40 protein-coding genes and 2 tRNA genes are annotated in these 48,964 nt (G+C 71.3%); 31 read left to right on the forward strand and 11 right to left on the reverse strand.

Annotated elements, in window-relative coordinates:
* The 8 genes from MHW47_RS05605 to MHW47_RS05640 form a co-directional block, all read left to right on the forward strand.
* A partial coding sequence (locus tag MHW47_RS05605) for a LysR substrate-binding domain-containing protein (RefSeq protein ID WP_239221501.1) occupies positions 1–484 on the forward strand: 484 nt, incomplete at its 5' end.
* Between the two features lie 59 nt (positions 485–543).
* The gene (gene alc / locus MHW47_RS05610; protein WP_239221502.1) at positions 544–1,683 is read left to right on the forward strand and encodes an allantoicase; all 1,140 of its coding nucleotides are present in this window, start codon (positions 544–546) and stop codon (positions 1,681–1,683) included.
* 256 nt (positions 1,684–1,939) lie between these two features.
* Positions 1,940–2,785 (forward strand): STAS domain-containing protein, encoded by an 846-nt coding sequence (locus MHW47_RS05615; protein WP_239221503.1) that lies wholly within the window; start codon positions 1,940–1,942, stop codon positions 2,783–2,785.
* The gene (locus tag MHW47_RS05620) at positions 2,782–3,159 is read left to right on the forward strand and encodes an STAS domain-containing protein (protein ID WP_239221504.1); all 378 of its coding nucleotides are present in this window, start codon (positions 2,782–2,784) and stop codon (positions 3,157–3,159) included. Before MHW47_RS05615 ends, MHW47_RS05620 begins: the two co-directional genes overlap by 4 nt.
* Entirely contained in the window at positions 3,156–3,581 is a 426-nt protein-coding gene (locus tag MHW47_RS05625; RefSeq protein ID WP_239221505.1) for an anti-sigma regulatory factor, read from the forward strand. Before MHW47_RS05620 ends, MHW47_RS05625 begins: the two co-directional genes overlap by 4 nt.
* Positions 3,569–4,777: an ATP-binding SpoIIE family protein phosphatase gene (locus tag MHW47_RS05630; RefSeq protein WP_239221506.1), complete on the forward strand. Its 1,209-nt coding sequence runs from the start codon at positions 3,569–3,571 to the stop codon at positions 4,775–4,777. The genes MHW47_RS05625 and MHW47_RS05630 overlap by 13 nt, the downstream gene beginning before the upstream one ends.
* The gene (locus tag MHW47_RS05635; protein WP_239221507.1) at positions 4,774–6,573 is read left to right on the forward strand and encodes a hybrid sensor histidine kinase/response regulator; all 1,800 of its coding nucleotides are present in this window, start codon (positions 4,774–4,776) and stop codon (positions 6,571–6,573) included. Before MHW47_RS05630 ends, MHW47_RS05635 begins: the two co-directional genes overlap by 4 nt.
* Positions 6,570–8,219: a fused response regulator/phosphatase gene (locus MHW47_RS05640; protein ID WP_239221508.1), complete on the forward strand. Its 1,650-nt coding sequence runs from the start codon at positions 6,570–6,572 to the stop codon at positions 8,217–8,219. The genes MHW47_RS05635 and MHW47_RS05640 overlap by 4 nt, the downstream gene beginning before the upstream one ends.
* Before the next feature lie 69 nt (positions 8,220–8,288).
* Here MHW47_RS05640 and pepN (MHW47_RS05645) read toward each other — a convergent pair whose 3' ends face one another.
* The 4 genes from pepN (MHW47_RS05645) to pepN (MHW47_RS05660) form a co-directional block, all read right to left on the reverse strand.
* On the reverse strand, positions 8,289–10,865 hold the full coding sequence (pepN, locus tag MHW47_RS05645; protein WP_239221509.1) for an aminopeptidase N: 2,577 nt from the start codon (positions 10,863–10,865) through the stop codon (positions 8,289–8,291).
* Positions 10,866–10,981: 116 nt separating this feature from the next.
* Entirely contained in the window at positions 10,982–12,010 is a 1,029-nt protein-coding gene (locus MHW47_RS05650) for an aspartate-semialdehyde dehydrogenase (protein WP_239221510.1), read from the reverse strand.
* Between the two features lie 180 nt (positions 12,011–12,190).
* The gene (locus MHW47_RS05655; protein WP_239221511.1) at positions 12,191–15,499 is read right to left on the reverse strand and encodes a S8 family serine peptidase; all 3,309 of its coding nucleotides are present in this window, start codon (positions 15,497–15,499) and stop codon (positions 12,191–12,193) included.
* A 199-nt stretch (positions 15,500–15,698) separates the two neighbouring features.
* A complete protein-coding gene (gene pepN / locus MHW47_RS05660) occupies positions 15,699–18,290 on the reverse strand; it encodes an aminopeptidase N (RefSeq protein ID WP_239221512.1) in 2,592 nt (863 codons plus the stop codon).
* 132 nt (positions 18,291–18,422) lie between these two features.
* Here pepN (MHW47_RS05660) and MHW47_RS05665 point away from each other — a divergent pair, with 132 nt between their 5' ends.
* Both MHW47_RS05665 and MHW47_RS05670 read left to right on the forward strand, forming a co-directional pair.
* A complete protein-coding gene (locus tag MHW47_RS05665; protein ID WP_239221513.1) occupies positions 18,423–19,073 on the forward strand; it encodes a DsbA family protein in 651 nt (216 codons plus the stop codon).
* Positions 19,074–19,205: 132 nt separating this feature from the next.
* Complete coding sequence (locus MHW47_RS05670; RefSeq protein ID WP_239221514.1) at positions 19,206–20,123, forward strand: DUF4232 domain-containing protein; 918 nt, start codon at positions 19,206–19,208, stop codon at positions 20,121–20,123.
* On the opposite strand, the gene MHW47_RS05675 is transcribed toward MHW47_RS05670, so the two are convergent.
* The 3 genes from MHW47_RS05675 to MHW47_RS05685 form a co-directional block, all read right to left on the reverse strand.
* Positions 20,114–21,079 (reverse strand): aldo/keto reductase, encoded by a 966-nt coding sequence (locus tag MHW47_RS05675; RefSeq protein ID WP_239221538.1) that lies wholly within the window; start codon positions 21,077–21,079, stop codon positions 20,114–20,116. The genes MHW47_RS05670 and MHW47_RS05675 overlap by 10 nt on opposite strands.
* A gap of 79 nt (positions 21,080–21,158) precedes the next feature.
* Complete coding sequence (locus MHW47_RS05680) at positions 21,159–22,010, reverse strand: MOSC domain-containing protein (protein WP_239221515.1); 852 nt, start codon at positions 22,008–22,010, stop codon at positions 21,159–21,161.
* Positions 22,011–22,159: 149 nt separating this feature from the next.
* A complete protein-coding gene (locus MHW47_RS05685; RefSeq protein ID WP_239221516.1) occupies positions 22,160–22,801 on the reverse strand; it encodes a superoxide dismutase in 642 nt (213 codons plus the stop codon).
* Positions 22,802–23,171: 370 nt separating this feature from the next.
* Between MHW47_RS05685 and MHW47_RS05690 the strand changes: the two genes are divergently transcribed.
* From MHW47_RS05690 to MHW47_RS05705, 4 genes are all read left to right on the forward strand, one after another.
* The gene (locus MHW47_RS05690; RefSeq protein WP_239221517.1) at positions 23,172–23,765 is read left to right on the forward strand and encodes a biotin transporter BioY; all 594 of its coding nucleotides are present in this window, start codon (positions 23,172–23,174) and stop codon (positions 23,763–23,765) included.
* Positions 23,766–23,920: 155 nt separating this feature from the next.
* The gene (locus MHW47_RS05695) at positions 23,921–24,409 is read left to right on the forward strand and encodes a ribose-5-phosphate isomerase (RefSeq protein WP_239221518.1); all 489 of its coding nucleotides are present in this window, start codon (positions 23,921–23,923) and stop codon (positions 24,407–24,409) included.
* 77 nt (positions 24,410–24,486) lie between these two features.
* Positions 24,487–25,296 carry an Fpg/Nei family DNA glycosylase gene (locus MHW47_RS05700; protein ID WP_239221519.1) on the forward strand — a complete coding sequence of 270 codons (810 nt, stop codon included), beginning with the start codon at positions 24,487–24,489 and terminating at the stop codon, positions 25,294–25,296.
* 105 nt (positions 25,297–25,401) lie between these two features.
* Positions 25,402–26,547, forward strand: coding sequence for a PP2C family protein-serine/threonine phosphatase (locus MHW47_RS05705; protein WP_239221520.1), 1,146 nt, complete (start codon positions 25,402–25,404; stop codon positions 26,545–26,547).
* Here MHW47_RS05705 and MHW47_RS05710 read toward each other — a convergent pair.
* Entirely contained in the window at positions 26,533–27,723 is a 1,191-nt protein-coding gene (locus MHW47_RS05710; protein WP_239221521.1) for a cation:proton antiporter, read from the reverse strand. The two genes, MHW47_RS05705 and MHW47_RS05710, sit on opposite strands and share 15 nt — an antisense overlap.
* Before the next feature lie 163 nt (positions 27,724–27,886).
* On the opposite strand from MHW47_RS05710, the gene MHW47_RS05715 reads away from it, so the two are divergent.
* Positions 27,887–28,366: an HD domain-containing protein gene (locus MHW47_RS05715; protein ID WP_239221522.1), complete on the forward strand. Its 480-nt coding sequence runs from the start codon at positions 27,887–27,889 to the stop codon at positions 28,364–28,366.
* Between the two features lie 74 nt (positions 28,367–28,440).
* Here the strand turns inward: MHW47_RS05715 and MHW47_RS05720 are convergent, their stop codons facing one another.
* The gene (locus MHW47_RS05720) at positions 28,441–29,544 is read right to left on the reverse strand and encodes an acyltransferase family protein (protein WP_239221523.1); all 1,104 of its coding nucleotides are present in this window, start codon (positions 29,542–29,544) and stop codon (positions 28,441–28,443) included.
* A gap of 502 nt (positions 29,545–30,046) precedes the next feature.
* Between MHW47_RS05720 and MHW47_RS05725 the strand changes: the two genes are divergently transcribed.
* A complete protein-coding gene (locus tag MHW47_RS05725) occupies positions 30,047–30,241 on the forward strand; it encodes a hypothetical protein (protein ID WP_239221524.1) in 195 nt (64 codons plus the stop codon).
* An 89-nt stretch (positions 30,242–30,330) separates the two neighbouring features.
* On the opposite strand, the gene MHW47_RS05730 is transcribed toward MHW47_RS05725, so the two are convergent.
* Positions 30,331–30,404: transfer RNA gene (locus MHW47_RS05730), tRNA-Gly, on the reverse strand.
* A 191-nt stretch (positions 30,405–30,595) separates the two neighbouring features.
* Here MHW47_RS05730 and MHW47_RS05735 point away from each other — a divergent pair.
* The 5 genes from MHW47_RS05735 (at position 30,596) to clpX (ending at position 35,335) form a co-directional block, all read left to right on the forward strand.
* Positions 30,596–30,672 (forward strand) — tRNA-Pro (locus MHW47_RS05735).
* 151 nt (positions 30,673–30,823) lie between these two features.
* The gene (gene tig, locus MHW47_RS05740) at positions 30,824–32,221 is read left to right on the forward strand and encodes a trigger factor (protein WP_239221525.1); all 1,398 of its coding nucleotides are present in this window, start codon (positions 30,824–30,826) and stop codon (positions 32,219–32,221) included.
* A gap of 266 nt (positions 32,222–32,487) precedes the next feature.
* Complete coding sequence (locus MHW47_RS05745; protein ID WP_185993056.1) at positions 32,488–33,093, forward strand: ATP-dependent Clp protease proteolytic subunit; 606 nt, start codon at positions 32,488–32,490, stop codon at positions 33,091–33,093.
* A gap of 79 nt (positions 33,094–33,172) precedes the next feature.
* A complete protein-coding gene (locus MHW47_RS05750; protein WP_275448893.1) occupies positions 33,173–33,856 on the forward strand; it encodes an ATP-dependent Clp protease proteolytic subunit in 684 nt (227 codons plus the stop codon).
* A 180-nt stretch (positions 33,857–34,036) separates the two neighbouring features.
* Complete coding sequence (gene clpX, locus MHW47_RS05755) at positions 34,037–35,335, forward strand: ATP-dependent Clp protease ATP-binding subunit ClpX (RefSeq protein WP_239221526.1); 1,299 nt, start codon at positions 34,037–34,039, stop codon at positions 35,333–35,335.
* Positions 35,336–35,407: 72 nt separating this feature from the next.
* On the opposite strand, the gene MHW47_RS05760 is transcribed toward clpX, so the two are convergent.
* Positions 35,408–36,403: a hypothetical protein gene (locus MHW47_RS05760; protein WP_239221527.1), complete on the reverse strand. Its 996-nt coding sequence runs from the start codon at positions 36,401–36,403 to the stop codon at positions 35,408–35,410.
* 139 nt (positions 36,404–36,542) lie between these two features.
* On the opposite strand from MHW47_RS05760, the gene MHW47_RS05765 reads away from it, so the two are divergent.
* The 10 genes from MHW47_RS05765 to MHW47_RS05810 form a co-directional block, all read left to right on the forward strand.
* The gene (locus MHW47_RS05765; RefSeq protein ID WP_239221528.1) at positions 36,543–39,164 is read left to right on the forward strand and encodes a valine--tRNA ligase; all 2,622 of its coding nucleotides are present in this window, start codon (positions 36,543–36,545) and stop codon (positions 39,162–39,164) included.
* Positions 39,165–39,275: 111 nt separating this feature from the next.
* The gene (locus tag MHW47_RS05770; protein WP_239221529.1) at positions 39,276–40,796 is read left to right on the forward strand and encodes a folylpolyglutamate synthase/dihydrofolate synthase family protein; all 1,521 of its coding nucleotides are present in this window, start codon (positions 39,276–39,278) and stop codon (positions 40,794–40,796) included.
* Between the two features lie 3 nt (positions 40,797–40,799).
* Positions 40,800–41,159 (forward strand): DUF4233 domain-containing protein, encoded by a 360-nt coding sequence (locus tag MHW47_RS05775; protein WP_239221530.1) that lies wholly within the window; start codon positions 40,800–40,802, stop codon positions 41,157–41,159.
* Positions 41,160–41,255: 96 nt separating this feature from the next.
* On the forward strand, positions 41,256–41,669 hold the full coding sequence (ndk, locus tag MHW47_RS05780) for a nucleoside-diphosphate kinase (RefSeq protein WP_239221531.1): 414 nt from the start codon (positions 41,256–41,258) through the stop codon (positions 41,667–41,669).
* A 294-nt stretch (positions 41,670–41,963) separates the two neighbouring features.
* Positions 41,964–42,983, forward strand: a complete 1,020-nt coding sequence (locus tag MHW47_RS05785; protein WP_239221532.1) for a rod shape-determining protein — start codon at positions 41,964–41,966, stop codon at positions 42,981–42,983.
* A 98-nt stretch (positions 42,984–43,081) separates the two neighbouring features.
* Positions 43,082–44,110 carry a rod shape-determining protein MreC gene (gene mreC, locus MHW47_RS05790; protein ID WP_239221533.1) on the forward strand — a complete coding sequence of 343 codons (1,029 nt, stop codon included), beginning with the start codon at positions 43,082–43,084 and terminating at the stop codon, positions 44,108–44,110.
* Positions 44,111–44,121: 11 nt separating this feature from the next.
* A complete protein-coding gene (gene mreD / locus MHW47_RS05795) occupies positions 44,122–44,787 on the forward strand; it encodes a rod shape-determining protein MreD (protein WP_239221534.1) in 666 nt (221 codons plus the stop codon).
* A 58-nt stretch (positions 44,788–44,845) separates the two neighbouring features.
* Positions 44,846–47,011, forward strand: coding sequence for a penicillin-binding protein 2 (mrdA, locus tag MHW47_RS05800; protein ID WP_239221535.1), 2,166 nt, complete (start codon positions 44,846–44,848; stop codon positions 47,009–47,011).
* A complete protein-coding gene (rodA, locus tag MHW47_RS05805; protein ID WP_239221536.1) occupies positions 47,011–48,201 on the forward strand; it encodes a rod shape-determining protein RodA in 1,191 nt (396 codons plus the stop codon). Before mrdA ends, rodA begins: the two co-directional genes overlap by 1 nt.
* A 34-nt stretch (positions 48,202–48,235) precedes the next feature.
* On the forward strand, positions 48,236–48,964 hold a 729-nt coding region (locus MHW47_RS05810), incomplete at its 3' end, for a CYTH domain-containing protein (protein WP_239221537.1).

Raw genomic sequence — 48,964 nt, forward strand, 5'->3', positions numbered from 1 at the left:
CTCTGACGCCCCCACGGCCGGCGCCCCCCGGTTCGCCGTGCTGCCGCTGCTCGCCGACCCGCTCGACGTGGCCCTGCCGGCCGGCCACCCGCTCGCGGCCGCGCCCGGACTGCGGCTGGCCGACCTGGCCGCCGAGCCCTGGATCTACGGCGGCTCGGGCCCCTGGTCGGAGATCACCCTGTCCGCGTGCCGGGCGGCGGGCTTCGTGCCCGTCCAGGCCCACAGCGCGTCCGGCTGGACCGCGATCCTCGCCCTGGTCGCCGCCGGGATGGGCATCGCCCTGGTCCCGCGCATGGCGTCGGCGGACCGGCACGGCCGGGAGGGCGTGGTGATGCGGGTCCTGGACGCGGACCGGCCCCGGCGCCACGTCGTCGCCGCCGTCCGGCGCGGCGGCGAGGAAGCCCCGGCGGTGGCCCGGGTCCTGGCCGCCCTGCGCGAGACGGCGGAGGCATACCGGGACGAAGCAACCGTGCAGCGGAACTGAACGATGCGTACGGAAACTTTCGATGGACCTATCGAGTCCCGCCGTACGACAGTGAGCGCATGACCACCGAACAGGACGAGAACCGGCACGACGATCCCCACGCCAACGACGCGGCCCCGTACGGCGGCGGCGACCCCTACGCCGACTACCGCACCGCCGACCTCCCCTTCACCGACCTCGTGGACCTCGCCGACCGGCGGCTCGGCGCGGGCGTCATCGCCGCCAACGACGAGTTCTTCGCCGAGCGCGAGAACCTGCTGCTGCGGGAACGCGCGGTCTTCGACCCCGAGCGCTTCGGGCACAAGGGCAAGATCATGGACGGCTGGGAGACCCGCCGCCGGCGCGGGACCGACGCCGCGCATCCGTTCCCGGCCCCCGGCGACCACGACTGGGCGCTGATCCGCCTCGGCGCACCCGGCATCGTCCGGGGCATCGTCGTCGACACCGCCCACTTCCGGGGCAACTACCCGCAGCGCGTCTCCGTCCAGGCCACCTGCGTGGAGGGCGCGCCCGGCCCGGAGGAGCTGCTCGCCGACGGCGTGCGCTGGGAGGAGATCGTCCCGCCCACCCCCGTACGCGGCCACGCCGCCAACGGCTTCGAGGTCACCGGCGGACGCCGCTGGACCCACATCCGGCTCTGCCAGCACCCCGACGGCGGCATCGCCCGCCTCCGGGTGCACGGCGAGGTGGTCCCCGACCCGTCCTGGCTGGCCGCGCTCGGCACCTTCGACCTGATCTCGGTCCTCAACGGCGGCAGCTACGAGGACGCCTCGGACCGCTTCTACTCCTCGCCCACCCAGATCATCCTGCCCGGCACCTCCCGCAAGATGGACGACGGCTGGGAGAACCGGCGCCGCCGGGTCCGCGACACCCACGACTGGGTCCGCTTCCGGCTGCCCGCCCAGGGCGCCGTCCGCGCGGTAGAGATCGACACCGCCTACCTCAAGGGCAACGCGGCCGGCTGGATCGCCCTCCAGGGCCGGGACGGCGAGAGCGGCGACTGGTTCGAGATCATCCCGCGCACCCGCCTCCAGCCCGACACCCCGCACCGCTTCCCGCTGCCGGCCGAGGCCGTGGTCACCCATGTGCGGCTCGACGCCTTCCCGGACGGCGGCGTCGCCCGGATGCGCCTGCACGGCTCCCTCACCGAATCCGGCGCGGCCGACCTCAGGGCCCGCTACGCCTCCTCGGCCCCGTAAGCCCCGCTCCGCCCGGCGGCCGGTTGCGCTCCGCATCCGCCCGCCGGGACGGTTTCATGTGTGAAGAGCCCGTGAACGGGCACTCGGGTGTTCGTGTCTTCCTCGTTCCGCTCCTGCGGCCGTTCCACCCGCTGCCACGAAACGCCAGGTGGCGTGGTGTGCCGTGCCACGCCGGAGCGAGCCCCGGAGGTGCCGGGGCATGGCATACGCTGCGAGTGACGAGAGCAATGGGCTTGAGGTACAGGGAGTCAACCCGGTGACGAAACAAGAGATACCGGCCAGACTGGCCGAGTTGTTGTCCCAGCAGCGGGAAGCGCTCGGCGGGGCCTGGGTGGAGGCGGTCGCGCGCAGCCTGCGCGGACGCATCTCGCTCGCGGAACTGGACCGGGAACTGCGCGAGTTGTACGGGGCACTGGTCCAGGGCCTGCGTGTGGACGGGCTGAACTGGCAGGGCGACGCCTACGGCGAACTGCGCGCCCTGCTCACCGAACTCTCCCGGGCGCGGGCCCGCCAGGGGTTCACCCCGACCGAGACCGCCACCAGCGTCCTGACGGCCAAGGACATCCTGGCCCCCACCGAGGACACCACCCCCGAGGACCTCAGGGTCTACCTGCAGTTCAGCAAGCTGATCGACGCCCTCGGCCTCTTCACCCTCGAGGTCTACGCGAAGACCCGCGAAGAGGTCATCAGCGCGCAGGCCGAGCAGCTGATGGAGCTCTCCACCCCGGTCGTGAAGCTGTGGGACGGCGTGGTCGCCGTGCCCCTGGTCGGCACCCTGGACTCCGCCCGGACCCAGGTGGTGATGGAGAAGCTCCTCCAGGCACTCGTCGACACCGGTTCCGACCAGGCCATCATCGACATCACCGGGGTTCCGGCCGTCGACACCGAGGTGGCCCAGCACCTGCTCAAGACCGTGGTGGCGGCCCGGCTGATGGGCGCCGACTGCATCATCTCCGGCATCCGGCCGCAGATCGCCCAGACGATCGTCGCCCTCGGCATCCAGTTCAGCGACATCGTCACGAAGTCGTCGCTCGCCGACGCCCTCAAGCACGCGCTGCGCCGCACCGGCACGGCCTACACACAGCCGGGCGGCCCGGCGTGAGCGAACGCGTACCCGTACTGAAGATCGGAGACGTCCTCCTCGTCTCCATCCAGGTCGAGCTGGAGGACCAGGTCGTCCTCGAGCTCCAGGACGACCTCGCCGCGCGGATCGTCGAGTCCGGCGCCACCGGCGTGATCATCGACATCACCGCCGTGGAGATCGTCGACTCCTTCGTGGGCCGCATGCTGGCGACCACGGCGTCCATCTCGGGACTGCTCGACGCACAGACCGTGGTCGTCGGCATGCGGCCGGCCGTCGCGATCACGCTCGTGGAGCTGGGGCTCTCGCTCGGCGGTGTGCGGACGGCCCTCACTCTGGAGAAAGGGCTGGAGATCCTGGCTCGGCGCGGCGACGCCAGTCCGGCCGAGCGATGAATGCCTTCGAGCAGGACTCCGAGGGCGAGGACGAGACGGTCTCCATCGTCACCAACGACGACGTGGTCCGTGCGCGGCAGCTGGTGCGCACGCTCGCCCAGCGCTGCAAGCTCTCCCTGGTCGACCAGACCAAGCTCGTCACCGCGGCGAGCGAACTGGCCCGCAACACCCTGGTGTACGGCGGCGGCGGAGTCATGCGCGCACGCCTGGTGCAGCGCGCCGGCAAGTCCGGCGTGACCGCGGTCTTCGAGGACTCCGGACCCGGCATCCCCGACGTCGAGCAGGCCCTGACCGACGGATGGACGTCCGGCGGGGGCCTCGGCCTCGGGCTGAGCGGGGCACGCCGGCTGGTGGACGACTTCCGCCTGGAGACCGAGGCAGGCAGCGGCACCCGGGTCGCGGTGACCAAATGGGCGCGCTGAACCTGCCCGTCCTGGACGCGGAGGACGTCGTCTGGCTCCGGGACCAGGAGGCGCTGCCGGCCGCGGCCCGGGTCGCCGCCGCGGCGCTCGCCCGGCGCATCGGCTTTGACGAGCAGCGGCAGGCCGAGGTCGCCCTCGCGGTGAGTGAGGCGGCCACCAACCTGCGCAGGCACGCCGTGGAGGGCTCCCTCCTGCTGCGCGCCGTACGGACGCCCAGCGACGCGGGGCTCGAATGCGTCACCGTGGACGAGGGGCCGGGCATGGCGGACGTCGTGCACTCCCTCTCGGACGGCACCTCCAGCGCCGGCACCCTCGGCATCGGTCTCGGCACCATCTCCCGTCTCGCCGACTCCTTCGACCTGCACTCCCTGCCGGGCCGGGGCACCGTGCTGGCCGCCCGGTTCTGGCAGAAGGAAGCGGCCGTCCGCATGGCCGCCCTGGGCCGCCCCGCCGTGGAGGGCCTGACCCGCTCGATCACCGGCGAGGAGGTGTGCGGCGACGCGTGGGCCGCGCGCCCTACGTCCGGCGGGCCTCTGCCCGACCGGGGGCCGGCTCCGCAAGGGGCCCCGCGCCCCTCCCGGGACGAGCGCTTCGACTGGGCCCGGCTGACCGGCTACCGGCAGCCCGGCACCGGCCCGGGGAGCGACGGCGGGACCGCGGCCCCGCAGACCCGGGACGCCGGGAACGGCCAGGCGCTCCTGATGCTGCTCTGCGACGGGCTGGGCCACGGCCCCCTCGCCGCGCGCGCCGCGCAGACGGCCGTCCACGCGTTCCGCGACACGGGCGCGGAGCAGCCGGAAACGATCATGAGGGACATCCACCACGCCCTGCGCGGCGGCCGGGGCGGCGCCGTCGCCGTCGTCCGCGTCGAACCGGAGGCCGGCACCCTCGCCTTCTGCGGCGTCGGCAACGTGAGCACCTTCGTGGTCGACCCCGCGACCGGCACCCGCCGCTCGCTGCCGTCGGCGCCCGGCATCGTGGGCCACCAGCTGCCGACCCTGCGCACCGTACGCCAGCCACTGCCCCCGCACAGCGCGGTGATCATGCACTCCGACGGCCTCACCGAACGCTGGCGCGCGGAGACGATGCCCGGCTTCCTGGAACGGAGCCCGCTCGTCGCCGCCGCCCAGCTGCTGCGCGAGGCGGGCGTGCGCCGGGACGACGCCGGGGTCGTGGTGGCGAAAGGACCCTGGTGAACAGCTTCACGGCGCTCGGTGTCGTCCCGCTCGTGTCCTTCCCCCTCGCGACGGAGCAGGACGTCTTCCTGCTGCGCCGCAGCGGCAAGTCGGCCGCCGAGGCGCTGGGGGTGGAGAAACAGGACCAGATCCGGCTCGCGACCGCGCTGAGCGAGCTGGGCCGGGACCTGCTGGGCTCCGACGGTCTCACCGTCGCCTTCGGGGTGGCCCGCCGCCCCGTGCCGGTCCTGCTCGTCGGCATGGAGTGGGCGCAGGACCGGGCCCTCGGCGGCGAGGCCCTCCAGGCCGCGTCCCGGCTCGTGACCGTGCGGTACACCCCGCCCCGGCACACGGTCACCGTCGAGCAGCCGCTCACCCCGGACGGCCGGACGGCCGAGGCGATCGAGCACGCGCGCGAGGCCGTCCTGGCCCACGCGGAGACCGGCGTGCCGGACGACACCCGGGCCCAGACCAGCGACCTGATCGCCGCACTCGTCGAGTCCCGGGCGCAGCGCGAGGAACTGCGCCGCCTGAACGAGGAGCTGGAGGAGACCAACCGGGGCGTCGTGGCGCTCTACTCCGAGCTGTCCGAGGAACTGGAGGAGACCAACCGGGGCGTCGTGGCCCTGTACGCGGAGCTGGAGGAGAAGTCCCGCCTGCTGCGCGAGGCCAGCGAGGCCAAGACGCGGTTCTGGGCCAACGTCAGCCACGAGCTGCGCACCCCGGTCAACTCGGTCGTCGGACTGGCCCGCCTCCTCCTCGAATTCGACGAGGACCGGCTGGACGAGGAACAGCGCCGGCAGATCGGCCTGATCTCCGCGTCGGGCGCCACCCTGCTCGCCCTCGTCGACGAACTCCTCGATGTCGCCAAGGCCGAATCCGGCCGCCTGGAACCCCACTGGGCGCCGGTGGACCTGCGGGCCGCCCTCGGCCAGCTGCGCGGCACCCTGCGCGGCTACGGTTCCCCGGGCGCCGCCGAACTGATCGTGGCCGGGTCCGCGCCGAACCTCGTCACCGACGAGGTCATGCTCACCCGGATCCTGCGCAACCTCCTCTCCAACGCCCTCAAGTTCACGCCCGCGGGAACCGTGCGCCTCGACGTGGCGCCGGAGCGGGCCGACGGGCACGACCGGGTCGTCTTCACCGTCTCGGACACCGGCATCGGCATCCCGGCGGAGGAGCAGCAGCAGATCTTCGAGGAGTTCTACCAGGTACGCGGCCCCCACCAGCGCGGCCGCAGCGGCACCGGCCTGGGCCTGCCCTACGCGCGCCGGCTCACGGAGCTGCTCGGCGGCAGCCTCGCGCTGACCAGCACGCCGGGGACCGGCACCGTGGTCACCGTGACGCTGCCCGCCGACGGGCGGCCCGCCGCCCGGTCCGGCGCCGGGGAGCCCGCCGGGGCCCCCGAGCCCCTCGTGGCCGTCCTGGTCACCGTGGACGACGACAGCGCCTTCCGCGCGTCGATCCGGCCGCTGCTCGACCAGCTCGCCGGCCGCGTGGTGGAGGTGTCCGAGGGTGGCCGGGCGAGCGCCGCGGTGCGCCGCGAACAGCCGGACGCCGTCCTCCTGGACCTCCACCTGCCCGACCTCGACGGCTACGCCGTCCTGGCGGAACTTGCCGCGGACCCGGCCCTGGCCGCCGTCCCCGTCCTGGTGCTGACCTCGACGCCGTCCGGCGAACTGGACCGGGACCGGCTGACGCACGCGCGCGCGGTGCTCGACAAGTCCGCGCTCAACCGGCCCGGCCTGGCCGCCGCGCTCACCGCGGCCCGCACGCCCACTTCTCCACACACGGGTCGGAAGGACGACACCGGATGACGATCCAACGGCAGCGGGACAGCGCCGCGGCTACGGTGCTGGTCCTGGACGACAACGAGACGAACCGCTACATCATCGGCAGCTGGCTGCGCCGGGCCGGCCACACCGTCGTGGAGGCCGCCGACGGCACCGAGGGCCTCGCGCTGCTCGCCGCGGCCCCCGAGGGCGCCCTGCCCGAACTCGCCGTGGTGGACGTCAAGCTGCCCGACATGAGCGGTTTCGAGGTCTGCGAGCAGATCAAGGCCGACCCCCGCACCGCCTCGCTGCCCGTGATCCACGTCTCGGCCACCGCGATCGAGCTGAGCGACCGGACCCAGGGCCTGCACCGGGGCGCCGACGCCTATCTCACCGAACCGATCGCCCCCGACGAGCTGCTGGCCACGGTCACCGCGGCGCTGCGCTACGCCCGCGCCCGGCGCCGCGCCGAGCGGCTGGCCGCCCGCGTGGCCGCCCTGAACAGCAGCACCATGGCCGTCTACGCGGCGAAGGACGGGGAGACGTTCACCGCCGCGGCGGCGGCCGGTGCCGCGGCCCTGACGGAGTCGCCCGCCGTCGTGGTCGGCCTCAGCCCCGACAACCACACGCTGCACCTGGCCACCGCCCCGAGCGGCACGCCCGCCCGCTCCGGCGGCCCCGCGACGTCCCACACGGTCCCGCCGGAGGACGGACTGCTGGAGCTGCTGGCCGACAAGGCCCTCGGCGACCGGACCGGGACGGAGACCGCGGTCCTGCCGGGCGCCGACTGGCGGGAACTCACCCGCCGGCACGACGGGCTCGCGGACGTGTTCTCCGGGGACGTCGCCCTCACCCTCGCCCGGACCAAGCGGGGCCGGCCCCCGGTGGCGTTCGCCGTCCGCGCCGACACCCTCACCGGCGCCGACGACCGTGAACTGCTCTCGCAGCTCGCCCAGGCGTGCGCGCTGGCCCTCGAAGCCCTGCGCACCCGCATCGAGGAGCACGCCCTCGTCCTCACCCTCCAGCGCTCCTTCCTGCCCGACCGGCTGCCCGAGGTGCCCGGCGTCGGCATGGCCGTGCGCTACGAACCGGCGGCCGACGACGCCGAGATCGGCGGCGACTTCTACGAGGCCATCCAGACCCCGGACGGCCTGCTGCTCGCCATCGGGGACGTGGCGGGACACTCGCTCCAGGCCGCCATGATCATGGGCGAGGTGCGGCACGCCCTGCGCGCGTATGCCATCGAGGGCCACGACCCGCAGTCCCTGCTGAAGAACCTCGACGGACTGCTGGTCCGGGTACGCCCCTCGACCACGGTCACCGTCTGCCTCGTCCTGGTCGAGCCGGGCGCGCGCCGCATCCAGGTGGCCAACGCCGGACACATCCCGCCGCTGCTCCGGTACCCGGACGGCACCACGCGCTACCTCACCGAGCACGGCCCCCTCCTGGGGCTCAACCTCCCGCACCCGCCGCCCGTCGCCCACGACGTACCGGAGGGCGCCACCCTGCTGCTCCTCACCGACGGCCTGATCGAGGTTCCCGGCGAGAACCTCGACGAGAGCATGCGGAAGCTGGACGACACCCTCGCCCGGACCCCGGCCGGCATCGAGGAACTCTGCGACCGGCTGCTGGCGACCTTCGGCACGGGGAAGACCGACGACATCGCGCTGCTCGCCGCCCGCCTCGGCTGAACCGGCCGCGACGCACCGAGGGGGCGCCCCGTCACCGGGGCGCCCCCTCGGGCGTACGTCCTGGGCCGGTTACGCGGTCGCGGCCGCCGCGTCCGCCTCCCGCGCCCGCAGCGCGCGCTCCACGCCCGAGCGGGACTCGGAGATCAGCCGGCGCAGCCCCGCGCCCGGCTCGGCCGCCGCCAGCCAGGCGTCCGTCGCGTCCAGGGTCTCCTGCGAGACCTGGAGCGCCGGGTACAGGCCGACGGCGACCTGCTGGGCCATCTCGTGGCTCCGCGAGTCCCAGACGCCCTTCACCGAGGCGAAGAACTTCTCCGCGTACGGGGCGAGCAGCTCATGCTGGTCCGTCTGCACGAAGCCCGCGATGACCGCCTCCTGGAGGGAGTTCGGCAGCTTGTCGGACTCCACGACCGACGCCCACGCCTCGGCCTTCGCCTCCTCGGTGGGCCGCGCCGCGCGGGCGGCTGCCGCGTGGCGCTCGCCCGCCGCCGTCCGGTCCCGCGCGTACTCGGCGTCGATCTCCTCCTCGTCGACCAGCCCGGTGGCCGCGAGCCGCTGCACGAACGCCCAGCGCAGCTCGGTGTCCACGGTCAGGCCCTCGATCGCCTCGGCGCCGTCGAGCAGCGCGCGCAGCAGGTCCAGCTGCTGCGGGGTGCGGGCGGTGGCCGCGAAGGCGCGCGCCCAGGCCAGCTGGTGGTCGCTGCCCGGCTCCGCCGCGCGCAGGTGCGCGAGCGTCGCCTCGGTCCACTGCGTCAGCCCCGCCTCGCGCCACTCCGGTGCCGCGTACAGGTCGATCGCCGTCTTGACCTGGCGGTGCAGCGACTGCACCACACCGATGTCCGACTCCTTGCCGATCCCGGCCAGCACCAGCGCCAGGTAGTCGCGGGCGGCCAGCTCGCCGTCCCGCGTCATGTCCCAGGCCGACGCCCAGCACAGGGCGCGCGGCAGCGACTCGGTGAAGTCGCCCAGGTGCTCCGTGACGACCCGCAGCGACTCCTCGTCCAGGCGGACCTTCGCGTACGACAGGTCGTCGTCGTTGAGCAGGACGACCGCCGGGCGCGCGGTGCCGGCCGGGAACGGCACGGCGGTGCGCTCGCCGTCCACGTCCAGCTCGATCCGGTTCGTCCGCACGAGCCGGCCGTCGCCGTCGAGGTCGTAGCAGCCGATCGCGATCCGGTGCGGGCGCAGCGTCGGCTCGCCCTTGGCGCCGGCGGGCAGCGCGGGCGCCTCCTGGAGCACGTGGAACGAGGTGACGTGACCGTTCCCGTCGGTCTCGATCTCCGGGCGCAGGATGTTGATGCCGGCCGTCTCCAGCCACGCCTTCGACCAGGTCTTCAGGTCGCGGCCGGAGGTCTCCTCCAGCGCGCCCAGCAGGTCGGCCAGCCGGGTGTTGCCGAAGGCGTGCGCCTTGAAGTACGCCTGCACGCCCTTGAAGAACTCGTCCATGCCGACGTACGCCACGAGCTGCTTCAGGACGGAGGCGCCCTTGGCGTACGTGATGCCGTCGAAGTTGACCAGGACGTCGTCCAGGTCGCGGATGTCCGCCATGATCGGGTGCGTCGAGGGAAGCTGGTCCTGCCGGTAGGCCCAGGTCTTCATGGAGTTGGCGAACGTGGTCCACGAGTGCGGCCAGCCCGAGCCCTCGGCGTACGCCAGGCAGGCGATCGAGGTGTAGGTGGCGAACGACTCGTTCAGCCAGAGGTCGTTCCACCACTCCATCGTGACGAGGTCGCCGAACCACATGTGGGCCAGCTCGTGCAGGACGGTCTCGGCGCGCGTCTCGTACGCCGCGTCGGTCACCTTGGACCGGAACACGTACTGGTCGCGGATGGTGACCGCGCCCGCGTTCTCCATCGCGCCCGCGTTGAACTCGGGGACGAAGAGCTGGTCGTACTTGGCGAACGGGTAGGCGTAGTCGAACTTCTCCTGGAACCAGTCGAAGCCCATCCGGGTCACGTCGAAGATCGCGTCCGCGTCCAGGAACTCGGCCAGCGACGGCCGGCAGTAGATGCCCAGCGGAACGGTCCGGCCGTCCTTCTCGTAGCTGCTGTGCACCGAGTGGTACGGGCCGGCGATCAGCGCGGTGATGTACGTGGAGATGCGCGGGGTGGGCTCGAAGGACCAGACGTCGTCCTTCGGCTCCGGCGTCGGCGAGTTGGAGATCACGGTCCAGCCGGCCGGGGCCTTCACGGTGAACCGGAAGGTGGCCTTCAGGTCCGGCTGCTCGAAGCTCGCGAAGACGCGGCGCGCGTCCGGCACCTCGAACTGGGTGTAGAGGTACGCCTGCTCGTCGACCGGGTCGACGAAGCGGTGCAGGCCCTCGCCCGTGTTGGTGTACGCGCAGTCGGCGACGACCTTCAGCTCGTTGGCACCGGCCTGCAGGTGGGGCAGGGTGATCCGGGAGTCGCGGAACACCGCCGCGACGTCCAGCGCCCTGCCGTTCAGCTCGACCTCGTGCACCGCGGGGGCGACCAGGTCGATGAAGGTCTCCGCACCGGCTTCGGCGGAGTCGAAACGCACGACGGTGACGGACCGGTAGGTCCCGCCCTCCTGCGCTCCGGAGAGGTCGAGATCGATCTCGTACGCGTCCACGGTCAGCAGGCGCGCCCGCTCCTGTGCCTCTTCGCGGGTCAGATTCGTGCCAGGCACGCGGTCATCTCCTTGCTCTGTGATGTTTCCGGCCATCCTTCCACGAGCCGCCGCGCATACACCAAGCGCCGGGCGGGCCGGAAATCCGGCCCGCCCGGCGCTCGGGGACGATCGGTTCAGCCGCGCAGCTCCGCCGCGACCAGCTCCGCGATCTGGACCGCGTTCAGCGCCGCGCCCTTGCGCAGGTTGTCGTTGGAGACGAACAGCGCCAGGCCGTTCTCCACGGTCTCGTCGGTGCGGATGCGCCCCACGAAGGAGGCGTCCTTGCCCGCGGCCTGGAGCGGCGTGGGGATCTCGGACAGCTCGACGCCCGGCGCGTCCCGCAGCAGCTCGTAGGCGCGCTCCACGCCGATCGGGCGGGCGAAGCGGGCGTTCACCTGGAGCGAGTGGCCGGAAAAGACCGGCACCCGGACGCAGGTCCCGGACACCTTCAGCTCCGGGATCTCCAGGATCTTGCGGGACTCGTTGCGGAGCTTCTGCTCCTCGTCCGTCTCGAAGGAGCCGTCGTCCACGATGGAGCCGGCCAGCGGCAGCACGTTGAAGGCGATGGGGCGCTTGTAGACGCCGGGCTCGGGGAAGTCCACGGCCTCGCCGTCGTGCGTGAGCTTGTCCGCGTCGGCGACGACCTTGGACGCCTGGCCGTGCAGCTCGGCGACGCCGGCCAGGCCGGAACCGGACACCGCCTGGTAGGTGGCGACGGTCAGCGCTTCGAGCCCCGCCTCCTGGTGCAGCGGGCGCAGCACGGGCATGGCGGCCATCGTGGTGCAGTTCGGGTTGGCGATGATGCCCTTGGGGCGGTCCGCGATGGCGTGCGGGTTGACCTCGGAGACGACCAGCGGGACCTCGGGGTCCTTGCGCCAGGCGGAGGAGTTGTCGATCACCACGGCGCCCTGGGAGGCGACCTTCTCGGCGAGCGCCTTGGAGGTGGCGCCGCCGGCGGAGAACAGCACGATGTCCAGGCCGGTGTAGTCGGCCGTCGAGGCGTCCTCGACGGTGATCTCGCGGCCCTGCCACTCGATGGTGGAGCCGGCCGAACGCGCCGAGGCGAACAGCCGCAGCTCATCGGCCGGGAACTCGCGTTCGGCCAGGATGCTGCGCATGACTGTGCCGACCTGACCGGTGGCGCCGACGATTCCGACCTTCACGGGAACTCCCTCAGACGTACGAACGGGCACGATTGCCGCTCCATGATGCGTATGTCCACGGCCGCCTTGTCCAATCCATTGTCCGACCTGCGGACCGCGTGTGCGCAGCGCAGCGGGGGCGGGCGCTCCGTGAGCACCCGCCCCCGCTGTCGTGCACGTCACACGGTGGACCCGGTGTGACTACGGGGTGACCTTCTGGATCACCACGCTGCCGGTGCCCGCCGCGGTGCCGCGCGCGTTCACCAGGCTGACCTCACCGAAGAACTGCCGGCCCTCGGGGGCCGCGCCGGCCACCCGCACCTCGGCGCCGACCTCGGCGGACTCGCCGGCGGCCAGGTTCACGGCCTTGGACTCGTCCACGGAGATGGTGCCGAGCGACGCCGAGTAGTAGACGTCGCGGTAGTCGTACTCGGTGGTGCCGGCCGGCACGTCGTAGCCGTCGATCAGCACCGTGTACGTGCCGGCGGCCGGCTTCAGCAGGCTGACCGACTCCTCGGAACCGGCCGTGGTGGAGGCGCCCACCTCGACGGAACCCTTGTACACGTACAGGTCGAGGTCGGCGTTGGCGTCGGAGGTGCCGCCGATGGCGACGTCCAGCTTCTCGACGCCCGCACCGATGGTGACCTCCTTGACGTACGTGCCACCGGTGGAGATCGACGGGCGCTCCACGTCGGCCGAGCCCAGCGAGCCGCCCTTGAGCCGCGCCTCCAGGGGCCCCGCGTTGTTGGTGACCGTCCAGTCGACCGCGGCCGGGGTGCCGATCTTCGCCTCGGCGAGGGTCTGCACCGCCGGGTCGAAGGTCGCGCCGAGCAGCGCCACGTTCAGCCGGTACGGGTTGTCCAGCAGCGGCGAGGTGCGCCGGGCCTCGACCTCGATCTCCCAGACGCCGGGCTGCGGGTCGGCGTAGGAACGCGCGTCCGGGCGGCAGGTGTTGGCCGGGTTCTCGTAGTTCGGGTAGCAGAACGGCGTGCTGCTGTCCTCCATCTGCACCCCGTACGGGTGGATGGAGATGAAGCGGGTCTGGCTGCCCGAGCGCAGGGCGCCCAGCGAGACCTCGAGGGTCCTGGCCCCCTCCGGCACGGTCACGAAGTACGACGTGGTGCTGTTGCGCTGCACCGTGCCGGACGCCGTGTACGCGTAGGACGGCTTCGCCAGCTCCTTGGAGACGACGACCGTGGTGAGGATCTGCTGGTCGGTGCCGGCGGTCTTCCTGTCGTCGAGCTGGAGGATCGCGCTGTGCACGCCCGCGGTGCGCGGCTTCGCCTGGACCTTGACGGTGACCGGCTTGCCGAGCGGCAGCGAGACCTTCTTGGGGCCGACGATCTTGAAGGTGCCGTCGCCGTACTTCCAGGAGAGCGTGTGCGCGACGTTGCGGTCGGGGCCCGTGGTGCGGGTGACCGTCACGTCGTACGTCTTCTTCTGGCCCGCCTTCAGGCCGCCCTCGCGGTCGTAGAGGCCGGTGCCGAAGCCCGGCGTCTTCAGCGCGAAGTCGATCGCGGTGTCCACCGGCGCCTTGACGGTGTACTCGTGCGCCGGGGTGCCCTTGCGGGAGATCAGCTTCCAGGCGTCCACGATGTCGATCAGACCGGCGCCCTGGGCGTGCGCGGGCACTCCCTTGATCTTGGTGGCGGTGCTGGTCAGCGCGGTGCGCAGGTCGGCCGGGGGCAGCTCCAGGTGCTTCTGCTTCGCGGCGGACAGCAGCAGCGCGGCGGCGCCGGCGGCCTGCGGGGAGGCCATCGACGTGCCCTGGAGCATCGAGTAGCCGGCGGGCAGCGAGTAGCCCGCCTCCTTGACCGGGCCGCCGGGCAGCCAGGTCTGCGTCGTGTTGATCGCCGCGCCGGGGGCGGTCAGGGTCGGCGCGAACCCGCCGTCCTCACGCGGACCGCGCGAGGAGAACGGCATCATGTCGTACTTCTTGGTGACGCCGGAGCCGTAGTTGGCGGCCCAGGTCTCCTTGGAGATGGACGCGCCGACGGAGATGACGTGGTCGGCGAGGCCGGGGTCGCCGATGGTGTTGACGCCGGGGCCGTCGTTGCCGGCCGAGATGACCAGCTGGACGCCGTAGATGTCCACGAGCCGCTTGTACAGCTCGGCGCGGGCGTTGTTGCCGTCGTTCAGCGGCGGCAGACCGCCGATCGACATGTTGACGATGTCCACGCCGCGGTTCACGACGAGGTCGATCATGCCCTCGGTGAGCGCGATGTTGGTGCAGCCGCCGGACCAGGTGCAGGCACGCGAGGAGACGATCTTCGCGCCGGGCGCGGCCCCGTCCATCGCGCCGCCGAACAGGCCGTTGGCGGCGGTGATGCCCGCGACGTGCGTGCCGTGCTCGGACTCGATGACGCCGATGGAGACGTAGTCGGCGGTGTCGCCCGCCGCGTTGTAGACGACGTCCTCGCGGTTCTCGACGACGAACGGGACGCGCTCGGCGACGTCGGTGCGCGGGTCGTCCTCGCCGAAGTAGGAGACCTGGTGCTTCTCCTTGTAGGGCTTGAGCGCGGTGTCGTCGCGGAAGTCCGCGTTGTCGTTCAGGTCGACGCGCGAGGTGCCGGTGACCGGGTCGTAGAGGACGGCCCAGGTGTCGGTGGTGTCGCCGTCGCGGTTCAGGTCGCCCGCCATGTCGCCGCCCTTGGTGGCGGCCTCGGCGAACACGCTGATCCGGTACGAACCCTTGGGTGCGTTGTAGGTGCGCCCCTTGTAGGTGAACACCGGGCCGGAGACGGCGTCCGTCATCCGCAGCCAGGTGCCGTCGCCGTCGCTGACCGGGTCGGTGGCGGTGACCCAGTCGACGATCTTGCGCTCACCGGTGGTGGTCTTCTGCAGCGCCGGGTGGGCGACGTCCACGCCCGAGTCCAGCACGCCGATGGTGATTCCGCGGCCGTCCGCCTCGGGGTGCTGCCGCACGAAGTCGACCGCGCCCGTCTCGAAGGACGGGTTGTACGGGTTCTTCGCCGGGGTCTTCCGGCCCGGCGCCGGGTAGCTGCCGGTGGCCTTGGTCCGCGCCTTGGAGCCGGTGGCCCGGTCGGCCGCGGGCGTCGGGTCGTCGAGCACGATCTCCTGCTTGAGATCGATGCCGTGGACGGAGCTGAGCTTCGACGCCGCCTTGATGGTGGCTTCGGCGGCGGAGGTCGGTACGGTCGCCCGGACGTAGCCGAGCTTGTCGTAGGCACGCCCCAGCACGGAGCCCTTGACGGCGTCCAGCTGCTCGGTGACCTGCTCGGTCGCGCCGGGGGCGGTCGCGACCATCATGGTGATGTTCTTCTCGCCCTTGGCCTTGGCCTTGGTCAGGACCTCGGCGTCGGCGGTGCCGAGCTTGTCCGCGGGAGCGGTGTCGGCCGCCTTGACGGGTGAGCCGGCCGGGTCGTCGGCGGCGAGGGCGGGGGCCATGCCGGAGGCGGCCAGCGCGGCCGCCAGACCGGCGACGGCCGCCGCTCGGGCCGCTCGTCTCGCGCCGGATATGGAACCGGGGGATTCGGAGGTCATCAGCATCCCTGTTATGTGAAAGAGAGAGTCCGGAAATCGGTACCGGTGACCGCTCACCCTTTCGCAAATGACAGGGGTTTGTGGAGAGTTGTGAGGGACTTGTTGAGTACATGGCGTAATCCCGCCACTGGTGCCGAAGCGTCAGCAGGGACGAACGGGCCGATACGCGACGCGTACCGGCCCGCCCGTCCCGCCCCTGACCTGCCTACGCCACCGAGTCGACCGCCTGCGCCCGCAGGGCGCGCGCCAGGTCGTCACGGGACTCCAGCACCAGCCGCCGCAGCGCCGGCGCCGCGTCGGGGTGGGATTCCAGCCAGGCGTCGGTCGCCTCCAGCGTCGCCGGGTCGTCCTGGAGCGACGGGAACAGGCCCCGCACCACGGCCATCCCGATCTGGATCGACCGGTCCGCCCACACCCGCTCGATCGCCTCGAAGTACCGCTCGGCGTAGGGCGCCAGCAGCTCCCGCTGCGAGGACTGCTCGAAGCCCGCGATCGTCGCCTCCACCAGCGCGTTGGACAGCGCGTCCGACTCCACCACGTCCGCCCACGCCCGCGCCTTCACCTCGGCGGACGGCCGGGACGCCAGGCACCGCACCCGGTGCCGCTCGCCGGAGGCCGTGTCGTCCCGCGCCAGCTCCGCCTCCACCGCCGCCTCGTCCGCCGCCAGGTGCGCGACCAGCGGCGACAGGAACGCCCAGCGCAGCTCCTGGTCCACGTCGAGACCGTCGATCCGGGCGGACCCGTCGAGCAGCCCGGACAGCAGCTGGAAGTCGGAGTCCGAGGCGGCGACCGACGCGAAGAACCGGGCCCACGCCAGCTGGTGCTCACTGCCCGGCGCGGCCAGCCGCAGCTCGCCCAGGGCGCCCTCGGCCAGCGCCCGGCCGCCCTCCTCGCGCCACCCGGGCGCCGCGTAGTGCACCAGCGCGCCGCGCGTCCACGCGTGCAGCATCTGGAGCACGCCGATGTCCGTCTCGCGCCCCGCGAACGCCAGCACCAGGGCCACGAAGTCACGGGCCGGCATCAGCCCGTCCCGGGTGAGGTTCCACAGCGCCGACCAGCACAGCGCCCGGGCCAGCGGGTCCGTGATGTCGCCCAGGTGCGCCCGCAGCGTGGCCAGCGACACCTCGTCGAACCGCACCTTGCAGTACGTCAGGTCGTCGTCGTTGACCAGGATCAGCTCGGGCCGCTCGGCCCCGGCCAGCTCCCCGATCACCGTACGCGGACCCGCGACGTCCACCTCGGCGCGCGCGTAGCGCACCAGCGCGCCCTCGGTGTCCCGCCGGTACAGCCCCACCGCGACCCGGTGCGGCCGCAGCTCCGGGTGGGACTCGGCGGCCTCCTGGAGGACGGCCAGCTCGGTGATCCGGCCCGCCGCGTCGTACGTCGCCACCGGGGTCAGCGAGTTGACGCCCGCGGTCTGCAGCCAGGAGCGCGACCAGGCGGTCATGTCCCGACCGGACGTCTCGGACAGCACCGACAGCAGGTCCCCGAGCGTGGTGTTGCCGTAGGCGTGCTTCTTGAAGTAGCGCCGGGCGCCCTCCAGGAACGCCTCCCGGCCCACGTACGCCACCAGCTGCTTGAGCACCGAGGCGCCCTTGGCGTACGTGATGCCGTCGAAGTTCAGCTTGGCGTCCTCCAGGTCACGGATGTCGGCCGTGATCGGGTGGGTGGACGGCAGCTGGTCGGCGCGGTACGCCCAGGACTTGCGGTTGTTCGCGAAGGTGATCCAGCCGTCCTCGAAGCGGGTCGCGCCGGTCATCGCGAAGACGCCCATGAAGTCCGCGAAGGACTCCTTCAGCCACAGGTCGTCCCACCACCGCATGGTGACGAGGTCGCCGAACCACATGTGCGCCATCTCGTGCAGGATGACGTTGGCCCGGCCCTCGTAGGCCGCCTGCGTCACCTTGCCGCGGAAGATGTACTCCTCGCGGAACGTGACGCAGCCCGGGTTCTCCATCGCGCCGAGGTTGTACTCCGGCACGAACGCCTGGTCGTACTTCCCGAACGGGTACGGGTAGTCGAAGTTGTCGTGGAAGAAGTCCAGGCCCTGCTTGGTGATCAGGAACACGTCGTCCGCGTCGAAGTGCTTGGCGAGCCCCTTGCGGCACATCGCGCCGAGCGGGATCTCCAGCGTCGTGCCGTCCTCGAAGGTGCGGCTGTAGGAGTCCGTCACGTAGTGGTACGGACCGGCGACGACCGCCGTGATGTACGTGGAGATCGGCTTCGTCTCGGCGAACCGCCACACCCCGCCCTCGCGGGACTCCTCCGCGCCGTTGCTCCACACCGTCCACTCGGCGGGCGCCGTCACCCGGAAGCGGAACGGGGCCTTGAGGTCGGGCTGCTCGAAGTTGGCGAAGACGCGGCGCGCGTCCGCCGGCTCGTACTGGGTGTAGAGGTAGACCTCGCCGTCCTCCGGGTCGACGAAGCGGTGCATGCCCTCGCCGGTACGGCTGTACGCGCACTGCGCGTCGACCACCAGGACGTGCTCGCCCTCCGGCAGGTCCGCCAGCGCCACCCGGGCTCCGTCGAACACGGCCGCCGGGTCCAGCTCGGCGCCGTCCAGCGTCACCGCGTTGACGGACGGGGCGATCAGGTCCGCGAAGGTGGAGGCGCCGCCGCGCCTCGTGCGGAAGCGGATCGTCGTCACCGAGCGGAAGGTCAGCGGAGCCTCCGCCCCCTCGCCCCGGCCGGGGGCGCCGACCGCCGAACGTACGTCGAGTTCGACGTCGTAGCCGTCGACGGTCAGCAGCTCCGCTCGCTCGCGGGCCTCGTCGCGGGACAGGTTCTCGCCGGGCACGGCACACTCCTTTGTGTCACGTTCGAATAGTTTGATCCTCGCATGCCGCCTCCCGGACCCGCGGGCGGGAATGGCCGGAGCGTCGTCCGGTGTTCTGCGCACGGAGCATTCGGCACAGGTTCGAGGAGAGAGATGTCTGACAACAGCACGGCCGCCGGCAGGACCCCCGTCGACTTCTGGTTCGACCCGGTCTGCCCCTGGGCCTGGATGACCTCCCGCTGGATGCTGGAGGTGGAGAAGGTCCGCGACGTCGAGGTCCGCTGGCACGTCATGAGCCTGTCCGTGCTCAACGAGGACCGGATCGACGAGCTGCCGGAGGAGTACCGCGAGATGCTGGAGAAGCAGGCGTGGGGCCCCGTACGGGTCGTCATCGCCGCCCAGCAGAAGCACGGCGACGAGGTCGTCGGCCCGCTCTACACCGCGCTCGGCACCCGCTTCCACAACCGCGGCGAGGGCGTCACCCGCGAGGCCGTCGAGGCCGCGCTGAAGGACGTCGGCCTGCCCGTCGAACTGGCCGACTACGCGGACTCCGACGCCTACGACACCGAACTGCGCGCCTCCCACCAGGAGGGCATCGAGAAGGTGGGCCAGGAGGTCGGCACCCCGGTCATCGCCGTGCCCGGCCCCGACGGCGAGCAGATCGCCTTCTTCGGCCCGGTCGTCACCCCCGCGCCCAAGGGCGAGGAGGCGGCGAAGCTCTGGGACGGCACCCTGATGGTCGCCTCCATCCCCGGCTTCTACGAGATCAAGCGGACCCGCACCCAGGGCCCGATCTTCGACTGAGCACCCCGGCGCGGGGGTCCGGCCGCCTCCGGGGCCCGGCCCCCGCGCCCTCTGCCCTCTGTGACGCCACCGTGACGCGATTTGTGACCTGGCGCACAGCACCGCCCCGGCCCGCTTTGATCTTCTGGACGGATGCGCCCCGCCCCCGTCCTCGCCCTGTGCGCCGCCCTCGCCGGCACCGCGCTGCTCACCGGCTGCGGGAAGGAGACGGCCGCCGGTGCCTCGCCCGCCGCCACCTGCGCATCCCTCGCCCCGGTCCCCGACCCGGCCGGCCGGACCTGGGACGACGTCCGGGTCGTCAGCGGCAAGTGCGGCCCCTCCGGCGCCCCCTCCACCGGGTTCGAGGTCACCAACCACGACGACGAACCTCTGACCTACACCATCACCTTCACCCTGGTGAACGGCTTCGGCGAGGCCATGGACAGCGTCACCCGCACCGTCGAGGCGGTGAAGCCCGGCCAGACCGTGCGCCGCCCCCTCGACACGGCCGGCGGACCCGGCTCCGCGCGCGGCTACCGGGCCCGCGTCACCAAGGTCCGGTCCGTCCCGGCGAAGGGGACGTCCGGCGGGGCGTCCGGCTGCCCGTCCTCCGGGGTCCGCATCACCAACGACCGGGGCGACGCCGCGATGGGCCTGCGCGTCGTCGGCATCCACCTGGTCAACTGCTCCGGCGCCGACTACCGCCTCGACGGCTACCCCGCGCTGCGGCTCCTCGACGCGGACCGGGAACCGGTGACCGGCGTCGACATCCTGCACGGCACCGCCGCCATCTCCACCGGCATCGGCGGCGACCCCACGCCGCGCCCCGTCACCCTGCGCCCCGGCGAGAGCGCGTACGCCAACCTCGCCTGGCGCAACACCACCACCGACGGCACCCCGGTCAACGCCCCCTACGTCGAGGTCACCGCCCGGCCCGGCGACGAGCCGGTCACCGTCACCCCGGAACTCGACCTCGGCACCACGGGCCGGCTCGGCGTCAGCCCGTGGACGAGGACCCCGGACGACCGGCAGCCGCGACCGGACCAGCGGCCGGGCGCCTCTCAGGAGTAGAAGTCGCGCTGCCAGCGGTGCTTCGCCAGCACCGCCAACTGCTCGGCGGTGAGCGGGCGTCCGTCGCCGACGGCGGTGTTGCGCTCCACGTTGCGCACGCTGCGCATGCCCGGGATGACGGTGGAGACGGCCGGGTGGCTCAAGACGAACCGCAGCGCGTGCTCTGCGATCTCGTCCTGCCCGATGCCCAGGTCGGCGACGATCGCCGCGACGCGCCGCTCGACCTCGGCCCGGCGGTCGCCGCGGAAGTAGCGGTTGCGCCAGTCGCCCTCGGGGAACGTCGTGTCCGCGGTGATCCGGCCGGTCAGCCCGCCCTCGTCCAGCGCGACCCGCACGATGACCCCGACCCCGTGCTCCCGACAGGCCGGCAGCAGGACGTCGGCGGGGGACTGGTCGAACACGTTGTAGATGACCTGCACGCTGTCCACCGCGCCGCTGCGCACCAGCGCCACGGCGCTCCCGGGCGCGTGGTCGTTGACGGAGACCCCGAACAGCCGGATCTTGCCCTCCCGCTTCAGTTCGGTGACCGTCTCCAGCCAGTCCCCGCGCCCCAGCCACTCGTCGTTCCAGACGTGGAACTGGAGCACGTCGAAGTGGTCGAGCCCGGACGCGGCCAGGCTGGTCTCCAGGCTGGCGCGGATGTGCTCACCGGGGAACGCGTCCGCCGGGTCCGTGCCGTCGGCGGCCGGCCACACCCCGTTCTTCGGCGGCACCTTGGTCGCGACGAGCACGCCATCACCGGCCCGCGCGCGCACGACCTCTCCGACCAGGCGCTCGCTCTCGCCGTAGCCGCGTGCCGTGTCGATGAGGTTCACCCCGAGGTCGACGGCCCGGTTCAGGGCGCGCAGCGACTCCTCGCGCGTCGCCCCCACCCAGTTGGCCTCGCCGATGCCCCAGGCCCCGTAGCCGATCTCCGACACCGAAAGTCCGCTGCGTCCCAGTTCGCGGTAGTGCACAGTCATCCTCCACGTCGTCGTCCCGTCGCGGGCACACCGGCACGACCCTAGGGAACCGGGCCGCGCCCGGCAGCCGGATTTACCCGGGGGTGCGCTCCGCCACCGCGCTGTGCACGGAGACCGGGTCGCCGACGCGCACCACGCCCTCGCGGACCACCGCGTTCTTGACGCCGAAGCTGAGCTTGTTCCCGAACTCCGGCTCCCTGCGGTACGTGGCCAGCGTGCGCACCGGCTCCGGGCCCGCGCGCCGGCCGGTGCGCTGGTCCACGAGCGGGACGTTGCAGCGGATCGCCCGCGTGGAGAAGGCGAGCCGGACACCGCCGGCGCTCATCCCGGCGACGTGGTCCTCGAAGTGCGGTTCGCCGTCGCCGGCCAGCACGATGTTGGGCCGGAAGCGGTCCATGGGGACGGGCGCCGCGTCGCCCCGCTCCGCGATGCGGGCGTTGAGCCCGGCCAGCGAGGCCGTCGAGGTGACCAGGACCGCGTGCGCGTCGGCGAAGTTCACCTTGCCGGGGGTCTCGCCCCAGCCGTCCCGGTCGAAGCCGGGAACCACCCGCACCAGCCGGGACGCGGTCCCCAGCGCCTCGGAGAACCACTCGGCCGCCTCGTCGCCCTGGTCCACGGCGGGGCCGAGGGCCCTGCCGAACATGCTGACCTCGCGGCGCGGCCCGTCCGGGTCCACCGTCACGCGCAGCGGGCCGGGGCCCTGCGCGGACAGGGCGAGGACCGCCCCGGAGTCGTCGACGCGGGCGCCGATCGCCGCCATCGCGGGGTGGGTGCGCTGGCTGCGGAACACGCCGTCGGCCGCGGCGACCACCATGAAGGTCCGGTCGTGCGCGAGGCCTGTGACGGTGACGCGGGCCGAGTCCACCGACGTCCCGGCGCAGCCCTTGACGGGGTAGTACACCAGCGAGTGGACGGTGATCGTCATGAAGTGCTCCTCATGGCGGACATCATGGCAGCCGCGCGGGCAACAGGGAGGCCCCCGCCCGTCACGTCCGGGCGGGGGCCTCCCCTCCATCCGCCTGCCCGGTGAAGGGTGAGAAGACGATCACGAGGCAGGACGTTCGGGGTGCCCGCTCAGGGGGCGAGCAGCAGGACGTCCGCGCGCTCCTTGGCGGCGGCGTAACGCCTGGCCACGTCCTGCCAGTTGACGACGGCCCACATCGCGTCGATGAAGTCGACCTTCTGGTTCTTGTACTGGAGGTAGAAGGCGTGCTCCCAGGCGTCGAAGACCAGGATCGGGGTGGAGCCCTGGCCGACGTTGCCCTGGTGGTCGTAGACCTGCTCGACGATCAGCCTGCCGCTGAGCGGCTCGTACGCGAGGACGCCCCAGCCGGAGCCCTGCGTGGTGGCCGCCGCCTTCGTCAGCTGGGACTTGAAGCCGGCGAAGGAGCCGAAGGACTCGGCGATCGCGTCCGCGAGGTCGCCGACGCCGTCCGCCGCGAGCGGCTCACCGCCGCCGTCGCCGGTCATGTTGTGCCAGTAGATGGAGTGCAGGATGTGGCCGGACAGGTGGAAGGCGAGGTTCTTCTGGAGGCCGTTGACGGCTCCCCACGCCCCCTTGTCGCGCGCCTCCTCGAGCTGCTCCAGGGTGTCGTTGGCGCCCTTCACATAGGCGGCGTGGTGCTTGTCGTGGTGCAGCTCGATGATCTGCGGATTGATGACCGGTTCGAGCGCGGCGTAGTCGTACGGGAGTTCCGGGAGCGTGTACGTGGCCATTGGTTTCGAACCCTCCAACTGCTGACAAGTTGTTATTGCAACCTCTATGCAGGAGCAGGCTAACAGCAGCAACGGTGAACCCCGCCTCGTTCCTTGGACTTAGGGCCTCGGACCCGGCGTGTCGCGCTTTTGGAGGGAGTGCACAGTCATGGCCCCGCGCCGATGCCCGGGCCGGGCGGGTGGAATCCACGCCCACCTCCGTGACCAGCATCACCCCCCGGGATGATTGCGCCGGTCTTCTTGTATGAAACCCACCAACGCCCCAACCGCCGCTTTGTGGGCCGCTGATGGTGATCGAGCACGGCTCAGTCGGCTAACGTCACGATCAGTCCGTCCCCATCTGCCCCACCCTCACCCCGCGGAGTCCCCGATGAGCACTGCTGCCGCCCCCGCCCGCACCGGAGCGGTCCTCGCCGACCTGCTCCCCGCCGCCCGGCACCGCTACGCCGTGGACACCGCGCTGGTGCTCGGCGGCGCCGCGCTCACCGGCATAGCCGCCCAGATCGCCGTGCCCGTCCCCGGCTCCCCGGTCCCCGTCACCGGCCAGACCTTCGCGGCCCTCCTCGTCGGCACCGCGCTCGGCGCCCGCCGGGGCTTCCTCTCCCTCGCCGTGTACACGCTCGTCGGCATGGCGGGCATGCCGTGGTTCTCGGCCGGCAGCTCCGGCGCCGGCGGCGCCTCCTTCGGCTACGTCCTCGGCATGCTGCTCGCCGCCACCGTCGTCGGCGGCCTCGCCCGGCGCGGCGGCGACCGCTCGGTCCTGCGCACCGCCGGCACGATGGTCCTCGGCTCCGCGCTCATCTACGCGGTCGGCGTGCCCTACCTCGCCCTGTCCACCGGCATGTCGGCGAGCGCGGCGATCGCCGCGGGCCTCACGCCGTTCCTGCTCGGCGACGCGCTGAAGGCCGCCCTCGCGATGGGCGCGCTGCCGGCCGCCTGGAAGCTCCTGGGCCGCCGGGGCTGACCCGTACGCCCTGCCGGGACGACCCGCACACACTTCCGAAGAGGCCCGCCGGACCCCCGGCGGGCCTCTTCGCGTCCCACCGGAGCCCTGCCCGGCTCCGGGCACACCGCCCCCCGTCGTCGTCGGCCCGGCGCCCCACGTGCCACACTCCTCCCATGCGCGTGTACCTCGGATCGGACCATGCCGGTTACGAACTCAAGAACCACCTCGTCGAGTGGCTCACGGCTCAGGGCCACGAAGCCGTCGACTGCGGCCCCCACGTCTACGACGCCCAGGACGACTACCCGCCGTTCTGCCTCCGGGCCGCCGAGAAGACGGCCGCCGACCCGGACAGCCTCGGCATCGTGATCGGCGGCTCCGGCAACGGCGAGCAGATCGCGGCCAACAAGGTCAAGGGCGTCCGCGCCGCGCTCGCCTGGAGCGAGCAGACCGCCGCGCTCGGCCGCGAGCACAACGACGCCAACGTCCTCTCCATCGGCGGCCGGATGCACACCGTCGAGGAGTCCACCAAGTTCGTGGAGATCTTCCTCGCCACCCCGTACTCCGGCGAGGAGCGGCACACCCGCCGCATCGACATGCTCACCGCCTACGAGAACACCGGCGAGCTGCCCCCGATCCCCGCCCACCACCCGCAGCAGGGCTGACCGACCCCCTGTGCCGCCGGACCCCCCGGCGGCACAGCCATGTCCGGACCCCGCACCAGCCAGGAGACCCCGCCACCGTGCCCGAGGGACACACGATCCACCGCCTCGCCGCGGACCACCGCGAACGCTTCGCCGGCCGGCCGGTACGGGCGAGCAGCCCGCAGGGCAAGTTCACCGACAGCGCCGCCCTGATCGACGGACAGGTCCTCGACACGGCCGACGCCCACGGCAAACACCTCTTCCTCGGCTTCGGGGACACCGGCTGGGTCCACATCCACCTCGGCCTGTTCGGCAAGCTGGGCTTCGGTACGGTGCCGGCCCCGCCGCCCACCGACACCGTCCGGCTGCGCCTGCTCAACGACGCCCACCACGCGGACCTGCGCGGCCCCACCACCTGCGCCCTGATCACCGACGCCGAGAAGGCCGCGATACACGACCGGCTCGGCCCCGACCCGCTGCGCGACGGCGAGGACGGCGAACGGGCCTGGCAGCGGATCTCCCGCAGCCGGATCACCGTCGCCGCCCTGCTGATGGACCAGAAGGTCATCGCGGGCGTCGGCAACGTCTACCGCGCCGAGGTGCTGTTCCGGCACGGCATCGACCCGTACCGGGCGGGCCGCGACCTCACCCGCCGCGAGTGGGACGCCGTCTGGGCGGACCTGTGCGCACTGATGCGCGAGGGCGTACGCCACAACCGCATCGACACCGTCCGCCCCGAGCACCTCCCCGAGGCCATGGGCCGCCCGCCGCGCGTCGACGACCACGGCGGCGAGGTGTACGTCTACCGGCGCGCCCGCCAGGGCTGCCACATCTGCGGCAGCGAGATCCGCACCGCCGACCTCGCCGCCCGCAACCTCTTCTGGTGCCCCGGCTGCCAGAGCGCATGACGCACCCGGTCCACCCGCCGCTACGACATCCGGCGGGCCGTTTTCGCACACATGGTCACGGGGTCCCCCTGCACCAAAGGCCGCCGGGTGGATAAGGTCCCCGCAATGGCCCGACGCGCAGGAGCAGACTCGTACCCGGCCCGATTGCGGAAATCGGCGCGCCGGGTCTACGCCACGCTGCGCCGGTCCGGGGTCGACTACTTCCGCGGCGACGGCTCCGACTGGGTCGCCCTGGCCGGCCTGATGCTCGTCATCCCGGTCATCACCGCCTGCACCCTGCTCGACCCGGTCTGGTGCGCGCCCACCATGCTCGTCCTGCCGATCGTCGCGGGCGGCCTGCTGCTGCGCCCCGCCAGCCTCCTCGGCCTCTACGCGGCGTCCGCCGCCGCCCTCATCGTCGAGTCCGTCCGGCTCGGCCCCTACGAGGACGGCCCGGCCGGCGTCACCCCCGGCACCGTGCTCACCGTGGCCGCCTGCGGGTTCTTCGGGCTGATCCTCGCGCAGTTCCGCGCCCGCGTCGGCGTGCCCTGGCGGCGCGGCGGCACCATGCTCTTCGACCTGCGCGAACGCATCCGGGTCCAGAGTTCGCTGCCCCGCCTCCCGCACGGCTGGCACCGCGAGATGGCGCTGCGCCCGGCCGGCGGGCAGTCCTTCTCCGGTGACTTCGTCGTCGCGGCCCGCACCCACGGCGGCCGCACCCTGGAAGCCGTCCTGACCGACGTCTCCGGCAAGGGCATGGACGCGGGCTCCCGCGCGCTGCTGCTGTCCGGCGCCTTCGGCGGGCTCCTCGGCTCGCTGCCGCCGCACGGCTTCCTGCCCGCCGCCAACGGCTACCTGCTCCGCCAGGACTGGGACGAGGGCTTCGCCACCTCCATCCACCTGGTCCTGGACCTGGAGACCGGCGACTACGAACTCCTCTCGGCGGGCCACCCGCCGGCCCTCCAGCTCCACGCCGGCAGCGGCCAGTGGGAGGAGAAGGCGGCGGAGGGCCCGCTGCTCGGGGTGTACGACGGCGCCGAGTTCGACGCGGTCAAGGGCCATCTCGCCCCCGGCGACGTGCTGATGCTGTTCACCGACGGGCTGGTGGAGGCCGCCGACCGGGACATCGCGGAGGGCATCGACCGGCTGACCGGCGAGGCCGACCGCTATGTGAGCACCGGCTTCGAGGGCGCCGCCTGGCACCTCATCGAAGCCTGCGCCAAGGACGTCAACGACGACCGGGCGCTGCTCCTCCTGTCACGCAAGTCCTGAACCCGCCCGGACGGGCTCGGGCTCGGGGGTCGCCGGTTCGCGCCGGCCCGGCAGGAAGCGGGCCAGCCAGTGCGAGCGCCCGGCCGCCAGCGGGGACAGGACCGCGAGGACCAGGACGTAGCCCGCGATGAACGGCGAGAGCCGCTCGTCGAGCCCGGCCCCGGCCGCCATCGTGGCGAGGATCAGCGCGAACTCGCCGCGCGCCACCAGGGTGGTGGCGATCTTCGCGGCGGCCTGCGGGCCGAACGCGTAGACCCGGGCCGTGGCGATGCCGGACAGGATGTTCATCGCGAGGGTGATCGCGGCCGCGGCCAGCACCGGCCACACCACGCTCGGCAGGTCGCCGGGGTCGATGGAGAGGCCGAAGGCGAAGAAGAAGATCGCGCCGAACGCGTCCCGCAGGGGGTGCACCAGCGTGCGGATGCGGTCGCCCGACGACGTGTTGCCGAGCATCAGCCCCACCATGAAGGCACCGATCGCGTCCGCGACGCCGAACCAGTCCGAGACGCCGGCCACCAGGACGGCGGCCCCCAGGAACGAGATGACCAGGAGTTCGTCGTCCCGGGTGTTGATCAGCTTGCCGATCAGCCGGGTGCCGTACCGCGCGGCCAGGGCGAGCAGGAGCAGGAAGCCGAACGCCTTGCTCCCGTCGGTCACCGCGTCGCCCAGGCTGTCCGCGCCGGACAGGACGGGCTGGAGGGCGGCCAGGTACAGGGCGAGGAAGATGTCGTCGACCACGATGATGCCGAGGATCGGCCGGGTCTCGGGATCGCCGAGCCGGCCCAGGTCGACCAGCACCTTGGTGACGATGGCCGACGAGGAGATGCCGATCACGCCGGCCAGCACCAGCGCCTCGGACGTGCCCCAGCCCACCGCGAAGCCGAAGCCGAGCCCGGCGCCGACGTTCAGGAGGAGATAGACGGTCCCGGCGACTACCATCTTGCGGCCGCCGGTCTTGAGGTCGTCCAGATGGAACTCGAGGCCCAGGTAGAAGAGGAGCAGCACCAGGCCGAGCGCGGAGAGCATCTCCAGCTCGTGCGGATCGGCGACGAGGACGATGCCGGGGGTGTGCGGGCCGAGGAGTATCCCGGCCAGGATGAACAGGGGGATCGTCGGCAGCCCTATCCGGCGGCCGAGTCGGGCGAGGACGGCGGCGGCGAGGAAGGCGCCGCCCATGGCGATGAGCGTGTCTGCGTGTCCGATGGGCCTGGCCTTTCATGAGGTCAAGAAAAGGTCAAGGAAGAGTCATCGATTAGTTTACCGAACAATTGACGTTGCAACTGTTCGCCCGGGCATACGGGCCTGATCCCGGCCCGTTCGAGGGCCTAGAGTCCTCGCCATGACGCCACCCCAGCTGACCCTCGCCGAGATCGAGGCCCTGGCCCGCGCGGCCCACGCCGACCAGCGGGACAAGGCCGGCCGCCCCTACGCCGAGCACCTCGCGGCCGTCGCGGAGGGCGTCCGGGCCAGGGGCGGCAGCGAGGCGCAGATCGCCGCGGCCTGGCTGCACGACGCCGTGGAGGACGACGCGCTGTCCGCCGGCTGGCTGGCCGGGGCCGCCCTGCCGCAGGAGGTCAAGGACATGGTCCTCGCGGTCACCAAGCGGGCGGGGGAGGAGCCGGAGGCGTACGCCCGGCGCGTCCTCGCGACCCCGGGCGCCCTGCTCGTCAAGGAGGCGGATCTCGCCCACAACGCCGACCCGGCCCGCCTCGCGGTGCTGGAGCCGGCCGTGCGTTCCCGGCTGACCGCGAAGTACGCGCGGATGAGGGGGCTGTTGGGGCTCCCCGTACCGGAGGGGCCCCGCGAACGACGGGATTGAGCCAACACCGGGACCGCACGACGAAGCCCGGCCCCCGCGCGGGGGCCGGGCTTCGCGCTACGCGTACGGAGGGCTCAGATCCGGGCGGCGTCCCGGCGGAACGCCCAGTCCATGTCGGGTTCGGTGACGCAGCGCAGGGCCCGCCGCACCGGCGGGGTGCACATCAGGGTGACGGCCGCCGCCGCGACCGCGGTCACCACGACCAGGCCGACCGGCGAGACCAGCCACGCGTGGTCGTCGAAGACGCCGGCGTAGTCGGTGCCCTTCACCAGGAAGCCGTGCAGCAGGTAGCCGCAGATCGTGCCCGCGCCGAGCACCGTGAACCACATGTGGCGGCGCGGCACCAGGGCCAGGAACCCGGCCGTCAGCAGCGTCGCGCAGCAGAACATCGCGAGCGTCATCACCGCGCCCGACCACCACGGCGCCCCCAGCTCCTGGGCGCTGGAGTCGCGCAGGAACCAGCCGAGCTGCATCCGGGGCGCCGCCCAGTACGCGAACAGCAGGGCGCAGGCGAACAGGGGGAGGGCCAGCAGCCGGGCCTCGCGGCGGCGCACCAGCGCGAAGTGCTCCGGCTTCAGCTGGAGCCCCAGCACGAAGAACGGCAGGAACTGCAGGACGCGCGGCAGGTCGAGGTCGCTGCCGATGCTGGGGGAGACCGAGGCGAGCACGGCGATCACGAGCGAAACGGCCAGCGGATGACGGAGGTTGCGCCACACCGGGGTGGTGAGCCGCCAGATGAACAGGGCGGCCAGGAACCAGGTCAGGTACCAGGGGTCCAGCAGGCTGATCGGGGTGTCCGGCGCGTCGTTGGCGTACCGGCGGAAGAGCGAGTAGGCCGTCTCGAACACCACATAGGGCACCGCGACCCCGGTGACCAGCCGCTTCACCTTGGCGGGGCTCAGGTCGAACGACCGGGAGAAATAGCCCGAGATGAGGATGAAGGCGGGCATGTGGAACGTGTACACGACCATGTACAGCGCCCGGGCGGTCCGGCTCCCGTCCATGACGGGCACCCATGAATGCGCCACCGCGACGAGCACGATGGCGAGGTACTTGGCGTTGTCGAAGTGGGCGTCGCGCCTTCTGCCCGCACCCTCCCGCGCAGGGGGTCTGACCTCCGCTCCCTCGGTCACCGGGGGGAGTACGGCCCTCTGCAATGCGTTCGGAGCGTGGAACATCTCAGGCACCCTAGACGTCTCGATTGCCATCCGTAAAACCGCGGTCGAATAGCGCGTCTTCCCTGCGTATCAAATGCTAAACGCACGGCTGCTGACCGGTTTGACACGTTTTGAACAGCTCAAAAGGGGTGAATCGTCCGCCAGTTGATGGAAGTGAATTACCTCGCTTTCGGCGGCGAATTCCCCTGTGAATAAACTGTGTGGATATAGAAACGATCATCGTCGCCAACCCTTCCGAAGTGCGGTTCCGCCGGTCGGGGCGGCTCCGGGCCGGGGCGGCGGCCGGCCGCCCGACCGGGCCGCGCGACCGGACGAGACCCTTCCGGGCCGGGTGGGGGCACGGGGGGGCGCAAGGGGGCGCAGAATGGCGCGATATCGACAGGTCGATACGTCACCCGGCAGCAAGGCGGGGGGAGTTGGTGGCACGATGGATGCGACGGAGGGTGCACGGCCGCACATCTCCGGGCCGGCAAGGGCGGACCGACCGAGGGTGTGAGCAGACGTGGCCATTTCGCTGTCAGTGGTGCTTCTGTTGGGGGTCATCCTCGTGGTCATGATCCGCAGCGGGTCCATCAAGCCGGGCCCCGCGGTGGTCGCGGCGCTCTTCGGCTTCTTCCTGGCGCCGACGGGCATGGGCCCGTCGATCAACCGCTTCGCCAACTCGATCATCGAGTCCATCGGCCAGATCAACTTCTGAGCCCGCGCCGGCACCGGCCGCCGCGATCCCGCGGAAAGTCCCGGTGAGCACGCGGAAGGGCCCGGTCCAGAGGACCGGGCCCTTCGCGGTGGAGCGGGCGACGGGAATCGAACCCGCGTAGCTAGTTTGGAAGACTAGGGCTCTACCATTGAGCTACGCCCGCACTGCACGCACCGCACGCCATGGCGACCGCGGCACGAGAAGCATCGTAGCGGGTCACGGGCGTTGCCCGCACACCCCGTGCGCGACCGCCCGGCCCCTCCCGGGGAAGCCCGGCGCGAGCCGCGCCCCGGCGGGCCCGTGGAAAGCGGCCGGCCCGGTGCTCCGCTCCATGTACCCTACGTGTCGCACCGACGGGGTGTGGCGCAGCTTGGTAGCGCGTCCGCTTTGGGAGCGGAAGGTCGTCGGTTCGAATCCGGCCACCCCGACCACCGGCAAGATCGCGTTGCGGGAGTTCTCCCCCTTGCCGTTACTATGCAAAATGCGTGCCCGTGTGTCTGATGTACCGGGCTCGGTCCGCGAAGCCGCCCCCCGTGCGGCGGAGCAGAACCCCAAGAAGTCAGCCACCAAGGAGACCGAACCGTGAAGAGCGCCGTGGAGACCCTGAACCCGACCCGGGTTCGGCTCAGCATCGAGGTGCCCTTCGAGGAGCTCAAGGACAGCCTCGACGCGGCGTACAAGAAGATCAACCAGCAGGTCACGGTGAAGGGGTTCCGCAAGGGCAAGATCCCCAGCCGGGTCATCGACCAGCGGTTCGGCCGCGGTGCCGTGCTGGAGGAGGCCGTCAACGACGCGCTCCCGAAGTTCTACACCGAGGCCGTCAACGAGGGTGAGCTGAACGTCCTCGGCCAGCCCGAGGTGGACATCACCGAGCTGAAGGACGGCGAGCTGCTGGCCTTCACCGCCGAGGTGGACGTGCGCCCCGAGATCGAGATCCCGGACTACTCCGGCATCGAGGTCACCGTCGACGCCATCGAGGTCACCGACGAGGACGTCGACAAGGCCGTCGAGCAGCTGCGCAACCGCTTCGCCTCCACCAACCCGGTCGAGCGCGCCGCCGCCGAGGGAGACGTCGTCACGATCGACCTGCAGGCCAAGGTGGACGGCGAGGTCCTGGAGGACGGCGTGGCCGAGGGTGTCTCGTACACCATCGGTTCCGGTGAGCTCCTGGAGGGCATCGACGAGGCCGTGACCGGTCTGGAGGCCGGTGGCGAGGCCACCTTCACCTCGCAGCTCAAGGGCGGCTCCGCCGAGGGCAAGGACGCCGAGGTCACCGTCAAGGTCACCGCCGTCGCCGCCCGCGAGCTCCCCGAGCTGGACGACGACTTCGCCCAGATGGCCAGCGAGTTCGACACGCTGGAGGAGCTGAAGGCCGACAGCCGCAGCCGCCTGGAGAACACCAAGCAGTACGACCAGGCCACCCAGGCCCAGGAGCGCGTCCTGGAGGAGCTGCTCAAGCTCGCCGAGGTCCCGATCCCGGAGAAGCTGCTCGCGGACGAGATCCAGACCCGCAAGCACAACCTGGAGCACCACCAGCTCGGTCAGATGGGGCTCACCCTCGAGAAGTACCTGGAGATCCAGGGCAAGACCCTCGAGGAGTTCGAGGCCGAGACGTCCGAGCAGGCCGTCAAGGGCATCAAGACCCAGTTCATCCTGGACGAGCTCGTCAACAAGGAGAAGCTGAACGTCAACCAGGAGGAGCTCACCGAGCACCTCATGCGGCGTGCGGCCTCCTCCGGCATGAGCCCCGACCAGTTCGCGCAGGCCGTCGTCGAGGGCGGCCAGGTGCCGATGCTCGTCGGCGAGGTCGCCCGCGGCAAGGCGCTCGCCGTCGTGGTCGAGGCCGCGAAGGTCGTCGACACCAACGGTGAGGTCGTCGAGCTGGAGGACGACGAGGACGCGGCGGAGGAGGCCACCGAGACGGTCGAGGCCGCCGAGGGCGCCACCGAGGCCGCCGCCGAGGAGAAGACCGAGGCCTGAGCCTCGCGCTGACCCCGTACGACGGGCTCCGGACGCCTCCGCGTCCGGAGCCCGTCGTCGTACCGGCGGACGTTTCGCCACAACCCGCGTACCGGCTGCGGACCTTGCGCTCCCAGCGAACAGTCGCGGAAGCGGGATGGCGTTGTTCCACCTGCGCGTTAGGGTCCATGAAGAGGAAGGGTCGGGTAGTCCCGGCCCACCCGGTACGAAGACGCTGAGACGGCCGGAGCCGTCAGAGACGAGCAGGTGGATACGTGACGAATCTGATGCCCTACGCCGCCGGAGAGCCGTCCCTCGGTGGTGGCCTCGGCGACCAGGTCTACAGCCGGCTGCTCGGCGAACGCATCATCTTCCTCGGCCAGCAGGTGGACGATGAGATCGCCAACAAGATCACCGCGCAGCTGCTCCTCCTCGCGGCCGAGCCCGAGAAGGACATCTACCTCTACATCAACAGCCCCGGCGGCTCGGTGACGGCCGGCATGGCGGTCTACGACACCATGCAGTACATCCCGAACGACGTGGTCACCATCGGCATGGGCATGGCGGCCTCGATGGGCCAGTTCCTGCTCACCGGCGGCACCGCCGGCAAGCGCTTCGCGCTCCCGAACACCGACATCCTCATGCACCAGGGCTCGGCCGGCATCGGCGGTACGGCCTCGGACATCAAGATCCAGGCCCAGTACCTGCTGCGCACCAAGCAGCGCATGGCGGAGATCACCGCCCGCCACTCCGGCCAGACCGTGGAGACGATCATCCGCGACGGCGACCGCGACCGCTGGTACACCGCGGAGGAGGCCAAGGAGTACGGCCTCATCGACGAGATCATCTCGATCGCATCGGGCGTTCCGGGCGGCGGCGGCACCGGCGCCTGATCCGGGCCTCCCGGACGGCGCCGCACCGCACCGCGCATCTCTCGTACGCCGAGACACCCAGCCACAGAACGCCACCAGGATGGTGAACACCCACATGAACAACTTCCCCGGCGCCTCCGCGAGCGGCCTCTACACGGGCCCGCAGGTGGACAACCGCTACATCGTGCCGCGCTTCGTGGAGCGCACCTCGCAGGGCGTGCGCGAGTACGACCCGTACGCGAAGCTCTTCGAGGAGCGCGTGATCTTCCTCGGCGTGCAGATCGACGACGCCTCCGCCAACGACGTCATGGCGCAGCTGCTGTGCCTGGAGTCGATGGACCCGGACCGGGACATCTCCATCTACATCAACAGCCCCGGCGGCTCGTTCACGGCGCTCACCGCGATCTACGACACGATGCAGTTCGTGAAGCCGGACATCCAGACGGTCTGCATGGGCCAGGCCGCCTCCGCCGCCGCCGTGCTGCTCGCCGCGGGCACGCCCGGCAAGCGCATGGCGCTGCCGAACGCCCGCGTCCTGATCCACCAGCCGTCCTCGCAGACCGGCCGCGAGCAGCTCTCCGACCTGGAGATCGCCGCCAACGAGATCCTGCGCATGCGGACCCAGCTGGAGGAGCTGCTCGCCAAGCACTCCACCACGCCGCTCGAGAAGATCCGCGACGACATCGAGCGCGACAAGATCCTGACCGCCGAGGACGCCCTCGCCTACGGTCTCGTCGACCAGATCGTGTCGACCCGCAAGAGCGCGTCCGGAGCGCTCGCCTGACCTGCGCCCCGGGGCGCGCTGCGCATCACGCCCCGACCCCTTGGCACGGCGGCGGCACCCGGCTCCGGCCGTGTGAACCGTGCCAAGGGGGGCCCGCATGGGGGGCCGGGCAAGGTACCGTCGGATAGAGGCACAGGAGCCGCTGAACCAGGCGTCTCCCAGGCGAAGGGGAAGCACCTCGTGGCACGCATCGGTGATGGCGGCGACCTGCTCAAGTGCTCGTTCTGCGGAAAGAGCCAGAAGCAGGTGAAGAAGCTCATCGCGGGTCCCGGTGTGTACATCTGCGACGAGTGCATCGATCTCTGCAACGAGATCATCGAGGAGGAGCTCGCCGAGACGAGCGAGGTCCGCTGGGAAGAGCTTCCCAAACCGCGCGAGATCTACGAGTTCCTCGAGGGGTACGTCGTCGGGCAGGAGCCCGCGAAGAAGGCCCTCTCGGTCGCTGTGTACAACCACTACAAGCGGGTCCAGGCCGGCGAGAACGGCGGCGGGAACAACCGCGAGGACGCGATCGAGCTGGCCAAGTCCAACATTCTGCTGCTGGGCCCCACCGGCTCCGGCAAGACGCTCCTCGCGCAGACGCTGGCCCGCATGCTCAACGTCCCGTTCGCCATCGCGGACGCGACCGCGCTGACGGAGGCCGGCTATGTCGGCGAGGACGTCGAGAACATCCTGCTGAAGCTGATCCAGGCCGCCGACTACGACGTCAAGAAGGCCGAGACCGGGATCATCTACATCGACGAGATCGACAAGGTCGCCCGCAAGAGCGAGAACCCGTCGATCACGCGCGACGTCTCCGGCGAGGGTGTCCAGCAGGCCCTGCTCAAGATCCTGGAGGGCACCACCGCCTCCGTGCCGCCCCAGGGCGGCCGCAAGCACCCCCACCAGGAGTTCATCCAGATCGACACGACGAACGTCCTGTTCATCGTGGGCGGCGCCTTCTCCGGCCTGGAGAAGATCATCGAGTCGCGGGCCGGCGCCAAGGGCATCGGCTTCGGCGCCACGATCCGCTCCAAGCGGGAGATCCAGGCGAGCGACCAGTTCCAGGAGGTCATGCCGGAGGACCTGGTGAAGTTCGGGATGATCCCGGAGTTCATCGGCCGGCTCCCCGTCCTGACCTCGGTCCACAACCTGGACCGCGAGGCGCTGCTCCAGATCCTCATCGAGCCGCGCAACGCCCTGGTCAAGCAGTACCAGCGGCTGTTCGAACTCGACGGCGTGGAGCTGGACTTCGAGCGCGGCGCGCTGGAGGCCATCGCCGACCAGGCCATCCTGCGCCAGACCGGCGCGCGCGGCCTGCGCGCGATCATGGAGGAGGTCCTCCAGTCGGTGATGTACGAGGTCCCGTCCCGCAAGGACGTCGCCCGCGTGGTCATCACCGCCGACGTGGTCCGCAACAACGTCAACCCCACCCTGGTCCCGCGCGAGCCGCGCACGATCGGCAAGGGCGACGACGGCCGCCACGAGAAGTCCGCGTAGCGCCGGGGCGACACGTGCGAAGGGGCGCCCGGCCGGTTCTTCCGGCCGGGCGCCCCTGCATGCCGCCGCGGGTCAGATCTTGGTGCGGGAGCTGTTGTAGAGCTTGGCGGCGAGGTCGGCGACGTCCTCGGTCGGCATGCTCTTGCCGGTGGTCATGGCCGCGCCGATGTCGACGGCGAAGACGATGCCGACGGTGCTGTAGTCGGTCCAGATGCAGACGGGCGTGTTGAGCTCCTTGGGGCCCTTCTGCATCGATCCGTCGGCGTCCTTGTTGACCGTCTTGATCGACTGGCACTTCATCAGGGCGCCGTCGAAGCCCTCGGGCGTGTAGCTCTTGGGGGAGCCGACGAGCGAGACCTCGCTGTCGTCGTCGCCCTCGTCCTTCGCCATCTCCTCCTTCGCCCCGGCGAAGGCCGCGTCCAGGGTCTTCTCGGGGTCGTCGACCTTGCCCCACAGACCCTTGAGCATCAGCATCTTCGTGGTGAGCGGGTTCTTCTCCATGTCCCCGCTGGCGTAGGCACCGCTGGCCTCCACGGGCGACTTGATGCCCATGTCCTCGGCCTCGGTCTTGTCCTTGCCGGTCAGCGGCCCCGTCTTGTTGTCGGAGTCGGACTTGTCCTGCTTGTAGTCGCCCACCGACTCCGGCAGCGTCAGCTTGTACCCCTTGGTGGAGTCCGCGACGTCGCTGCTGCCGCCGCCCGCGGTGAAGTAGTACACCCCGCCCGCGACGACCGCCAGCGCCACGACCGCCGCCCCCACGATCAGGCCCGTCTTCTTCTTCGGGGCCGGCGGCGGGAAGCCCGGCTGCTGGCCGTAGGGCTGCTGGCCGTACGGCGGCGGCGTGGGCGGCTGCTGGCCGTACGGTCCGGGCTGCTGGGCCGGCGGGTAGCCGTAACCGGGCTGGGGCGGCTGCTGGGGCGGGACGCCCTGGGGGGCCTGCTGCGGGTAGCCGTAGCCGGGCTGGCCCTGCGGCGGCTGGCCGCCGTACGGGCCCGGCTGCTGGCCGTACGGTCCGGGCTGACCCTGCGGCGGCTGGCCGCCGTACGGGCCCGGCTGGTTGTTGCTCATCTGCGGTGTCCCCTGTTCGTGAAACTTACGCGTTGCGAACATCCTGGCCCAAGCTCCGCGCGCGCGGACCACCGGGAGGCACACCGTTACGGAACAAACCGGTTTCGGGGCACTCCTGTGACGGCTCTAAACTGTCCGCGTGACCGAGAATCCAACGCAGCAGCCAGCCAGCAACCCCGAACTGCCGACCCAGTACACGCCGGCCGAGGTAGAGGGGAAGCTGTACGAGCGCTGGGTAGAGCGCGGTTACTTCCAAGCGGACGCGAAGAGTGAGAAGCCGCCGTTCACCATCGTGATCCCGCCGCCCAACGTCACCGGGGCGCTGCACCTGGGGCACGCTTTCCAGGTGACGCTCATGGACGCCCTCACGCGCCGCAAGCGCATGCAGGGCTACGAGACGCTGTGGCTGCCGGGCATGGACCACGCGGGCATCGCCACGCAGAACAAGGTCGAACAACAACTCGCCGAGGAAGGCAAGTCCCGGCACGACATCGGCCGTGAGGCCTTCGTCGCCAAGACCTGGCAGTGGAAGGAAGAGTACGGCGGCCGTATTCTCGGCCAGCTGCGCCGTCTCGGAGCCGGCCTGGACTGGTCGCGTGAGCGGTTCACCATGGACGAGGGTCTCTCCGAGGCCGTCCAGACGATCTTCAAGAACCTGTACGACGACGGACTGATCTACCGCGCCGAGCGCATCATCAACTGGTGTCCGCGCTGTCTGACCGCGATCTCCGACATCGAGGTCGACTACCAGGACGACGACGGTGAGCTGGTCTCGCTGAAGTACGGCGAGGGTGACGAGACCGTCGTCGTCGCGACCACCCGTGTCGAGACGATGCTGGGTGACACCGCCGTCGCGGTCCACCCCGACGACGAACGGTACGCACATCTCATCGGCAAGCGCATCAAGCTGCCGCTGACCGACCGCACCATCCCGGTCGTCGCCGACACCCACGTCGACCCCGAGTTCGGGACCGGCGCCGTCAAGGTGACTCCGGCCCACGACCCGAACGACTTCGCCATCGGGCAGCGGCACGGGCTCGAGATGCTGACCATCATGGACGAGCGGGCCATCATCACGGTCCCTGGCCCGTTCGAGGGGCTCGACCGTTTCGAGGCCCGTTCCGCCATCGTCGAGGCCATGCGCGACCAGGGCCGTGTGGTCGCCGAGAAGCGCCCGTACACCCATGCCGTCGGACACTGCTCCCGCTGCAAGACGACCGTGGAGCCGCGACTGTCCCTCCAGTGGTGGGTCAAGGTCGAAACCCTTGCCGCGGCCGCCGGAGACGCGGTCCGCGACGGCCGGGTCGCCCTCCATCCCAAGGAGATGGAGAAGCGGTACTTCGATTGGGTGGACAACCTCAACGACTGGTGCATCTCGCGTCAGCTGTGGTGGGGCCACCGCATTCCGGTCTGGTACGGCCCCGAGGGCGAGGTCGTCTGCGTCGGACCCGGCGAGCAGCCCCCGAGCGGCGAGGGCTGGATCCAGGACGAGGACGTCCTCGACACCTGGTTCTCCTCCGGCCTGTGGCCCTTCTCCACCCTGGGCTGGCCCGAGAAGACGCCGGACCTGGCGAAGTTCTACCCGACCGACGTCCTGCTCACCGGCCACGACATCATCTTCTTCTGGGTCGTCCGGATGATGATGTTCGGTTTGTACGCGATGGACGGGGAGGTCCCGTTCAAGACGGTCGCGCTGACCGGTCTCGTGCGTGACGAGTTCGGCAAGAAGATGTCGAAGTCCAACCCCAACGCCGTGGACCCGATCGACTGGATGGACGCGTACGGTTCCGACGCCGTCCGATTCACCCTGGCCAACGGCGCCAATCCGGGCGCGGACGTGCCGATCGGCGAGGACTGGGTCAAGGCGTCCCGCAACTTCGCGAACAAGATCTGGAACGCGACCCGCTTCGCGCTGATGAACGGTGCCACCGTTGAGGGCGCCCTGCCGTCCGCCGAGGAGATGTCGGCGGCCGACCGGTGGATTCTCTCGCGCCTCAACAAGGTCGTCGCCCAGGCCGACGCGTACTACGACGACTTCCAGTTCGCCAAGCTGGCCGATGTCCTCTACCACTTCGCGTGGGACGAGGTCTTCGACTGGTACGTCGAGCTCTCGAAGACCACGTTCTTCGCGGGCGGCGACGCGGCCAGGGTCTCGGCGCGCGTGCTCGGCGAGGTCCTCGACAAGCTGCTGCGCCTGCTGCACCCCGTCGTCCCCTTCGTCACCGAGACCCTCTGGACCGCGCTCACCGGCGGCGAGTCCCTCGTCATCGCCGACTGGCCGCAGGACTCGGGCTTCCGCGACGACGCCGCCGAGCAGGAGATCGAGCTCGTCCAGCAGGTCGTCACCGAGGTCCGCCGCTTCCGCTCCGACCAGGGGCTCCAGCCCGGCCAGAAGGTTCCGGCCGAGCTGACCCTGACCGGTACCCCGCTCGCCCCGCACGAGACGGCCATGCGGCAGCTGCTCCGGCTCCAGCCCGCCGGGGACGGCTTCCAGGCCACCGCGTCGCTGCCCGTCGCCGGGGCCACCGTCGCGCTCGACCTGTCGGGCACGATCGACGTGGCCGCCGAGCGCAAGCGGCTGACGAAGGACCTGGCCGCCGCCGAGAAGGAGGTCGCCCAGGCGACGGCCAAGCTCGGCAACCAGGCGTTCCTGGCCAAGGCCCCGGACAACGTGGTCGACAAGATCCGCGGCCGGCTCGCCAAGGCCGAGGCCGACGTCGAGCGGATCACCGGCCAGCTGGCGGGCCTGCCGCAGGCCTGACCTCGTACCAGCACGCCGGGAGGCCCCCGAACCAGTCGGTTCGGGGGCCTCCCGGCCACTGGCCGCGGGCGGCTGCGTGCGATGTCCGGGGCCATCCGTAGACTGGGGCCCGTGAGTGAGCCCCGCCCCGACCGGCCCGACGCGTCCGACTCCGACGACACCTTCGCGGAGATCGTCGACGAAGCGACCCAGCGCGACCCCGACCTGGCGGTGATCGAGGCCGGCAGCCGTACGCTGCGTGCCGCCTCGGGGCCGCCGCCCGGTGACGAGGTCCCCACCCGCCCCGCCGACCCGGAGGTCGACAAGGCGCTGCGCGGCGTGGAGCAGGAGCTGGCCGGGCGCTGGGGCGAGACCAAGCTGGAGCCCTCCGTCACCCGCATCGCCGCCCTGATGGACGTCCTGGGCGACCCGCAGCGCGCGTACCCCTCGATCCACATCACCGGCACCAACGGCAAGACGAGCACCGCCCGCATGGTCGAGGCCCTGCTCGGCGCCTTCGACCTGCGCACCGGCCGCTACACCTCGCCGCACGTCCAGTCGATCACCGAGCGGATCAGCCTGGACGGCGCCCCCATCGACGCCGAGCGGTTCGTCTCCACGTACGAGGACGTCAAGCCGTACGTCGAGATGGTGGACGCCCAGCAGCCCTACCGGCTGTCCTTCTTCGAGGTGCTGACGGGCATGGCGTACGCGGCCTTCGCCGACGCGCCGGTCGACGTCGCCGTCGTCGAGGTCGGCATGGGCGGCACCTGGGACGCGACCAACGTCATCGACGCCCAGGTCGCCGTCGTCACCCCGATCTCGCTCGACCACACCGACCGCCTGGGCTCCACGCCGGGCGAGATCGCGACGGAGAAGTCCGGGATCATCAAGCAGGGCGCCACGGTCATCCTCGCCCAGCAGCCGGTGGACGCCGCCCAGGTCATGCTCAAGAAGGCCGTCGAGGTGGACGCCACCGTGGCCCGCGAGGGCATGGAGTTCGGCGTGGTCTCCCGCGAGATCGCGGTCGGCGGCCAGCTGCTGACGCTGCGCGGCCTCGGCGGCGAGTACACCGACGTCTTCCTCCCGCTGTACGGCGCCCACCAGGCGCACAACGCGGTGGTCGCGCTCTGCGCCGTCGAGGCGTTCTTCGGCGTCGGCGCCGAGCAGGCCGGCTCGCTCGACCCGGACATCGTGCGCGCGGCGTTCGCCACGGTGCGCTCGCCCGGCCGGCTGGAGGTCGTGCGCTCCAGCCCGACCGTCGTCCTGGACGCCGCGCACAACCCGGCCGGCGCCCGCGCCACCGCCGAGGGGATCTCCGAGGCGTTCGGCTTCTCCCGGCTGATCGGCGTCGTCGGCGTCAGCGGCGACAAGGACGTGCGGGGCCTGCTGGAGGCGTTCGAGCCGATCTTCGCCGAGATCGTCGTCACCCAGAACTCCACCGAGCGCGCCATGGACGCCGACGCCCTCGCCGCCCTCGCCGTCGAGGTCTTCGGCCACGACCGCGTGCAGGTCGAACCCCGGCTCGACGACGCCCTGGAGGCGGCGATCACCCTGGCCGAGGAAGAGGACGAGTACGCGGGCGCCGGAGTCCTGGTGACCGGCTCGGTGATCACGGCCGGCGAGGCCCGGCTGCTCCTGGGAAGGCGCTGACCCATGCGCACGCTCTGTGCTTCCACGCTGATCGGCGAGTTCTTCGTGATCGGGTTCGCCGGTCTCGTCGCGATGAAGTCGGACGACCTGACGAGCGCCACGGTCTGGACGGTGTGCGGCATCGGGATGCTGTTCTCCGTGCTGCTCTGCGGCATGATCACCCGTCCTGGCGGGGTGCAGCTCGGCTGGGTGCTCCAGGTCGCGCTGCTCGCGAGCGGCCTGGTGATCCCGACGATGTACATCCTGGGCCTCGCCTTCGGGGCGCTGTGGTGGGCCTCGGTGCACTACGGCCGCCGGATCGACGAGGTGAAGGCCCGGTGGGCGGCGGCCCAGGCCGAGGCGGGGACGTCCGCCGGCGGCTGAATCCCGCCCCCCACCACGGCAAACCCGGCCGCGGCGCCGCCGCCCGGCCCCTGTAGGGTCGCCTCACCGCACCCCGATGCCTCCAAGGAGCCGCAGATGACCCAGCGCACCCTCGTTCTTCTCAAGCCCGACGCCGTCCGTCGCGGTCTGGTCGGCGAGATCGTCGGCCGCATCGAGCGCAAGGCCGGCTGGAAGATCACGGCGCTGGAGCTGCGTACCCTGGACCGCGCCACGCTGGAGCAGCACTACGCGGAGCATGTGGGCCGCCCGTTCTACGAGCCCCTCATGGAGTTCATGCAGTCCGGCCCGGCCGTCGCGCTGGTGGTCGAGGGCGAGCGGGTCATCGAGGGCGTCCGCGCCCTGGCCGGCCCCACCGACCCGATCGCCGCCGCACCGGGCTCCATCCGCGGCGACTTCGGCACGATCACCCGGGAGAACCTCATCCACGCATCGGACTCCGAGGAGTCCGCGGAGCGGGAAATGAAGCTGTTCTTTCCGGGTCTTTCCTGAATCGCAGTCAGCCGAACAGCGCTCATGACCTGGGGCGACCGAATTAATTCGGTCGCCCTTCGGCATAGGGTGTCCGATCGCGGGAACGCATCCCCCCGACGTAACGTCACCATGAGTGGAACGGCCACCCGTTCTGCCCAGCAGGGCGGCGTACCCTCGCGCCGTGGCGCTGCAACCGGCACTACGATGGAACCTTCCACGCCCGCAGCGCCCATCCCGCCCACCGAAAACAAGCCACCCGAGCTTTCCCTCGGGAAGGCCCGACGCATCCTCATGGGGAACAAGGGGAACTCAATGTCGTTCATCGGCCGTGACATGGCTATCGACCTCGGGACTGCCAACACGCTGGTGTACGTCAGGGGGCGCGGCATCGTCCTGAACGAGCCGTCCGTCGTGGCCATCAACACCAACACCGGCGGAATTCTGGCGGTCGGTGCCGAGGCAAAGAAGATGATCGGCCGTACTCCCGGCAACATCGTCGCCGTACGGCCGCTCAAGGACGGTGTGATCGCCGACTTCGAGATCACCGAGCGGATGCTCCGCTACTTCATCCTGAAGATCCACAAGCGCCGCTACCTGGCCCGCCCGCGGGTCGTGGTGTGTGTGCCCTCCGGCATCACCGGGGTCGAGCGCCGCGCCGTGATCGAGGCGTCCACGCAGGCCGGCGCCCGCCAGGTGCACATCATCGAGGAGCCCATGGCGGCGGCCATCGGGTCCGGACTGCCGGTCCACGAGGCCACCGGCAACATGGTCGTGGACATCGGCGGCGGCACCACCGAGGTCGCCGTCATCTCGCTGGGCGGAATCGTCACCGCGCAGTCGATCCGGGTGGCCGGCGACGAGCTGGACAACGCGATCATCCAGCACATCAAGAAGGAGTACTCGCTCCTCCTGGGCGAGCGCAGCGCCGAACAGATCAAGATCACCATCGGCTCGGCCTACGACCTGGAGAAGGACGAGCACACCGAGATCCGCGGCCGCGACCTCGTCTCGGGCCTGCCCAAGACCGTCGTCATCTCGGCCGCCGAGGTCCGCAAGGCCATCGAGGAACCGGTCAACGCGATCGTGGACGCGGTCAAGACGACGCTCGACAAGTGCCCGCCGGAGCTGTCCGGCGACGTCATGGACCGCGGCATCGTCCTCACCGGCGGCGGCGCGCTGCTGCGCGGACTCGACGAGCGGCTGCGCAACGAGACCGGCATGCCGATCCACATCGCCGAGGACCCGCTGGACTCGGTGGCGCTCGGCTCCGGCAAGTGCGTCGAGGAGTTCGAGGCGCTCCAGCAGGTGCTGGACGCCCAGCCCCGACGGTAGTAAGCCCACGGCCCTCCGCGCGGACGCTGCCGCCCCGCGCGGAGGAACGTTGATATACAGGCACGAACATTCCTACGAGGAAGGCACGGCCGCCGCACGTGAGGGACACACGAGAGAGCCGGCTGCTCCTGGTGCTGCTGATCGTCATCGCGTTCGCACTGATCACGGTGGACATCCGGGGCGGTGAGGGCTCACCGGTGGACGGCGCCCGGCAGGCCGCCGCCACGGTGTTCGGACCCGTGGAGAACGGCGTGGCGTCGGCGGTCGACCCGGTGGGCAACGCCATAGGGGCGGTCCGCGCCTCCGGCTCCCGGCACGACAAGATCGCCGCCCTGGAGAAGGAGAACGCCGAGCTGAAGGCCAGTCTCGGCAGCGACGACCGCAACCGCAGCCGGGTCCGCCAGCTCGACGCGATGCTCAAGAAGTCGGCCACCGGCCAGTACGGCATCAAGGCGGCCGAGGTCATCGCCATAGGAGCGGCCCAGGGCTTCTCCTGGACGGTCACCATCGACGCCGGCTCCAAGGACGGCGTCAAGCGCGACATGACCGTCCTCAACGGGGACGGGCTCGTCGGCCGCGTCACCACGGTCGGCCCGGACACCGCCACGGTGCTCCTCGCCAACGACCCCGACTTCACCGTGGGCACCCGGATGGAGGCGACCGACGAACTCGGCTTCGCGACCGGACAGGGCACCCGCCCGCTGGCGGTGCAGTTCCTGAACGGCAAGGCCCGGGTCAAGAAGGGCGACCGGCTCGTCACCTTCGGCTCCAGCAAGGACAAGCCGTTCGTGCCCGGCGTCCCGGTCGGCGAGGTCGTCCGGGTGGACCCCTCCGGCGGCGACCTCACCCGCACCGTCTACGTCCGCCCCTACGTCTCCTTCACCAAGCTCGACATCGTCGGCATCGTCGTCCAGGCCCCGCGCGCGGACCCCCGCGACATGGTCCTGCCGAAGAAGCCGAAGGCGCCCGCCAAGCCGAAGCCCACCCCGACCGTCACCGTCACCATCTCGCCCAACGGCGACATCGTGGACACCGAGGGCAACGTGGTCGGCAACGTCCACGAGAGCCCCGACCCCAGCGGCAACGCCACCCCGGACGCCGGCGACGCGGCCAACGAACAGAGGTAGAGCTGATTCCCATGCACCTCAACCGGACCCTGCTCTCCCTCGTTCTGGTCGTCTTCGCCCTGGTCGTCCAGGTGTCCGTGCTGGCCCGGCTCCAGCTCCCCGGCGCCGTGCCCGACCTGCTGCTCATGGTCGTCCTCGGCCTGGCCTTCGTGTACGGACACGTCGCCGGCGCCCTCATCGGCTTCGGCGCCGGACTGCTCGCCGACCTGGCGCCCCCGGCCGACCACGCCGCCGGCCGCTACGCCCTGGTGCTGTGCGTCATCGGCTACCTCGCGGGCCTGGCCCGGCCGGAGAACGGGCAGCTCAAGTCCGCGTTCCTGCCGATGGCGGTGGTCGTCGCGGCGGCGATCGGCACCACCCTGCTGTACGCGGGCGTCGGTGCGCTCGTCGGCGACACGGCGGCCCGCCACGTCGGCCTGGGCAGCCTGCTGTTCACGGCCGCCGTGTACGACCTGCTGCTCGCGCCGTTCACCGTGCCGCTGATCATGGCGCTCGCCAGACGTACGGTGAACGACCCCGTCGCCGAGTCCTCGGCCGGCCACGGCGACGTGGCGGCCGGCTGGCTGGCCTCGGGCACCGGGCTGCGGATCGGCAGCCAGCGCGGCGGACTGCGCGTGAAGGCGGCCCGCAACCGGGCGGCCCGCGCCGGACGGATCAAGGGAGTCAAGCGACTGTGAGGCTGCGACACTCCGGGCCGCACGCGCCCGCGCCCCGCACCACCACCGGGGGTGCCCCGTGAGCAACATCCCCGAGACCGGCCGGACCCAGCGCGTCCGCATCCGGCTCGTCGTCATCCAGGTCCTCGTCTTCTCGCTGCTCCTCACCCTGGGCGGGCGCCTCTGGTACCTCCAGATCCGCAACGGCCAGGAGTACTCCGACGAGGCGAAGAACAACCACGTCCAGCAGGTCGTCCAGCCCGCCGCCCGCGGCTCCATCCTCGACGCGCGCGGCGTGCCCCTCGCCGACAACGAGACCCGGCTCGTGGTCTCCGCCAGCCGCACCGAGCTGATGAAGATGGACGACGACGGCAAGGCCGTGCTGACCCGGCTCGCCGACGTGCTCGACATGAAGCCGAAGGACGTCTTCGACAAGGTCCGGCTCTGCGACGCCAAGACCCCGCAGCCCTGCTGGAACGGTTCCCCCTACCAGCCGATCCCGGTCACCGACGAGGCCACCACCCAGCAGGCCCTGACGATCCGCGAGCGCGCCGAGGACTTCCCCGGCATCACCGCCGAGCCCACCGCCGTCCGCCGCTACCCGGCCCCCGGCAAGGCCAACACCGCCCAGGTCCTCGGCTACCTCTCGCCCGTCACCGACGAGGAGATCACCAAGGCCCAGGACAGCGACTCGCCCTACCTGCGCTCCGACATGGTCGGCCGCTCCGGCCTGGAGCGCACGTACGACAAGGAGCTGCGCGGCAAGGCCGGCGTCACCCGCTACGAGGTCGACAACCTGGGCCGGGTCATCGGCCAGGCCAAGAACGACGAGGCGGAGGCCGGCTCCAGCGTCGTCACCTCCATCGACGCCCGCGTCCAGGCCGTCGCCGAGTACGAACTCAACGACGCGATGAAGAAGGCGCGCCTGGAGTTCGACCGCAACACCGGCGAGAACTACAAGGCGGACTCCGGCGCGGTCGTCGTCATGGAGGCCAAGACGGGCCGGGTCGTTGCCATGGCGTCCCTGCCCAACTACGACCCCAACGCCTGGGTCGGCGGCATCTCCGCCAAGGACTACGCCAAGCTCACCGGCAAGAAGTCCAACTTCCCGCTGCTGAACCGGGCCATCCAGGGCCAGGCCGCGCCCGGCTCCATCTTCAAGGTCATCTCGTCGACCGCGGCCGTCAACGCCGGCTACCCCTTCGACGGCCACTACCCCTGCCCCAGCTCCTACTCCATCGGCGGGCAGACCTTCACCAACTTCGAGTCCCAGGGCTACGGCGACATCACCATCGGCCGCGCCCTGGAGGTCTCCTGCGACACCGTGTACTACGGCATCGCGCACAAGGAGTGGCTCAAGGACGGCGGGAACAACCCCAAGAAGCACCCCAAGGACTGGTTCTACAAGACCGCCCACCAGTTCGGCCTCGGCAAGACGACCGGCATCGACCTCCCCAACGAGGTCAGCGGCCGCGTCCCGGACCGCGAGTGGAAGAAGAACTTCGCCAAGGCCAACCACGACGCCTGGTGCAAGCAGGGCAAGAAGGGCGGCACCTACGTCGAGCAGATCGCCTACGAGAACTGCCTCGAAGGCGACCGCATGCGCGCCGGTGACTCCGTCAACTACTCGATCGGCCAGGGCGACACCCTCGTCACCCCGATCCAGATGGCGACCATCTACGCGGCCATCTCCAACGGCGGCACGCTGTACGACCCCACCGTCGGCAAGGCGATCGTCAGCCCCGACGGCAAGGACGTGCGGATGATCGAGCCCACGTCGCACGGCAAGCTGCCGTTCGACAAGAAGACGCGCAACCAGATAGACGAAGCCCTCGCGGGAGTCGCGACCCGCGGTTCGGCCGCCTGGCGATTCGGCGGCTGGCCGCAGGACAAGATCCCGATGCACGCCAAGACGGGCACCGCCGAGGTCTACGGCAAGCAGACGACCTCCTGGTTCGCCACGTACACCAAGGACTACTCGATCGTCATGACGATCTCCCAGGGCGGTACGGGTTCCGGCGCGTCCGGGCCCGCCGTCCGCAACATCTACAACGCGCTGTACGGCCTCGACGCCACCGGCAAGCAGGACCTCAAGAAGGCCCTCCTGCCCGCGCCCCAGAAGGGCCTGCCCGACATCCGGACGGACGGCACCATCGAGTCCCCGACCATCAGGCCCTACAACCCGGCGTCCCAGAAGCCGGCCGCCGAGCAGACGCTCGCCGCGCTCGTGGGGAGGCGCGACTGATGGCCGGCTTCTCCGTCCAGCGCTACGCCCCCGAGCAGTCCGCGTGGGGCAGGCTCACGGCACGGGACTCCATGGTGCGCCGGCTCGACTGGCCGCTCCTCGGCTCCGCGGTCGCGCTCTCCTTCATCGGCTCGCTGCTGGTCTGGTCGGCGACCAGGGGACGCGACTCGCTGACCCACGGCGACCCGTACTACTTCCTGCTCCGGCACGCCCTCAACACCGGCATCGGCATCGCGCTGATGATCGGCACCATCTGGCTCGGCCACCGCACCCTGCGCGGCGCGGTCCCGGTCCTGTACGGCCTGTCCGTGGTGCTGGTGCTGGTCGTCCTCACCCCGCTGGGCGCCACGGTCAACGGCGCCCACGCCTGGATCCTGCTGCCCGGCGGGTTCTCCCTCCAGCCCTCCGAGTTCACCAAGATCACCATCATCCTGGGCATGGCGATGCTCCTGGCCGCCCGGGTGGACGCGGGCGACCAGCTCCACCCCGACCACCGCACCGTGGCCAAGGCGCTCGGGCTCGCCGCGCTCCCGATGGCGATCGTCATGGGGATGCCGGACCTCGGCTCCGTCATGGTCATGGTCGTCATCGTGCTCGGCGTGCTCCTGGCCTCCGGCGCGTCCAACCGCTGGATCTTCGGGCTCCTGGGCGCGGGCGTCGCCGGGGCGGTCGCCGTCTGGCAGCTCGGGCTCCTGGACGACTACCAGATCGCCCGGTTCGCCGCCTTCGCCAACCCGGCGCTCGACCCGGTCGGCGTCGGCTACAACACCAACCAGGCGCGCATCGCGATCGGCTCCGGCGGCCTGTACGGCACCGGCCTCTTCCAGGGCACCCAGACCACCGGGCAGTTCGTCCCCGAACAGCAGACCGACTTCGTCTTCACGGTCGCCGGCGAGGAACTGGGCTTCCTCGGCGCCGGCCTCATCCTCGTCCTGCTCGGCGTCGTCCTGTGGCGCGCCTGCCGCATCGCCCGCGAGACCACCGAGCTGTACGGCACGGTCGTCGCCGCCGGCATCATCGCCTGGTTCGCCTTCCAGTCCTTCGAGAACATCGGCATGACGCTCGGCATCATGCCGGTCGCCGGACTCCCGCTCCCGTTCGTCTCCTACGGCGGCTCCTCGATGTTCGCCGTCTGGGTGGCCATCGGCCTGCTCCAGTCGATCCGGGTGCAACGGCCGATAACGGCCTGACCCCCGGCGCCCGCTCCCGCGTTAGATTCGGTACATGGCCGACTCCAAGCGCGAGATCGAGCGGAAGTACGACGCCACGGACGCCACCCGGCTCCCGGACCTGGACCGGGTGGCCGGGGTCGGGTCCGTCGCCCACGAGGGCGTCACCGAGCTGGACGCCGTCTACTACGACACCGAGGACCTGCGCCTGGCCGCCGCCGGGGTCACCCTGCGCCGCCGCACCGGCGGGGCCGACGCCGGCTGGCACCTCAAACTCCCCGTCGCCGCGCACGTCCGCGACGAGGTCCGCGCCCCGCTCTCCGACGCCCCGCCGGACCACCTCACCGCCCTGATCCGCTCCCGCACCCTGGACGCCCCCGTCGTCCCCGTGGTCCGCCTGGTCTCCGCCCGCGACGTGCACGTCCTCACCGCCCCGGACGGCACCGCGCTGGCCGAGCTGAGCGTGGACGAGGTCGTCGCGGAGCGCCTGCACGGCGGCGACCGGACCGCCGCCTGGACCGAGATCGAGGTCGAACTGGCCGACGACGGCGACCCCGCGTTCCTCGACACCGTCGGCCGCGTGCTGGAGGAGCACGGCATCCGGCCCTCCGCCGCCCCCTCCAAGCTCGCCCGCGCGCTGGGGGAGACGGCGCCCGCCGGCACCCCGCCCCGAACGCCCGCACCGGCGGAGCCGCGCACCGCGGGCGACCACGTCCTCGGCTACGTACGCCGCCAGGCCGAGGCGATCGCCGCGCTCGACCCGGCCGTGCGCCGGGAGCTGCCC

Origin of the sequence: Streptomyces sp. OfavH-34-F (assembly GCF_022347745.1) — a bacterium.
In the GTDB taxonomy this organism is placed as follows: Bacteria; Actinomycetota; Actinomycetes; order Streptomycetales; family Streptomycetaceae; genus Streptomyces.

Coding starts and splice junctions, on each gene's coding strand:
- alc (WP_239221502.1), top strand. CDS start 544: ATGACCACCGAACAGGACGAGAACCGGCACGACGATCCCCACGCCAAC.
- MHW47_RS05625 (WP_239221505.1), top strand. CDS start 3,156: ATGAATGCCTTCGAGCAGGACTCCGAGGGCGAGGACGAGACGGTCTCC.
- MHW47_RS05630 (WP_239221506.1), top strand. CDS start 3,569: ATGGGCGCGCTGAACCTGCCCGTCCTGGACGCGGAGGACGTCGTCTGG.
- MHW47_RS05640 (WP_239221508.1), top strand. CDS start 6,570: ATGACGATCCAACGGCAGCGGGACAGCGCCGCGGCTACGGTGCTGGTC.
- MHW47_RS05655 (WP_239221511.1), bottom strand. CDS start 15,499: ATGCTGATGACCTCCGAATCCCCCGGTTCCATATCCGGCGCGAGACGA.
- MHW47_RS05665 (WP_239221513.1), top strand. CDS start 18,423: ATGTCTGACAACAGCACGGCCGCCGGCAGGACCCCCGTCGACTTCTGG.
- MHW47_RS05670 (WP_239221514.1), top strand. CDS start 19,206: ATGCGCCCCGCCCCCGTCCTCGCCCTGTGCGCCGCCCTCGCCGGCACC.
- MHW47_RS05680 (WP_239221515.1), bottom strand. CDS start 22,010: ATGACGATCACCGTCCACTCGCTGGTGTACTACCCCGTCAAGGGCTGC.
- MHW47_RS05685 (WP_239221516.1), bottom strand. CDS start 22,801: ATGGCCACGTACACGCTCCCGGAACTCCCGTACGACTACGCCGCGCTC.
- MHW47_RS05690 (WP_239221517.1), top strand. CDS start 23,172: ATGAGCACTGCTGCCGCCCCCGCCCGCACCGGAGCGGTCCTCGCCGAC.
- MHW47_RS05695 (WP_239221518.1), top strand. CDS start 23,921: ATGCGCGTGTACCTCGGATCGGACCATGCCGGTTACGAACTCAAGAAC.
- MHW47_RS05705 (WP_239221520.1), top strand. CDS start 25,402: ATGGCCCGACGCGCAGGAGCAGACTCGTACCCGGCCCGATTGCGGAAA.
- MHW47_RS05710 (WP_239221521.1), bottom strand. CDS start 27,723: ATGGGCGGCGCCTTCCTCGCCGCCGCCGTCCTCGCCCGACTCGGCCGC.
- MHW47_RS05715 (WP_239221522.1), top strand. CDS start 27,887: ATGACGCCACCCCAGCTGACCCTCGCCGAGATCGAGGCCCTGGCCCGC.
- MHW47_RS05720 (WP_239221523.1), bottom strand. CDS start 29,544: ATGTTCCACGCTCCGAACGCATTGCAGAGGGCCGTACTCCCCCCGGTG.
- MHW47_RS05745 (WP_185993056.1), top strand. CDS start 32,488: ATGCCCTACGCCGCCGGAGAGCCGTCCCTCGGTGGTGGCCTCGGCGAC.
- MHW47_RS05750 (WP_275448893.1), top strand. CDS start 33,173: ATGGTGAACACCCACATGAACAACTTCCCCGGCGCCTCCGCGAGCGGC.
- MHW47_RS05760 (WP_239221527.1), bottom strand. CDS start 36,403: ATGAGCAACAACCAGCCGGGCCCGTACGGCGGCCAGCCGCCGCAGGGT.
- MHW47_RS05775 (WP_239221530.1), top strand. CDS start 40,800: ATGCGCACGCTCTGTGCTTCCACGCTGATCGGCGAGTTCTTCGTGATC.
- ndk (WP_239221531.1), top strand. CDS start 41,256: ATGACCCAGCGCACCCTCGTTCTTCTCAAGCCCGACGCCGTCCGTCGC.
- MHW47_RS05785 (WP_239221532.1), top strand. CDS start 41,964: ATGTCGTTCATCGGCCGTGACATGGCTATCGACCTCGGGACTGCCAAC.
- mreD (WP_239221534.1), top strand. CDS start 44,122: ATGCACCTCAACCGGACCCTGCTCTCCCTCGTTCTGGTCGTCTTCGCC.
- rodA (WP_239221536.1), top strand. CDS start 47,011: ATGGCCGGCTTCTCCGTCCAGCGCTACGCCCCCGAGCAGTCCGCGTGG.